Below are 57,175 nucleotides of genomic sequence, written 5' to 3'. Positions count from 1 at the left end.
GTAGACACTGGTGCAGTGGGCGGCGTGGTCAATCCGCAGCAAGAGGCCTTGCTCAGGCAGCTATACAGCCAAATCCTGACCCGCACCTATATCAATGCCCAAGGGCAGCGTGTCATGCTTTCGATTGCCTATGGCAACGATCAACGCGACGGCATGCAGATGCACTACCCTGAGGTCTGCTACCCGGCGCAGGGTTTTCAACTGCGGTCAAACAGGCCAGTCAGTCTGCAAATAAGCGGCACCAGCATTCCGGCGAGGCGTCTGGAGACGGTTCTGGGCAATCAGCGCTATGAGCCGGTAACTTACTGGACCGTGATCGGTGAGACGGCCGTTCGAGGCGGCACAGCCAAGAAGCTGGCAGAGATGCGCTACGGCTTTCGCGGGCTGATCCCTGATGGACTGCTGTTTCGCATGTCCTCGATTGAGCGTGAGTCGAATCGGGCCTTCAGTCTGCAAGACGAATTCGCGGCCCAACTGATTCTGGCCCTATCGCCTCAGGCCCGGCGTCGGATCGTCGGCAATGCATCGGGCGGATAGTCGTATGCAGACCGTACAAGCCTCGAAACTATTCCACAGCACAGCGGTCACCCGGCGGCGCCATGGCTTGCCTTGGAGCTTGGCGCAGGTCGCGCTCACCGGCGCTGTGCTCTCTGTTGCTGTCCTGGTGGGCTTGATGCTGCCCTTCGGGGCTGTCTGGGTGGCCGCCTTTGTAATCGGTGTTGTCGGGCTGCTGATCTGTTTCGCCGTCCCCACGTCATGGATGCTGTTCATCCTGTTGGGCACGGCCTTCTTGGTCGTCGGGCAAGCACAGTATTTCGCGCGCTTTGACAAGGCCTTCTGGCTGCCATTTCTTCTTGGCCTGGTGCTCTACCTGCGGCTCCTGGCCCGTCGCGCTGATGCGCGGCTGCCGGCCTTGAAGCACGCCGAATACGGGACTGCACCGCTGCTCTGCTTTGTGGTGTTTGTGCTGTGTGCGGTCACATCGTCGGCACTTTCGGGCGTGGACGCGCTGCAGTGGTTTGTTGCAGGCAAGGAGTACCTTTTCCTCTGGAGCGTTTTGCTTGCCGTCCTAGGGGGGGCATTCTCGCCAACAGACCTTGGGCGCTTGATGCGCGCTGCTCCCTGGTTCCTGGCGGCGCAACTGCCTGTGCTCTTCTATCAGCGATTTGTTGTCGCAGCCAAGCGCTTCGGCGACTCGCCCTTCGACGCGGTGGTTGGATTGTTTGGCGGAGATCCGCTGGGCGGCGGTGCCAGTGGCGCCATGGCGCTGTTTTCCATGACGGTGTTCGGCTTCACGCTTCAAGCCATGAAAGCAGGCAAGCTCACCAAGCTCCAGTGCCTGTCGCTTGCCTTTTTGGCCATTGCGCCGGTGATGCTCGCCGAGGTCAAGTTCGCGCTGCTGTTGTTGCCGTTCATCGCCTTGCTGACCTTTGGTGCCGAACTGCTGCGGCGGCCTGGCCGAGCATTGCTTGGGCTGCTGGCGGTCGCACTGGTAACAGCCGGGCTGTTGGCCAGCTACCGCCTGCAATTTGCCTCTGAGCGCACCCGCGAAGGTCGCTCCATTTCCGAATACGTCGAGACGGCAATCAAGCGCAGTACTGACGCCACGCAGATTAATTTCAGGACCGGCGAGATGGGGCGATTGGCTGCCATCGTCCATTGGGCCGACAACCAATCCTTGTACGAGCCCGTCTCGGCCTTGATTGGACACGGCATGGGTTCCACACGTGTGGGTGGGCTCGTGATTGGCGAGGAAGCCAAGAAGTACCGCTTCCGCATTGGCCGTTCATCGCTGGTTGTCTATCTGTGGGAAGTTGGGCTGATCGGCACAATGGCGTTGGCCGTGGGCCTGCTTGTATGCGCCTTGGCGGCTTTTCGGCTTGCGGCGAAAGCAGCGCTGGTCGAGCAAGCGCCCTGGCTGCGCGGCGCCGGCATAGGGCTGCTTCTGATCCTGCTGGCTTTGCCCTACAACACCGATTTGATCGAGGTTGCGCAAATGCAGATCTTGACCATGCTGTTGATTGGCTATGTCATCGCGACGGGCCGAAGCCAGCCAAGACCGACTTTGATGCGCGGCCAGGCTCGCCGTGTCGATGGTCGGCAGGGCGACGCTGGGAGCTAGACGGCCATGCTCTCTGTGGTCATCAAGGCCTACAACGAGGAGGCCAAGATTGCGCGCGCGCTGGAGTCCGCCCTGGCAGCCGCTCGGGAGCTGGCGCCGCTTCCCGTCGAGGTTGTGCTTGCCGACTCCTGCAGTCAGGACCGCACAGTGCGCATCGCGCGAGACTACCCGGTGCGCATCGTGCAGCTCCTACACGCCGAGGACCGGGGCTGCGGCGCGGGTGTGCAGCTTGGCTATGCGGCCGCCCGTGGTGAATGGGTGTACCTGATGGATGGCGACATGGCGCTCGCACCCGGCTTCCTACCGGCGGCCCTTGCCTGCCTGCAGGCCGATCCGGGCTTGGCAGGTGTGGGAGGAGGCGTGATCGACGAACGCGTCGCCAATGGTTTCGATCTGATCCGGGTGCGCAACCGTAGCGGATCAGTTGCTGGCGAACAACCTTGGCTCGAAGGTGGTGGCCTGTATCGCCGTGCCGCGATTGACAGTGCCGGTGGCTACGCTGCCGATGTCAACCTCAAGGGATACGAGGAGGCCGAGTTGGGCATGCGTCTCGGCGCCGCCGGCTGGCGCTTGCGCCGACTGGCGCGCGAGGCGGTGCGCCACGTCGGTCATGACGCCGATACCTTCACCTTGCTGCGTCGCCACTGGGCCAGTGGCCGTGCCTTCTCGGCTGGCGTAATGTTGCGCCAGGCGCTGGGCAAGCCCTGGCTGGCGCGCACCGTGTATTTGCATAGGCATCCGCTGGCGCTTGGCCTGTGGTGGCTTGCGCTGCCATTGCTGGCCTGGTTCGGGGCGCTGGGGTTCGCGCTTTGGCTGGCTGCGGGTCTGGTGGTGGCGCTGCTGCTCGTGCTCGTCAAGCACAGCCTGCATCATGCCGGTGTATCGCTGCTGAGCTGGCACTACGCGCTGGCGGCCATCGTGCGTGGCTGGTTCGAGCCGCGTCGCGATCCGCAACTTGCGCTGCCAGCCCGAGAGCTCGGTCCTACCGCCCCGGTTACGCCGCAGAGCTGATGGATCAAACCCTGTACAGCAAGACGCGCGCACGGCGCTCGCTTTGGCAGTTCCTGGCGGGCAAGCTGCTCGCCGCAGCAGCAGGATTGATCTGGCTGCTCTGGCTGGTACGCCATACCGCGCCGCTCGACTATGGCGCTTATGTTGCCGGGCTCGCCGTCGTCGAGATCTTCTATCTGGTCAGCGGCCTTGGTTTGTCCACGCGTGCGCAGCGCTATGTGGCCGAGTGGCGCCTGCATGCTCCGCTGGCGCAGTTCCAGCGCTTTGTTGCAAGGTTGCTGTTTCAGCGCCTGGGACTGGCATTGCTCGGGGCCCTGCTCATGTCTTTGCTGGCCACATCTGTGCGGGCACAGATGGGCTTGCCGCTCGGTGCCGGGGCGCAAGTCGCGATGTTGCTCTGGCTGGTGGCCGGCAGCCTCACGCGCCAGCTCGACGAGGTCTTTCCGGCGCTGCTCATGCAGGCCGCCAGCCAGGGCCTGAGCCTGATGGCGAATTTGCTGCGTCTCGGGGCTGCCCTGTTCTGGACGGCGCAGGGCCTTGCGCCGAGCCTGCCGGAGTTGCTTTGGCTGGAAGGTCTGGCCGCCCTGTTGCTGGCGCTGGCCGGCTTGTTCTGGCTGTCGCTGGCCTTGCGCCGCGATGCTCGCGAGCGGGCCCAGGGCCAGGTGCCGGGCGAGGCCGCTCATGCCAATCTCGAACGGCGCCGCGTGGAGCGTCGGCTGTACCTGGTGCAGCTGCTGGGCCAGGCCTGGAGCGGCAATACCGCGCGACTGTTGCTCACGCACCTTGCCGGCGCTGCGCCGGCTGCGCTGCTGGGTTTTGCGGGCAGCCTAGCCGACACGCTACGTAACTACCTCCCGGCCTACTTGCTTGCCCCTTGGCTGCGGCCGCTGATGGTCGCGCACTGGACGCGCCAGCGGCGCATGGAGCCGCTGGCCCGAGTGGCCAATGCGCAGCTCAAACTCTCGCTGCTGGTGCTGGCGCCATTGCTTGCCTATCTGCCTCAACGCGGCGACGAACTGGCCGGCTGGCTGAGCAAAGGGCGCTATGCCGAGGGCATGGGACTGTTGTTTGGCACATTGATGCTTTGGTTGCTGCTGCAGTGCGCGCATGTGCTGCTGAGCATGGTCACCGCAACGGTAGAGCACACCGGTGCCAATGTGGCGGCCACACTGCTGGGTTGCCTGTTTGTACCGGTGGCGTTGTGCCTGCCCTGGCAGGCCTGGGGGCTGACTATCGGCGCAAGCCTGGTGAGCCTGCTGTGCCTGGCCGAGGCGGTTTGGGTGCTGGTGGTCGGTGCGGCCTTGCGGCGTGCTGGCTTGGCCCTGCCCTGGGACTGGCTCGGTTTGAGCAAACTGCTGCTCGCCGCAATGCTGGCCGGCATGGCCCTGACCCTACTGCCGCCTCTGCCGGGGCCGGCGACCTTGCTCGCCCTGCTGTTGGCAAGCGCGCTGGTGCTGGGCGCTGCAGTGCTGCTCAAGCCGCTCAATGACGCTGAGCGTGCGCTGCTCGCCAGCGTGCTGCCGAGGCGTCTTCTGATCGTGTGAATGTCATGAAATTCCTGCTCCATCGACTCTTGCCTCGTTCTGCCTACCTCATCCTGCGCCGTCGCTGGCGTGTGCTGCGTAACGGCTGGGGCTTGTTGCGTGCGCTAGGCTATGACGGATTGCGCTACTGGCGCGGCAGCGGCCTGGTGCGGCGCTCGCGCGGCGCCTTGCAAGCGCACATCCTGAAGAGCTACCACCGGGTTGAAAAGGGTCTGGCGCTGCCGCAACCGCGGCCAGGTTTCGGTAGTGACGCTATCGAGCTGCTGTGCGACGACCTGGGGGCCTGGCTGGAGCGCTACCCGTCGGACTGGAGCACGCATGCCGCATTGGACACACTGGACGCCTATCTCGCGTTCAACCGCGACCATGGCCATGCCATGCAGACCCTGGCGGGACGCGTGCAGCGGCTGCGAGCGCTGGCTGGCCAGGGCCCCGAGCAGGGCGCCGAGGGCGGCCTGCTGGCCAGGCGGCGCGAGGAGGTCTGGGCCGCCGCGCGCCTGCCCTTCGACGCCTTCCTGCGCAGCCGCCACAGCGTGCGGCAGTTTGATGCGCGGCCGCTTGAGGCCGATCTCATTGAGCAGGCCGTCGCCATGGCGCGCTTCGCGCCGTCGGTGTGCAATCGCTCAAGCGGTCGCGTGTACTGGGTGAGCGATGCCGCCCGTGCACAGGCGCTGCTGGCGCACCAGAATGGCAACCGCGGCTTCGGTGACCAGGCCGGCGCGCTGCTCATCGTCACGGCACGACAATCGACCTTTCATACCGTGGGCGAGCGTTACCAGGCCTGGATCGATGGCGGTCTGTTTGGCATGACCCTGGTGTATGCGCTGCATGCGCTGGGGCTGGGGACATGCTGCCTGAACTGGAGCGTCGAGCCAGCCACCGACCGGGCCTTCAAGCGTGAGGCTGGCATTCCCGCCGACGACGCGGTGATCATGCTGCTGGCCGTCGGTCATTTGCGCGAACAGTTCGAGGTGGCGCGCAGCGAGCGTCGGCCACTGGATGAGGTGCTGGTGCGCCTCTGAGCCCCGGAAGCAGGAAGAAAGGCGTTATGAAGATCTACCTCACCGGCCAGAATAATTTCGGCAACCGCGGTTGCGAAGCGCTGGTGCGTTCCACCCTGACCGTGTTGCGCAAGGTGGATGCGCAGGCTCAGGTGCGGGTGCCCTCGGCCGATTTGCAACGCGACAGCGCCCAATGGCCCCTGGCGGCCCAGGATGGAGCCGAGTTCGTGCCGGTGCCTGCGCTGCCGCGACGCTTTGCGCATTGGAATCGCGTGGTCTCGCGTCTGCCCGCATTGGCCGCCTTGCCCTGGCCGCGCCTGCCAGCACAGGACCCCATCCGGGCCCAGCTGCGCGAGTGCGATCTGCTGCTCTCGATTGGCGGCGACAACTACTCGCTGGACTACGATCTGGGCTCGCTTGCCTACTTTGTGGCGATTGCCGAGGCAGCGCTTGAAATGGGCAAACCGGCCCTGCTCTGGGGCGCGTCTGCGGGCCCGTTCGACCGGCTGCCGGCCGTCGAACGCCGCATGGCCGATCACCTGAAGCGTCTGACGGCGGTGACGGTGCGTGAGACGCACACCCATGCTTATCTGAAGGGTCTGGGCTTGCAGTCCAACCTGCATCTGGTTGCGGACTCCGCCTTTCTTCTGGGGCGCGAGGCGTATGCACGCGAGGGCTTTTGGCCCCAGGGCGAGGATGGTGTGCTTGGGCTGAACCTCAGCCCCCTGGTGGATGGGGTGCGCAAACGGGCTGGCGCGGCGACCGAGTTACTGGACGAGGCAGCACGCTTTATCGAGACGCTGATGACGCGCAGCCGCCTTGGCGTGTTGTTGGTGCCGCACGTGGCGCCCTTGGACGGCGCCGCCTTCAACAATGACGAGCGCTACCTGGCCCAATTGCAGCAGCGTCTGCTTGGCCTTGGGCCGCGCGTGCGCAGCGTGCCGGGAGGCCTGAATGCCTGTCAGCTCAAGGATGTGATTGCGGGATGCCGCTATTTCATCGGGGCACGCACTCACGCCACCATTGCTGCGCTGAGCAGCGGCGTGCCGACAGTCTCCATCGCCTACAGCATCAAGGCACGTGGCATCAACCTCGACCTGTTTGATCACGAGGATCATGTGTTGGACACGCGCAAGGTTGGGGCGCAGAGTCTGCAGCAGGCCCTGGATGGGCTGGTGCAGAACGAGGCGGCGATTCGTGCGCACCTCGCCGAGCGACTGCCTGAATGGCGCCGACGCGCCGCGTTAGGCGCTGGCGTCGTGGCCGACTTGTCAAAGGATTGACATAGCCTTGAATCGCTACCTGGTCATGATCGGCACCGACCTGCAGTCCCCTGGTGGCATGACGGCGGTGGCACAGGCCTACCTGGATGAAGGCTTGGCACAGCGTTGGGCCTTGCGCTATCTGGCGAGCTTTCACCACGCCAGCTTGGGCAACAAGCTATGGTGCGCGCTGCGGACCCTGTTGCAGCTGTTGGGGCTGCTGCTGTGTGGCCGGGTGGCCGGTGTGCATGCACATGTGGCCGCGCGCGGCAGCTTCTGGCGCAAGGGCTGTTACCTGACCCTGGCGCGAGGCTTCGGCGTGCCCACGCTGCTGCACCTGCACGATGGCTCATTTCCGGCCTGGTACGAAGGCCGCAGCCCCCGTGGCCAGGGTGTGGTGCGCTGGTTGTTGCGGGGTGCAGACCGGGTGGTCTGCCTGAGCGAGGGCTGGGCGGAGCAGTTGGCGCGCATCGAGCCGCGCGCGCGCTGCGCGGTACTGCCCAACCCGGTAAAGCTGCCGACGCCAGCGCAATGGCAGGCACGCGCAACGCAGGCGGGCGAGCTGCTGTTCCTCGGTCGGCTCTGGCCGGAAAAAGGTCTGCCCGAGTTGCTGCAGGCGGCGGCGCAGCTGGCGCGGGAGGGGCAGGACTTCTGCCTGGTCTGCGCTGGAGACGGTGACCACGCGGCGGTGCGGCGCGAGGCCGAACGCCTTGGCCTGGGAGCGCGCCTGGTACTGCCAGGTTGGGTGGTGGGCGAGCGCAAGCAGGCGCTGCTGGCGCGGGCCGCGGTGTTCGTGCTGCCATCGCACTTCGAGGGCGTGCCCATTGGCATGCTGGAGGCGATGGCCTGGGGTGTGCCTGTTGTGGCGACGCGGGTGGGGGGCATTCCAGAGACACTCGGCGAGGGCGCTGGTTGGCTGCTCGACAAGGGCGACGTGGCGGCCTTGACGGCAGCCTTGCGCGAGGCGCTGGACAGGCCCGAAGATGCCGCGGCGCGCGGTGCGGTGGGGCGCGAGCGTGTGCAGCAGCGGCATGCGCCGGCCATGGTGCAGAGGCGCCTGGAAGCGCTGTACATGGAGTTGGGTCTGGTGCGGCGCGGCGCGCGGCGCGCCGGCTGAGCAGCAAGGACAAAGGGTATGTGCGGTCTGGTGGGTCTGGTAGGTATAGGGGGCGAGGCTGCGGTGCTGAAAGCGTACGCGCAGGCCATGGCCGACGCGCTGCGCCACCGTGGGCCGGATGACCAGGGCCTCTGGCTGGACGAGAACGGGCCGGTGGCGCTGGGGCATAGGCGCCTGGCCATCGTTGACCTGAGCCCGCTTGGCCATCAGCCTATGCAGAGCGCCGACGGGCGCTATGTGCTGGTGTTCAACGGCGAGATCTACAACTTCCAGGCGCTGCGTGCCGAGCTGGCCGCACTGGGCTACCCCTTCCGCTCGCGCAGCGATACCGAGGTCATGCTGGCGGGCTTTGTGCACTGGGGCTGGGAGGCCACGTTGCAACGCCTGGCTGGCATGTTTGCGCTGGCGCTGTGGGACCGGCAGGAGCGCAGTCTGCTGCTGGCAAGGGACCGCCTGGGCAAAAAGCCGCTGTATGTGGTACGACGCGGCGCGGGGCTGGCGTTTGCGTCTGAGCTGAAGGCGCTTTGGACCTTGCCAGGCTTCGCTCCGCGTGTCTCGGCCGAGGCCGTGGAGGGCTTCTTTCGCTATGGCTATGTGGCCGACAACCTGTGCATTTTTGAAGACTGCTTCAAGCTGCAGCCCGGGGAGTGGTTGTTATGGCGAGCGCAGGCCGGTGAGCAGCGCGGGCGCTTTTGGACCCTGGAGGAGACGGTGGGGCAAGCTCAGGGGTGGCGTCTTGGCTCGTTGGATGAGGCTAAGCGTGGACTGGAGGAGGTGCTGGCCTTGGCAACGGCCGAGCGTATGGTGTCGGACGTACCGCTGGGCGCTTTCCTGTCGGGTGGCATCGACTCGGCCCTGGTGGTGTCGCAGATGCAGCGCGCTGGTTGTGGACAGACACGCAGCTTCTCTATCGCCTTCGAGGAGGCGAGCCACAACGAGGCGCCCGTGGCGGCGGCCGTGGCGCGGCACCTCGGCTGTGCACACACCGAGCTGCTGGTGTCGCAGCGCGATGCCTTGGCCCTGGTGCCCCGATTGCCGGAGGTCTATGACGAGCCTTTCGCCGATGCCTCGATGATCCCGACGACGCTGCTGGCTGGGCTGGCACGCCAGCATGTGACGGTGGCGCTTACCGGCGACGGCGGTGACGAGGCCTTTGGTGGCTATCTGCGCTATCGCGGCGAGCAGGGCGTCGTGGGCGCGCTGTTCGGCCTGCCAATGCCGCTCCGCCGCTTGCTGGCGGAGGCGCTCGACGCTCCCTCGGCCGCGCGCTGGGAACAATTGGCGGCCTGGCTGCCCGCGCACAGGCGCCCGCGCTTTCTGGGTCAAAAGGTGCACAAACTCGCGCGCGGCTTGCGCTGCGCTGATGCCGACGCACGGGCGCGCATGTTTCTCACCTTGTGGGCGGAGGGCCAGCCCTTGCGCCGGCCACCCGACGGCCTCAGTGAGCTGGAATTTGTCGCGGGACCCGAGCTACGCCTGGCCGGCAGCGAGCGCATGCAATTCTGGGAAACCGGCCATTACCTGAGCGGCGACTTGCTGGTGAAGATGGATCGCGCGACTATGGCTGCATCGTTGGAAGCGCGAAGCCCGCTGCTCGATCACCGCGTGGTGGCATACGCCTGGCGTCTGCAGACCGAGTTGAAGGCCGGGCCGAGGATGCTCAAACGGGTGTTGCGCGAGCTGCTTTTCGAGCGGGTGCCGCGCAGCCTCATCGACCTGCCCAAACAGGGCTTTTCGGTGCCGCTGGGTCCCTGGTTGCTGCAAGAGCTGCGGCCTTGGGCCGAGTCGCAATGGGCCTACGTGCGTCAGGAGCTGGGCGATTGGCTGGACGCCGACGCCGTGGCAGCGAGCTGGCAGTCGCATCAACGCGGGGCCCCTGGTCAGGTGGACCGTCTGTGGGCAGTGCTGATGTTCGCTGCCTGGCATCAACGCTGGCTGCGCGGTGGGTCCGGCACATGAGGGCGTGCAAACGGGTGTTGTGCGTGGCCTCGGGTGGCGGACATTGGGTGCAGTTGCTGCGCCTTCGCCAGGCCTGGGCGGCGCACGAGGCGGTGTACGTATCGGTGCAATCCGAGTACGCGCAGCAGGTGGCAGGGGCTCGCTTCTATTGCATCCAGGATGCGACGCGCTGGGACAGATTGAAGCTGGCTTGGATGGTGCTTCAGCTGGGCTGGATCGTGCTGCGCGAGCGTCCGCAGGTGGTCATCACGACCGGCGCAGCGCCTGGTGTGGCGGCGCTACGCTTGGGCAAGTGGTTGGGTGCGCGCACCGTGTGGATAGACTCGATCGCCAACGTCGAGCAGATGTCGATGTCGGGCAGCAGGGTGGCGAAATTTGCTGATCTCTGGCTGACGCAATGGCCGGAGCTTGCGCGCCCCGAGGGGCCGCGCCATGAGGGGGCGGTGCTGTGATCTTCCTTACCGTGGGCTCGCAAATGCCCTTCGACCGTCTGGTGCAGGCGGTGGATGCCTGGGCCGGCATGCATCCTGATGTCCCCGTGGTGGCCCAGGTGGGTCGCGGGGCAGCAGCCACGCAGCATGTGCGGCGCCATGAGGTGCTGGACCCGACCGCCTTTCGTCGCTGCGTGCAGGAGGCCGCGCTGCTGGTGGCACATGCCGGCATGGGCAGTGTGCTGACCGGCCTGGAGCTTGGCAAGCCCATGCTGCTGCTGCCGCGCCTTGGTGCTCTGCGCGAGACGCGCAACGATCATCAGGTGGCAACGCTCAAGTGGTTGCGCGACAAACCCGGCGTGCATGCGGCGTTTGACGTTGCGGCGTTGCAGGCCGCCTTGGATCATTGGCAAGAGCTGGCGATGACGGCTGGCGCAGCAGCTGCGCCGTCACCCGCGCAACACCGCCTAGTGGCGACGCTGCGCGGCTTCATAGACGCTGATTGAATCCCTGCCCGACTCAAAACACCATCGCGCGCAGCGTGGACTCGTTGTAGCGAGCGTTGGGGTCGAGCACGGTCACGGCATGGCGTAGATGAATGGTGCGCACCGGCACCTTGCTGTCCCAGGTGTTGATGTTCAGCCAATGGTAGAAGCCAAGCTTGGCGAAGGGCGGCGTCGAGCTGTTAATTCCCAGCGGGCCGCGGCGCTCGAACAACGGGGTGCCATTGCGCCACATGCTGATATAGGGTTGATCCTTCTCAAATGGCGAGATTCGTGCCTTGACGACGAAGTGCATCCAGCGGTCGGTCGCAACGACTGAGTCGCGCCATGGCGTGACCAGGGTGGTGTTGGCAGCGGTGAGCTGGGCGTTGGCGTTGAAGCGGTTCTCGATGCGCAGCCGACCATCCTTCACCAGCAGCGAGAGGAAGGGCACACCGTCGGCATGCCACTGCATGAGCAGTTGGTCGTCGCCGCTGGTCACAGCACCTTCGACGATTCGGATGGCGAAGGCGAACCAAAAGTCCTTGCCCACCGGGAGCGATGTACTGCCCGCGCCCGGCGCCAGCACCTCACAACGCTTCGCTCCGCTGGTCAGCACATCGTCCTTGTGCACGCGCAGCGCGAAAACCTTGCGCGCAGGATTCAGCGTGTCACTCACCAGACCGAAGCGCAGTGTGCTGCCATCTGGCAGGCTGCTGCCGTGGATACCCTTGGGCATGAAGCGCGACCAGTTGCCGTACTCGCCATAGCAGTTGATGCCCGACCAGTTCGCTGCGTTCGGATCGCCCGCATCACTGTTCAACTCGGCTGCGATATCGCTCTTGTTGACCGCCTGCACATTGACGAGTGGCTGCTGGACCAGGGCCGCTTGCGCAGCTGCCTCGGGAGACGGGCTGCTGCTATTGCCCGCACCGGTGGCGCTATCTCCCGCTGCGGCCGTACTTGGCAGGCTGCTGACCGCGGTCACGGCGACTGTGGGCGTGGCACCGGTTGCGCTAGGCAAGCTGACCCCGCTGCGTTCGAACTGCAAGGCATCGCGCCCATTCACCAGCACGCTGATCTTGGCGCCGCTCTGGCTGACCTGTAGCGGCACGTTGCGGCAGTCCTCGCGGAGCACGGTCAGGTGGGCGAACTCGGCGCTGCGCGTCAAGGTGCTGAATCGGCCATGCGAGGGGGCGGCCTGCGCCACTTCGGGCGGCACTTCCCAGGCGGCGGTCTGGGTGAATTGGGTGGCCGGGCCATGCCGATCCAGGCAGACCGAGGCAGCGCCATTGCTGCTGCGCACCGTGGCGGCGTCGGCAATGAAGGAGTTAGGTGCGTGGTAGTTCAGCTCCCATTGACGCGGCGTGGCGCTGGTGGCCCAGTCGTACACAAAGGTCAGGCCATTGGCCTTGTCCATCACGACGCTGCGAATCGCGTTGCTCAACTGCGGCACCCAGGCGTTGCGTGCGGTGTCCACGGCGCGGTAGGCGAGGGTGGCGTCGCCGGTCACGGCGGCATAGTTGCCCACGCTTTGCGCCCGGATGAGGGAACCGCCCGCGTCCATATTGGACAGTGGGTCGGTGGGGCGCGCCGCACCGGCGGCGCTTTCGGCCTGGCCAAAGCCGCCGTCGAAGCTGAGCGCGTTCTTGAAGCGCGTGGCGCGGGTGTTGCGATGGTGAGGGCTGCCGGGAAAGGGCGTGTAGCCGGCATTGACCAGCAGAGGCAGGCCCCGCGAGACATAGGCGAGCGCGTTCTGTTCGGCCTGGGCGGCGCCATGGGCGCCAAAGCGGCTGCTGCGGAAATACACCGACGTGCGGTCGGCACGGCGGATGTCGCTGTGCATCGCGGCCAGTCCGGCCTGGGCCGAGTACCAGTCGTTGGCCAGGCTGGCACTGCCGACCGGCAGGGCGCCGCGATCGACGCCCAGCAAGAGCAGCTGCCAGATGCTAGCGTCGGCGGGGTTGCTGAGGTTGTCGCTCTTGGCCTGCCAGTACCAGATCGACGCGATGTCGCGGCTTTGCTGCGCGTGCAGGCGCAAGGCTGCGGCATGGTTGTCGTAGAGACTGCGGGCCTCGGCGTCGTCGCCAAAGGCGCCAGGCAGCGGCTGGCCGGCGGGCGTGAAGGCGATCAGTTGCTCGGCGCTGCGTCGCAGCACCGCCAGCTCGTAGAGGTTGACGCCGGAAATGGTGCGCACCGCCGCCGCCATGCCGGTGTTCGCGGCCAAATGGGTCCAGGCCTGCGCGACGGCGGGGCCCTGGTTGCCGTCGTAGCCCCAGGTGTAGAAGCTGTGGCGGTTCAGCTCCCAGGCCTTGGCCAGCAGCGACTGTGCCTCCGGGAAACCGGGCAGCCCCGCGCAAAGCAAGAGCGCTGGCGTGATTTGCCGCAGCCTGAGCAGGCTGGCGACCGTATAGGGCTCGCGGTCGAGCAGGGCGAGGGCGGCGCTGCCCTGCAGCAGGCGCTCGCGCAGCGGGCCGCTCAGCTGGCTGCGCTCGGCTGCGCTCAAATCGTTCCAGAGCAGGTCAAGGCCTTGGGCCAGGGCGAGCGCGATGTCGCCATTGGCTTCGCTGGCCTGGGCCGCGCCAGTGCTGCCATTGGGCGACCAGGCGGCCAGTGCCAGCAGGCGGCGCTTGGCCGCGGCGATGAGGCTGGCATTGCCGTCCAGCCTGCCGATCACGGCGAGATGTTCGATGTGCTGGCGTTCGGTGCGCGCGCTGAGCAGCAGGGCGGCCAGTGCCTGTGCCTGCGCCAGCGTCACGGGGGTGGCGGCCGTGGCTGCAGGCGGCGTGGGCTCAGCTGCCGCGAGTGCGGCATTGGCGCGCTTGCGCAGCAAGGTCAGGGCGGGCAGGTGCTCGGGCTGCTGGGCCGCGCTGCGCAGGCTCTCGAAGCTGCTGCCAACGGCGAGCATGCGCGGCCTTGCCCTTGCGGCCACCTGAGCGGCCAGCTGTGTGCCATCGGGCAGGTCCTGCGCACGCACTTGCCCGTCGGGGCTGCCGACGCTGAAGCTGCGCCATTGCGAGCTTTGCGCCACGCCAGTGGAGGCGGTGTAGCTGACCGACCATTCGTATTCGCCCGGCGCAAGGGCCTGCGCAAGCCTTGCGCGCGGTTCCGTCAGGCCGCTGCGGCTGATGGCAACAGCCCCGCCCAGCGGGCGCACTTGCAGGGTGTAGCCCGAGCCGGTCTGCTGGTTGCGCGGATCGCCCCAGCTGAACAGGGGGGCGCCGATATGCTGGCTGCAGTGCGCAGGTTCAATGCGCTTTTGCTGGCTTGGCAGCGCCGACAGCCAGTCGGCGGCCAAGGTCGGGCAAGAAGGGCCCGCGCCCGCGGAGGGTGGGGCGCTCTTCAGTATGTCCACATCCACCTGCGGCACCTTGGGGTGCTGGCAGGCGACCAGGAGCAAGGAGGCGGCGAGAGCTATTCGCGTTGCGGGAGCGCAATAGTGTGACCGCATCGGTCGCCTCCTGGGACTGCTTTGAACGGAGCGCAATTATTGCGCCTGCAGCGCCAGCCGCGGCGGCGGTGGCCCCCTAGAAACCGGCGTATTGGTGAAGGAGTGCTGGCCTTGCGACAGGAAGAAAGCGCGCAGCAGCGCTCAGCGCCTCATGCCAGTAGCTTCTCGGCCAGGATCTGCACCGTGCGCTCGGCCGCCCTGCCATCCCAGAGCGCCGGCCTGCGGCCCTTCTTGCCCTTGCCGGCAATTGCCTCCAGCGCATACCTGATGACGTTGGCCGGGTCGGTGCCGGCCAGCACATTCGTGCCTTCGTCCACGGTGATGGGGCGCTCGGTGTTCTCGCGTATGGTGACGCAGGGCACGCCCAGGGCGGTGGTTTCCTCCTGCAGGCCGCCGCTGTCGGTCAGCACCAGCACGGCGTCCTTCCAGAGGTGCAGAAAACTCATATAGGCCTGCGGGCCCATCAGGGTGACATTGCTGCCCAGCTCAATGCCGAACTTTTCGATATTGGCGCGTGTGCGCGGATGCACCGGGAATACCAGCGGCAGCTCCTGGCCCACACGGCGCAGCACGCTGGCCACGCGCTCCAGCGCCTCGGCGCTGTCCACATTGCTGGGGCGGTGCAGGGTCACCACGCCGTAGCGGGCATGGCTGCGCTTGTAGGCGTCGCTCTCCAGGCCGCTGGTGTCCTGGCTTTTGCCGAGCTTCTCGGCCTGGTAGAGCACGTTGTCGACCATCACATGGCCCACGTCCCAGACCATGCTCATGTCCTTGCCCTCCTGCTGCAGATGGCGGTAGCCGCTGGGCTCGGTGACGAAGAACCAGTCGCTGATCGAGTCGGTGACGAGGCGGTTGATCTCCTCGGGCATGGACATGTCGCCGCTGCGCAGGCCGGCCTCCACATGGGCCACCGGGATGCCGGCCTTCTTGGCCACGATGGAGCAGGCCAGCGTCGAGTTCACATCGCCCACCACCAGGCAGGCCTGCGGCTTCTCGGCCGCCACCAGCTGCTCGTAGGCCAGCATGATCTTGCCGGTCTGTTCGGCATGGCTGCCGCCGCCGCAACCCAGGCGCACATCGGGGGAGGGGATGCCCAGCTCCTCGAAGAACACCTCGTTCATGTCGCGGTCGTAATGCTGGCCGGTGTGCACGATCTTCCAGGCCAGCCGGCCGTCGGCCTGCAGCGCACGCACGATGGGTGCGATCTTCATGAAGTTGGGGCGTGCGCCGGCAATCAGGTGGATGCAGGGTTTGGAGCTCATCATGAAGTGGGGCTTGGTTGCAGCCGGCGATTCTAGGTGTGGCCCCGGCGCGGCAAGACGCTTGAACAGGGGGCGGGCGGGCGCCGGCGTGGGCTTGGTCACGAAGTCCCCTGAATGGGGTGGATGCGGCTGCCGGCTGCTGGCTGGCTGGTGGAGAATACGGCGCGGCCGGCCTTGAGCGTGAGCCGCATCAGCTTCTTAGGGGATTGCGTGAAAGTACTCGTTACCGGCGCGGCCGGCTTTATCGGCATGCATGTCAGCCAGATCCTGCTCGCGCGCGGCGATGAGGTGGTGGGCCTGGACAATCTGAACGACTATTACGACCCCCAGCTGAAGCTGGACCGGCTGGCGCGCCTGACGCCAAAGCCCGGCTTTCGCTTCGTCAAGCTTGACGTGGCCGACCGTGCCGGCATGGAAGCGTTGTTCGCGGCCGAGAAGTTCGACCGCGTGGTGCACTTGGCCGCGCAGGCCGGGGTGCGCTACTCGATCGAGAACCCGCACGCCTATATCGAGAGCAATATCGTCGGCTTCACCAACATCCTGGAAGGCTGCCGCCACCATGGGGTGCAGCACCTGGCCTACGCGTCGAGTTCCAGCGTGTACGGCGGCAACACGCTGATGCCCTTCAGCGAGCACCACAGCGTCGACCATCCGGTGAGCCTGTACGCGGCCACCAAGAAGGCTAACGAGCTGATGGCGCATACCTACAGCCATCTCTACCGCCTGCCCACCACCGGGCTGCGCTTCTTCACCGTCTACGGGCCCTGGGGCCGGCCGGACATGGCGCTGTTCCTGTTCACCAAGGCGATCCTGGAGGGCCGCCCCATCAATGTGTTCAACCACGGCAAGATGGTGCGCGACTTCACCTATATCGACGACATCGCCGAGGGCGTGGTGCGCGTGCTCGACCGGGTGGCAACGCCTGACCCCGAGTTCGATTCGGACCGGAGCGACCCGGCGCGCTCCAACGCGCCCTACCGCGTCTTCAACATAGGCAACCACGATCCGATCGAGCTGATGGGCTTCATCGAGGCGATCGAGCAGGCCTGCGGCCGCGAGGCGGTGAAGAACTTCATGCCGCTGCAGGACGGCGATGTGCCGGCCACCCACGCCGATGTGGAAGAGTTGGCCGCCTGGACCGGCTTCCGCCCCGCCATGCCGGTGCCCGAGGGCGTGGGCCGCTTCGTGGCCTGGTATCGCGAGTATTTCAAGGTCTGATCCAAACCCTCCTCCCGCTGGGCGCAACATGAAAATCACGACGATTGGCACCGGCTATGTCGGCCTGGTGACCGGGGCCTGCTTGGCCGAGATGGGCAACCATGTGGTGTGCCTGGACACCAACCCGGAGAAGATCCGCATCCTCGAAGCGGGCGAGATCCCCATCCATGAGCCCGGCCTCTTGGAGGTGGTGCAGCGCAATGTCGCCGCGGGTCGCCTGCAGTTCACCACCGATGTGGACGCGGCGGTGGACCATGGCACGATTCTCTTCATCGCGGTGGGCACGCCGCCGGACGAGGACGGCTCGGCCGACCTGCAGTATGTGAAGGCGGCGGCGCGCAGCATCGGCGCGCGCATGTCGGACTACAAGCTGGTGGTGGACAAGAGCACGGTGCCGGTGGGCACGGCCGACACGGTGCGCGCGGTGATCGCCGAGGAGTTGCAGCGGCGCGGCGTGGCCGTCGAGTTCTCGGTGGTCTCCAACCCCGAGTTCCTCAAGGAGGGCGCGGCGGTGGAGGACTTCATGAAGCCCGACCGCATCATCGTGGGCTCGGACGACGAGCGCGCCACGCTGCTGATGCGCGCCCTGTACTCGCCCTTCAACCGCAACCGCGACCGCCTGGTGGTGATGGATCTGCGCAGCGCCGAACTCACCAAGTACGCGGCCAATGCGATGCTGGCCACACGCATCAGCTTCATGAACGAGATGGCCTTGCTGGCCGAGCAGGTGGGTGCCGACATCGAATGGGTGCGCCGCGGCATCGGCAGCGATCCGCGCATCGGCCACGACTTTCTCTACTCGGGCGCCGGTTATGGCGGCTCCTGCTTCCCCAAGGACGTGAAGGCGCTGATCCAGGCCGCCGGCAGCGGCATGCGCGTGCTGCGCGCGGTGGACGAGGCCAACGAGCGCCAGAAGCTGGTGCTGGTGGACAAGGTGGTGCAGCGCTTTGGCGCCGACCTGACCGGCCGGCACTTTGCGCTCTGGGGCCTGGCCTTCAAGCCCAATACCGACGATATGCGCGAGGCGCCCAGCCGCGTGGTGATTGCCGAGCTGACGCGCCGCGGCGCCACCGTCACGGCCTACGACCCGGTGGCCACCGCCGAGGCGCGCAAGGCCCTGGAGGGCGTGTCGGGTGTGAGCTATGCCGAATCGGCCAATGCCGCGCTGGAGGGCGCGGACGCGCTCGTGATCGTGACCGAGTGGAAGGAGTTCCGCACCCCGGACTTCGATCACATCAAGCGCACGCTCAGGCAGCCGGTGGTGTTCGACGGCCGCAACCTCTACGAGCCGCCGCTGATGCAGGCTCTGGGGCTAGAGCATTGGGGCATAGGGCGCGGCACGCGGGCGGTGGCGTCGAACTAGTCGAAGCTGAGGGCCTCGGCCAGCAGCGGCGCCTGGGCGTCTTTCTCGGCCAGCAGCGGCGGCATGCCCAGCGCCGGCCATTGGATGCCGATCGCCGGGTCGTCCCAGCGCACCGAGCCTTCCGCCTGCGGTGCGTAGTAGTCGGTGGTCTTGTAGAGGAAGTCGGCGCTCTCGCTCAGCACCAGGAAGCCATGGGCAAAGCCGGGCGGGATCCAGAGCTGGCGGTGGTTCTCAGCGCTCAACTCCACGCCGTCCCAGCGGCCGAAGTTGGGGCTTGAGCGGCGCATGTCCACCGCCACATCGAACACCGCGCCGCTCACCACCCGCACCAGCTTGCCCTGGGCATGCGGCGGCAGCTGGAAATGCAGGCCGCGCAGCACGCCGCGCGCGGAGCGCGAGTGGTTGTCCTGCACAAAGCGCACTTCGCGGCCCACGGCCCGGTCGAAGGCGGCCTGGTTCCAGCTTTCGGTGAAGAAGCCGCGCGCGTCGCCGAACACGCGCGGTTCCAGCAACAGCACCTCGGGCAGGGCGGTGGGCGTTGCCAGCATCAGAAGGCCTTGTCGCTGATCAGCTTCATCAGGTATTGGCCATAGCCGTTCTTGAGCATGGGCTGGGCCAGACGCTCGAGTTGCGCGGCATCGATCCAGCCCGAGCGGAAGGCCACTTCCTCGGGGCAGGCCACCTTCAGCCCCTGGCGCTTCTCCAGCGTGGCGATGAACTGGCTGGCGTCCAGCAGGCTGTCGTGCGTGCCGGTATCGAGCCAGGCATAGCCCCGGCCCATGATCTCTACCTGCAGCTGCTGCTGGCGCAGGTACTGGGCGTTCACATCGGTGATCTCCAACTCGCCGCGCGCGCTCGGCTTGATGGCCGCGGCGATGTCGCAGACCTGCTCGTCGTAGAAGTACAGGCCGGTGACGGCGTAATTGCTTTTCGGGGCGCGCGGCTTTTCTTCGATCGAGAGCGCCTGCTGCTGGGCGTCGAACTCCACCACGCCGTAGCGCTCGGGGTCGGTGACGTGGTAGGCGAACACGGTGGCGCCCGCGCGCGCGTCGGCCGCATGCCTGAGCAGGCCCTGGAAATCGTGGCCGTAGAAGATGTTGTCGCCCAACACCAGGGCCGAGGGCGCGCCGGCTATGAATTGCTTGCCGAGGATGAAGGCCTGGGCCAGGCCGTCGGGGCTGGGCTGCACGCAGTAGCTCAAATTGATGCCCCAGCGGCTGCCGTCGCCCAGCAGGGCCTCGAAGCGCGGCAGGTCCTGCGGCGTGCTGATCAGCAAGATGTCGCGCATGCCCGCCAGCATCAGCGTGCTCAAGGGGTAATAGACCATGGGCTTGTCGTACACCGGCAGCAGCTGCTTGCTCATCGCCAGCGTGGCCGGGTGCAGGCGGGTGCCGGAGCCGCCGGCGAGGATGATGCCCTTGCGTTCTTGTGTGGTCGTCATGGCGCAACCTGGAGGATTTCAGCTAGAGGATTTCGGCCAGCATACGTTCGACGCCCTGCTGCCAATGCGGCAAGTTGAGGTCAAAAGCGGCCCGCAGTTTGGCCGTTGAGAGCCTCGAGTTGAGCGGCCGCCGTGCCGGCGTGGGGTAGTCGCTGCTGGGAATGGGCAATACCTGCTCGGGCGCGACGCGCAAGGTCTGACCCCGTGCGCGCGCGCACTCGATCACATGGCGCGCATAGGCATGCCAGCTGGTTTCGCCCGCCGCCACGGCGTGGTAGGTGCCGCCCAGAGCGGGCCTGGCCAGGGTGGCGCGGATCATATGGGCGCTCAGGTCGGCGAGCAGGTCGGCGCCGGTGGGCGCACCGATCTGGTCGGCGATCACCTTGAGCTGCTCGCGCTCGGCCGCCAGCCGCAACATGGTCTTGGCGAAATTGCCGCCGCGTGCCGCATAGACCCAGCTGGTGCGCAGGATCAGGTGTGCGCAGCCGCTCGCGCGTATCGCCTCTTCGCCGGCCAGCTTGCTGCGGCCATACACACTCAAGGGCGCGGTGGGCGCGTCCTCGCCGCGCGGCGCATCGCCGCTGCCATCGAATACATAGTCGCTGCTGTAGTGCACCAGCAGCGCGCCGCTCTCCATGGCGATGCCGGCCAGCAGCGCCGGGGCGGTGGCGTTGATCTGCGCGGCCAGGGCGGGCTCGCTCTCGGCCTTGTCCACGGCCGTGTAGGCGGCGGCATTCACGATCACCTGCGGCGCATGGGCGCGCACCGTGGCGGCCAGCGCCGCGCTGTCGGCCAGGTCGGCGCCCTCATGACGGTCCAGCGCGATCAGCTCGCCCAGCGGCGCCAAGGCGCGCTGCAGTTCCCAGCCGACTTGCCCGTTCTTGCCGAGCAAGAGAATCTTCATTTCAGTTCCCGTATTGCTTGGAGACCCAGTCGCGGTAGGCACCGCTCTGCACCCGCGCCACCCACGCCGGGTTGGCGAGGTACCACTGCACGGTCTTGCGTATGCCCGAGGCAAAGGTCTCGGCCGGCCGCCAGCCCAGCTCGCGGTCTATCTTGCTTGCGTCGATGGCGTAGCGGCGGTCGTGGCCGGGGCGGTCTTTCACATAGCTGATGAGGCGCGCATAGGGGCCGGCGGGGTCAGGTCTGAACTCGTCGAGCAGGGCGCACACCGTGGTCACGATGTCGATATTCGCCATCTCGTTCCAGCCGCCGATGTTGTAGGTCTCGCCCGGCCGGCCGCCGGCCAGCACCGCGCGGATCGCCGCGGCATGGTCGCTCACATAGAGCCAGTCGCGGATCTGCCGGCCATCGCCATACACCGGCAGCGGCTTGCCGGCCAGGGCGTTGACGATCATCAGCGGGATCAGCTTCTCGGGGAAGTGATAGGGCCCGTAGTTGTTCGAGCAATTGGTGGTGAGCACCGGCAAGCCATAGGTGTGGTGCCAGGCGCGCACCAGATGGTCGCTGGCGGCCTTGCTGGCCGAGTAAGGGCTGTTGGGCTCGTAGGCGTTCGTCTCGGCGAAGGGCGGGTCCTCGGGCTTGAGCGAGCCGTAGACCTCGTCGGTCGAGACATGGTGGAAGCGAAACGCTGCCTTGGCATCATCATCCAGCGCGCCCCAGTAGGCGCGCGCGGCCTCCAGCAGCGTGAACGTGCCTTCCACATTGGTGCGCATGAAGGCGCCGGGGCCGCTGATCGAGCGGTCCACATGGCTCTCGGCCGCGAAGTGGATCAGCGCGCGCGGCCGGTGCTCGGCCAGCAGGCGATCCAGCAAGGCGCGATCGCAGATATCGCCCTGCACGAACAGGTGGCGCGCGTCGCCTTGCAGGCTGGTGAGGTTTTCCAGATTGCCGGCGTAGGTGAGGGCGTCCAGGTTGACGACCTTCTCCTCGCTCTGGGCCAGCCAGTCCAGCACGAAGTTGCTGCCGATGAAGCCGGCCCCGCCGGTCACAAGAATGGTCATGTCTGTCTTCTACTTCTTACTCGTGGTGATCAAAGGCCTGGAAGCCGGCCAGCTTGATGAGTTGGTCGCGCCGGGCACTGTCGTAGTCGGCATGGATCATCTCGGCCACCAGGGCGGCGAAGCTGGTTGCGGGCGTCCAGCCCAGCTTGGCGCGCGCCTTGCTGGCGTCGCCCAGCAGGGTCTCGACCTCGGTGGGCCGGAAGTAGCGCGGGTCCACCTTCACGACCACATCGCCGGCGCGGCACTTGGCCTTGCTGCCCTCGACCTTGCGCACGATGCCGACCTCGTGCACGCCCTCGCCCTCGAATTCCAGCGTCACGCCCAGCTCGGCGGCGGCGGCCTGCACGAACTGGCGCACGCTGTACTGCACACCGGTGGCGATGACGAAGTCCTCGGCCTGCTGTTGTTGCAGCATCAGCCATTGCATCTCGATGTAGTCGCGCGCATGGCCCCAGTCGCGCAGCGCGCTGAGGTTGCCGAGGTAGAGGCAGTCCTGCAGACCGAGCGCAATGCGCGCAATCGCGCGCGTGATCTTGCGGGTGACAAAGGTCTCGCCGCGCACCGGGCTCTCGTGGTTGAACAAGATGCCGTTGCAGGCATACATGCCATAGGCCTCGCGGTAGTTCACCGTGATCCAGTAGGCATAGAGCTTGGCCACCGCATAGGGGCTGCGCGGGTAGAAGGGGGTGGTCTCCTTCTGCGGGGTTTCCTGCACCAGGCCGTAGAGCTCGGAGGTGCTGGCCTGGTAGAAGCGCGTCTTCTTTTCCAGGCCGAGGATGCGGATCGCCTCCAGCAAGCGCAGGGCGCCCAGGCCGTCGGCATTGGCGGTGTATTCGGGCTCCTCGAAGCTCACCGCCACATGGCTTTGCGCCGCCAGGTTGTAGAGCTCGTCGGGTTGCACCTTCTGCACGATGCGCACCAGGCTGGTGGAATCGGTCAGATCACCGTAGTGCAGGATGAAGTTGCGGTGATCGAGGTGCGGGTCCTGGTAGAGGTGGTCGATGCGGTCGGTGTTGAACAGACTGCTGCGCCGCTTGATGCCATGGACGATATAGCCCTTGTTGAGCAGGAACTCGGCCAGGTAGGCACCGTCCTGTCCGGTCACGCCGGTGATCAAGGCAACTTTGGCTGGTTGGGACATGATTTCAGAGGCTGAGGCCGAAGGAAGCCCGCATCATCGCATCAACGGCGCCGCCTCATAGGCCAGGCGCATGCCCTCGCGCAGCGGGGTCCGGGCGCGCCAGCCCAGCGCATGCAGGCGCGACACATCGAGCAGCTTGCGCGGCGTACCGTCGGGCTTGCTGGCGTCGAAGCTCAGCCGGCCCGCAAAGCCCACCACGGCCATTACCGTCTCGGCCAGCTCGCGGATGCTGATGTCCTCGCCGGTGCCGAGGTTGAGCAGGGGGCCGTCGTAGCCGCTCTCCATCAGGAACACGCAGGCCTCGGCGAGGTCGTCGGCGTAGAGGAACTCGCGCCGTGGCTCTCCGCTGCCCCAGACCACCAACTCCGCATCGCCGCGCAGCTTGGCCTCATGCGCCTTGCGCAGCAGGGCCGGCAGCACATGTGAGCTGGTGAGGTCGTAGTTGTCGTTGATGCCGTAGAGATTGGTGGGCATCACGCTGATGTACTGGCGGCCATGCTGGGTACGATAGGCCTCGCAGAGCTTGATGCCGGCGATCTTGGCAATCGCATAGGGTTCGTTGGTGGGCTCCAGCGGGCCAGTCAGCAAATACTCTTCCTTGATCGGCTGCGGGCAGTCGCGCGGGTAGATGCAGCTGGAGCCCAGGAACATCAGGCGCTGCACCCCGGCCAGGTGAGCGCCGTGGATCAGATTGGCCTCGATCATGAGGTTCTGATAGATGAAGTCGGCGCGCTGGGTGTTGTTGGCCAGGATGCCGCCCACCTTGGCGGCGGCCACGAACACATAGTCGGGCCGCTGCTCGCGCATGAAACGCTGCACCGCCGCCTGGTCCAGCAGGTCCAGCTCGGCATGGCTGCGCAAGAGCAGCGTTTGGTAGCCCAGCGCCTGCAGCCGGCGCACGATGGCGCTGCCCACCATGCCGCGATGGCCGGCCACATAGATCCTGGCATCGCGCTGCATGGTGGCGGTGGCCCGGTTTACAGGCGCCAGAGCTTGAGCCCGGCGGCCTGGATGGCCTTGGCGTCGAAGGCGGCCTTCACGTCGATGAAGGCGCCGCCCTTGATGAGCTTGCGGCCGATGTCGTCGATCGACAGGGCCTTGTACTCCTTGTGCGCCACCGCGGCGACGATGGCGTCGGCGCGCGGCAGTTCGTCCCAGCTGACGGTGCGCACGCCGTACTCGTGCTCGGCTTCATCCGGATCGGCGGCCGGGTCGGTGACCGTGACCTCCACGCCATAGCTCTGCAGCTCATGGATGATGTCGATCACCTTGGAGTTGCGCAGGTCGGCACAGTCCTCCTTGAAGGTCAGGCCCAGCACATTGACCTTGGCGCCCTTGATATAGCTGCCGGCGGCGATCATGTGTTTGATGGTCTGCTCGGCGATGAACTTGCCCATGCCGTCGTTGATGCGCCGGCCGGCCAGGATGACCTGCGGGTGGTAGCCCAGCATGTCGGCCTTGTGGGTCAGGTAATAGGGGTCCACGCCGATGCAGTGGCCGCCCACCAGGCCCGGCTTGAACTTGAGGAAGTTCCACTTGGTGCCGGCGGCTTCCAGCACCTCGGTGGTGTCCAGGCCGATCTTGTCGAAGATGATGGAGAGCTCGTTCATCAGCGCGATGTTGAGGTCGCGCTGGGTGTTTTCGATCACCTTGGCAGCCTCGGCCGTCTTGATGCTGGAGGCGCGGTGCACACCAGGGACGATGATGCGCTCGTAGACCTTGGCCACGGTGTCCAGGGTTTCGGGCGTATCGCCCGAGACGATCTTGAGGATCTTGGTGAGCGTGTGCTCCTTGTCGCCCGGGTTGATGCGCTCGGGGCTGTAGCCAACGAAGAAGTCCTGCTTCCACTTCAGGCCCGATTCGCGCTCCAGCACCGGGATGCAGACCTCCTCGGTGGCGCCGGGGTAGACGGTGCTCTCGTACACCACGATGGCGCCCTTCTTCATATGCCGGCCCACGCTGGTGCTGGAGCCGATCAGGGGCTTGAAGTCGGGGATATGCGCCTCGTCCACCGGCGTGGGCACGGCGACGATGATGACGTCGGCCTCGGCCAGACATTTGGGGTCGCTGGAGTACTCGGCGAACTTGGCGGCCTTGACCTCCTCATCGCTGAGTTCGCGCGAGGGGTCGCTGCCGGCCTGGCACTTGGCCACTTTGTCGACGGCGATGTCGAAGCCGATCGTGCGGCTCTGTTTGCCGAACTCGATCACCAGGGGCAAGCCCACATAACCCAAACCAACGACGGCAATCACGCTCACGATCAATCTCCAAAAAAGCAGTTCAAGTTTGGCCCGGCTCAGCCGCGGCCGTAGCTGTCTTCATATCGGACGATATCGTCCTCGCCCAGATAGGAGCCCGACTGGACCTCGATGATTTCCAGCGGTACTTTTCCCGGATTTGCCAGGCGATGCAGCTGGCCCAGGGGAATGTAGGTGCTTTGATTCTCGCTGAGCAAGAGGACCTGCTCGCCGTTGGTGATCTCGGCCGTGCCGGATACCACGATCCAATGCTCGGCGCGATGGTGGTGCTTTTGCAGGCTCAACGAGGCGCCGGGCTTGACCATGATGCGCTTGACCTGGAAGCGTGCGCCCATGTCGATGCTGTCGTACCAGCCCCAGGGGCGATGCACCTTGCGGTGCAGGGTCTGCTCGCCGCGCTTCTCGCGGCCGAGCTGGGCCACGATGTTCTTCACGTCCTGGCTCTTGCTGCGCTCGGCCACCAGCACCGCATCGGGGGTTTCGACGATGACGATGTCGTCCAGCCCCACCGCGGCCACCAGCCGGCTGGTGGCATGCACCAGGGTGTTGTGACTGTCGGAGATGATGGTGTCGCCGCGGCTGGCATTGCCCTGGGCGTCCTTCGCGGCCACCTGCCAGACCGCCTCCCAGGCGCCCAGGTCGTTCCAGCCGGCGTTCAGCTCCACCATGCGCAGCACGAAGTCGCTGCCGGGGCAGCGCTCCATCACCGCATAGTCCACCGATTCGGCCGGCACCTGGGTGAACAAAGCTTTGTCGGGGCGCACGAACAGGCCGTCGACCTGGCGCGCCGCGTACGCGGCCTGGGCCGCCGCGGCGATGTCGGGGCGAAAGCCCTGCAGCGCCTTCATCCAGCTGCTGGCGCGCAGCACGAACATGCCGCTGTTCCAGAAATAGCCGCCCGCGGCCAGATAGGCCGCGGCGGTGGCGGCATCGGGCTTCTCGACAAAGGCCTCGACGTTGAGGCCGCGCGCGTCGTGGCTGCTGCGGATATAGCCGTAGCCGGTCTCGGGGCGGTCGGGGGTGATGCCCAGGATGACGATGGCGCCGTCGGCCGCGGCGCGCACGGCGGACTGCAGCGCGGCGGTAAAAGCGGCAGCGTCGGTGACGGTCTGGTCGGCGGGCGTGACCACCAGCACCGGATCCATGCCACCTTCCAGCGCCTGCAGCGCCGCCAGCGTCAGCGCCGGCGCGGTGTTGCGGCCGGCCGGCTCCAGCAGCACGGCGCCGGGCGTGGCCGCGGTCTCGCGCAGCTGGTCCAGCACCATGAAGCGGTGCTCCTCGTTGCCCACCACCAGGGTGGGGGCCACGGCAATGTCCGCCGCGCCCAGCGCCGCCAGGCGTTCGGCGGCCTGCTGGAACAGGCTGCTATTGCCCGCCAGCACCAGGAATTGCTTGGGATAGCCGGCACGCGACAGCGGCCACAGCCGCGTGCCGCTGCCGCCGGCCATGATGACGGGCTGTACCTGGATGGTGCTCATGCTTGTTCAAATCCCTGTGGGTTCATGCTCTGCCAGCGCCAGCTGTCCTCGCACATGCGTTGCAGATCGTGGCGGGCCACCCAGCCCAGGCGTTCGCGCGCCAGGCTGGGGTCGGCGTAGTTGGCCGCAGCGTCGCCGGGGCGGCGCGCCACGATGGCATAGGGGATGGGCCTGCCGCTGGCCTGCTCATAGGCGCGCAGCAGTTCAAGCACGCTGTAGCCGCGCCCGGTGCCCAGGTTCACGGTGATGGACTCGCTGCCGCCCAGCAGGAAGCGCAGCGCCGCCACATGACCCTCGGCCAGGTCGAGGACATGGATGTAGTCGCGCACGCCGGTGCCGTCGGGCGTGTCGTAATCGCCGCCGAACACCTGCACGCGCTCGCGCCGGCCCACCGCAACCTGGGCCACATAGGGCATCAGGTTGTTGGGGATGCCGCGCGGGTCCTCGCCGATCAGCCCGCTCTCATGCGCGCCCACCGGGTTGAAGTAGCGCAGCGCGGCGGTTTGCCATCGCGCATCGGCAGCGCCCAGGTCGCGCAGAATCGTCTCGCCCATCAGCTTGGTGGCGCCGTAGGGGTTGAGGGCGGCAAGCGGCGCATCCTCGCGCAGCGGCAGGCTCGCGGGCATGCCATAGACGGTGGCGCTGGAGCTGAACACCATGCGGCTGCAGCCATGGCGGCGCATGGCCTCGACGGTGCCCAGCAGGCCGCCGACGTTGTTGCGGTAATAACGCAGCGGTTGCTCGGCGGATTCGCCCACCGCCTTGAAGGCGGCGAAATGCACCACCGCGTCGGGCTGGTGGCGCGCGAACACGTCGTCCAGCGCCTTGGCGTCGTTGACGTCGGCGCATTCGAACAGCGGCGCCTGGCCGCTCAGGCGCGCCAGGCGCTCCAGCACCTGCGGCGAGCTGTTGCTGAAATTGTCGAGCCCAACCACGCGGTAGCCGGCGGCCAGCAGGGCCAGCCAGGTGTGCGAGGCGATGTAACCGGTGGCGCCGGTGAGCAAAATAGTGGTGGACATGGCGGGCTTACCTGATCACGGCCTGGCCGTAGCAGCCATAGGTGTTGGCGCTGTAGGCATAGAGCGCGGTGCTGCTGCTGCGGCCCGAGTGACTGACTTGGCAGCCCAGCTCCAGGCCGCGCGAATAGATCCAGCGCGCGCCCAGTTTGTAGGCGCGGTCGCGGTCCTGGTTGCTGCTCTGGAAGAAGCTGTCGGAGCGGTCGGTGTCGCTCAAGGTCAGGCCGGCATCCAGCAGCAGCTTGCCGCTGAGCTCAAAGCTGCTGTCGAGCTGCAAGGCCTTGGTGATGCGGTTGTAGTCGGTGTTGAAATTGGCGAAGCCGAGGTAATAGCTGTCCAGGCCCGAGTCGCGCGAGAGCCGGGTGCTGAACGACCATTTGGCCGTGGGCTGCCATTGCCACACCACCGTGCCGGTGACGCCGCTGAAGTCGCGCAAATTCGAGAGGCTGTGGCTGGAGCGGCTGGCGCTCAGCCGTGCATCGACCCTGCTGGCGCCGCTGGCCTCCCAGCCGGCGCTGAGGTCGACGTCATTGCGCGTGAATTCGTCCGGCGTGACGACATTGCCCTGCACCAGATAGCGCGGGTTCTTGCCCTTGGTATGGCGGCCCGCCAGGCCCAGGCGCAGCGGGCTGCTGGGGCGCCACACCAGGCCCAGCGACGCGGCATCTTCGCGGTAGTTCAGGCGCGTGTACTCGATCGCGCTGAATTCGCGCTGGCGGTGTGTCAGCACCGCCTCCAGCGTCAGCTTGGTCACCAGACCCAGGCGCGCGATGCCCTGCAGCTGGCTGTTGTCCTCGGTGTTCTTCTTGAAGATGGGCGTGATGCCGCTGCCGATGTTGTAGTCGGCCAGCGAACGTCGCTTGCTGGCGCTCAAGCTGCCCGAGAGCCGTTCGATGCTGGCCCAGTCCAGGCCCAGCTTGGCGGAATAGGAAACGTTGTTGAGCTCGCTGTTGTGGCGGTAGCGGTTCGCCTGCAGCGACACATCGCCGAACAGGCGTTGGCGGCCCAGGCGCTGGTCCAGCCCGGCCAGCAGGCTGGCATTGCCGACCTCGTCGCTGTTGGCGGCCTGGCTCTGCCGGTAGACATTGGAGACGTGGTAGAGCCCCAGCGAGCCACCCAGGTAGTAGGGGCTGGTCTCGGCCTGCGCCGCGCCGCCCATCAGCAGCAGGGCCAGCAGGGTCAGGTGTTGCCGCAGCGCGATCTTGGTGGTCATGGCGGGGTCGTCAGTAGGCATTGCGGTCGAACAGCATGAGCTTGGCGGTGCGCACGATGATTTGCAGGTCCAGGCCCAGCGACCAGTTGCGCAGGTATTCCAGATCGTATTCGACGCGCGCCTTCATCTTGTCGATGGTGTCGGTCTCGCCGCGCAGGCCGTTCACCTGGGCCCAGCCGGTGATGCCGGGCTTGACCTTGTGGCGCACCATATAGGCCTTGATGAGCTTGCGGTATTCCTCGTTGTGCGCCACCGCATGCGGGCGTGGCCCGACGATGCTCATGCGCCCCTGCAGCACGTTGATGAACTGCGGCAGCTCGTCCAGCGAGGTGCGGCGTATGAAGGCGCCGAATTTGGTGATGCGCGGGTCGTCCTTGGTGGCCTGTCTGACCACCGGGCCGTTGTCCAGACTGCGCATGGAGCGGAATTTGTAGACGATGATCTCCTCGCCGTCCAGGCCGTTGCGGCGCTGCTTGAAGATCACGGGTCCGGGCGAGCTGAGCTTCACGCCCACGGCGATGGCCAGCAGGATGGGCGAGATCAGCACCAGGATCAGGGCGGCCAGCACCACATCGCTGGCGCGTTTGACGAGTTCGTTGATGCCGGTGAAGGGGGTCTCGCAGATGCCCACCACCGGCACCCCGTTCATGTCCTGCAGGCGGCCCTGGATGATGCTGATGCCGAACACATCGGGCACGAAGAACAGCGAGGCGGTGGTGCCCTGGATCTGCTCCAGCAACTGCACGATGCGCGGCTGCGAGCCCAAGGGCAGGGTGATGTAGACCTCGCGCACATTGTGCTGGCGCACATAGTCGCTCAGCTCGCTGAGCATGCCCAGCAGATGTTGGGTGGTGTCGGGATGCAGGCGCTCGTCCTGGCGGTCGTCGAAAAAACCCAGCAGCTCGACGCTGCCGTGCGGCCCCACTGCCAGCGCCTTGGCCACCTTGGCGCCCAGTGGTCCGGCACCCACGATCACCGCGCTGCGCCGCGAGCTGGGCCGCGCGGCCTGCCAGCGCAGCAGGCGCCGGCCGATCAGGATGGCCAGCAGCTGGGCCAGCGGCGTGATGACGCCCCACCACATCAGCACCCTGTCTTCGAAGTAGTGCAGGCTGTTGGTGGCGTAGCCGAACATGCCCAGGATCAGCAGCAGGGTGATCCAGGAGCCCAGCACGTCCAGGGTGGCGCTGACCGGGTGTTCGGCAAAGCGGTTGCGGCCCGGGAAGGTGAGCGCGAACACCAGCAGGCCCAGCGTGTACGAGGAGCGCAGCACCGGCTCATCGAAATAGTCGTTCACCAGGAAGAAGCACAGCACGATCAGGCTGGGCTCCAGGAAGGCGGCGATCAAGGATTGGACCGATTGCGGCGCGCTGTAGAAGGTTCTCTTGTAGCTGCGGTCCTCGAACATCTCGGCGTGGCTCCCGGTGCCTGTCGTGTTGTTTCCTTGCGGCGCTTGTGCCGTCAGTCCAGCCCCCCTGCCTGGACATGAGCGCGGATTCTCTCTCAATAAAGCGGGGGTCCTGACTGGGGCGCCCCCCTAAGTCGAGGCTGTCTACAATCCTCCGATGCTGAACGATTGGTCAAAACTCTGGGCACCGGCGGTGCAGGATCGCATCACCTTGTTGCTCAACCATGTCATTTCGCGCGAGAGCCACGCGATGGCGCGGCTGCAGACGCAGGCCGGCAAGTCGGTGCTGGTGCATCTGAAGGCTTGGCCGGGGTTGCTGCCGGCCGTGCCCGACCTGGCCCTGCAGGTCACGCCCGCCGGCCTGTGGGAGCGGCTCGACGCCGCGCCGGCCGACGCGCTGCGCATCGAGATCGATGCCTCCAACCCCGCCGCACTGGCGCTCGGCGCGCTCACCGGCGCCAAGCCCGGCGTGCAGATCCAGGGGGACGCCGCCTTTGCCGCCGAGATGAACTGGCTGATGGAGAACCTGCGCTGGGACCTTGAGGACGACCTGGCCCAGCTCGTCGGCCCGGCGCCCGCGCATCAGCTTGCACGTTGGGGCGGGGCGATCGCCCAGGCCATTGCCAAGTTTGCCAAGCTGGTCGAAGGCGCGCGCAGCCCGGCATGAGGTACTTCGCCCGCCTGCTGGTCATCGCCTGGACCATTTTCCGCTTCGGCCTGGACGAGATGGCCCTGTCGGGCCTGAGCGGGCGGCGTTTCCGCTGGCTGCGCCGGCTGATATCGGTGGGCCGCAGCTGGCAGCAGCCGCGCGGCGTGCGCCTGCGCCTGGCGCTGGAGCGGCTGGGGCCGATCTTCGTCAAGTTCGGCCAGGTGCTCTCGACGCGGCGCGACCTGGTGCCGGCCGACATCGTCGAGGAGCTGGCGCGCCTGCAGGACGATGTGCCGCCGTTCCCGGCCGAGACCTCGCGCGCCCTGGTGGAGAAAGCCTTCGGGCGCAGGATAGAAGAGCTGTTCGGCAGCTTCGAGGCCGAGCCGGTGGCCAGCGCCTCGATCGCCCAGGTGCATTTCGCCACCCTCAAGGATGGCCGCGAGGTGGCGGTGAAGGTGCTGCGCCCCGGCATGCTGGACGTGATCGAGGACGACCTGGCCCTCTTGCGCACCATCGCCGGCTGGGTCGAGCGCCTCAGCGCCGACGGCCGGCGCCTCAAGCCGCGCGAGGTGGTGGCCGAGTTCGACACCTATCTGCACGACGAGCTCGACCTGGTGCGCGAGGCCGCCAACGCCGCCCAGCTGCGCCGCAATATGGACGGGCTGAACCTGGTGATGGTGCCCGTGATGATGTGGGAGCTGTGCAGCAGCGAGGTGATCGTGATGGAGCGCATGAGCGGCGTGCCCATCAGCCAGCTGCAGCGCCTGAAGGATGCCGGCATCGACATCCCCAAGCTGGCGCGCGATGGCGTCACCATCTTCTTCACCCAGGTGTTCCGCGACGGCTTCTTCCACGCCGACATGCACCCGGGCAATATCCAGGTGAGCCTGGCGCCGGAGACCTTCGGCCGCTATATCGCCTTGGACTTCGGCATCATCGGCACGCTCACCGAGGTGGACAAGGAATACCTGGCGCAGAACTTCATCGCCTTCTTCCAGCGCGACTACAAGCGCGTGGCCGAGCTGCACATCGAATCGGGCTGGGTGCCCCCTGAGACCCGCGTGGACGAGCTCGAAAGCGCGGTGCGCGCGGTCTGCGAGCCGCATTTCGACCGGCCGCTCAAGGACATCTCGCTGGGCCAGGTGCTGATGCGCCTGTTCCAGACCTCGCGCCGCTTCAACGTCGAGATTCAGCCCCAGCTGGTGCTGCTGCAGAAGACCCTGCTGAATGTGGAGGGCCTGGGCCGCCAGCTCGACCCCGAGCTGGACCTCTGGGCCACCGCTAAGCCCTTCCTGGAGCGCTGGATGAACGAGCAGGTGGGCTGGCGCGCCCTGGTGCACCAGCTCAAGAAAGAGGCGCCGCGTTATGCCCAGCTCTTCCCCGAGCTGCCGCGCCTCCTGCACGACGCGCTCAAGCGCCAGGCCTCGCCGCACGATGGCCGCGCCATGCAGGCGCTGATCCAGGAGCAGCGCCGCACCAACCGGCTGCTGCAGGCGCTGCTCTATGGTGCGGTGGGCTTCACCCTGGGGCTGCTGGCGGCCAATGTGCTGATGCGCGTGCATTGGTTCTGAGTTCGGACCGAAGGGAAGCCCTGCGGCTTCCCTGACGCCGAACGAAGGGCTGGCTGCCTGCCAGCGGACAGGCTGAGCCGCCTCAAGTTGCACCGATAATCCGGCCCGCCTTCCTTTGCCCGCAACGCTTGCCATGAACACCACGCTGATCGTCTTTGTCGTGCTCTACCTGCTGGGGACCCTGAGCCTGGGGGTCTGGGCCGGCACCCGCATCAAGAACACCAGTGACTTCGCCATTGCCGGCCGCAGCCTGCCGCTGATCATGGTGATCACCACCACCTTCGCCACCTGGTTCGGCGCCGAGACGGTGATGGGCATACCGGCCAAGTTCGTGCAGGGCGGGCTGAGTGCGATTGTCGAAGACCCCTTCGGTGCCGGCACCTGCCTGATCCTGGTGGGCGCCTTCTTTGCCACCAAGCTCTATCGGCAGAACCTGCTGACCATCGGCGACTTCTACCGCCAGCGCTTCGGCAAGGGCGTGGAGGTGTTCTGTTCCAGCGCCATCATCCTGAGCTACCTGGGCTGGGTGGCGGCGCAGATCACCGCGCTGGGGCTGGTGTTCAATGTGCTCACCGACGGCGCCATGAGCGAGACCGCCGGCATGATCGTCGGCACGCTGGCGGTGCTGATCTATGTGGTGATCGGCGGCTTCCTTGCCGTCGCCTGGACCGACTTCATCCAGATGATCGTGCTGGTGATCGGCCTGTCGGTGATCGCGGTGTTCTCGGCCGATCTGGCCGGCGGCGCCGACAAGGTGTTGGCGATGGCGCAGAGCAAGGAGCTGTTCCGCTTCCTGCCCGAGCCCAGTTTCACCGAGATCGCGATGTTCGTCGGCGCCGGCGTCACCATGATGCTGGGCAGCATTCCGCAGCAGGACGTGTTCCAGCGCGTCATGTCGGCCAAGGACGAGAAGACCGCCCGCAACGGCGCCATGATAGGCGGCATCAGCTACATCCTGTTCGCCGCCGTGCCCATGTTCATCGTTGCCAGCGCGGTGGTGGTGATGGGCCAGCAGGCCCTGGACGTGGCTCGCGACGACTACCAGAAGCTGCTGCCCCTGTTCGTGCTCAGCAAGATGCCGCTGGTGATGCAGATCCTGTTCTTCGGCGCGCTGCTCTCGGCCATCAAGAGCACCTCCTCGGCCACGCTCTTGGCGCCCTCCACCAGCTTTGTCGAGAACATCCTGAAGAACCTGCGCCCGCGCATGGGCGACCGCCAGCAGCTGCTGGCGATGCGCCTGACCATCATCGTGTTCGCCGCCCTGGTGCTGGCCTATGCGATCGCGATGCAGGGCACGTCGATCTACGAACTGGTGTCCTCGGCCTACCAGATCACCCTGGTGGGCGCCTTCGTGCCGCTGGTGATGGGCCTGTACTGGCAGCGCGCCACCACCCAGGGGGCGATCTTCTCGCTGGTGGGCGGCATCGCGGTCTGGATCGCCTTCCTGCCCCAGGTCAGCAGCCTGGGCGCGGCCTTCCCGGGCCAGCTGGCCGGCCTGCTGGTGGCGATGGTGGCGATGGTGCTGGGCTCGCTGGCGCCGCAGTGGCTGAAGAACCGCCATGAGCACAAGCGCCATGTGGCGGGCCTGGCCGATGAGGCCGCTCCCCTATAATTCGCGTTTCCTGTCAATAGCTTAGAGCCTCCCATGCCGATCTACGCCTACCGCTGCAGTACCTGCGGTCACGCCAAAGACGTGCTTCAAAAGCTGTCTGATGCCCCGCTGAGCAGCTGCCCCGCCTGTGGTGCGGAGAGTTTCAGCAAGCAAATCACCGCCGCCGGCTTCCAGCTCAAGGGCTCGGGCTGGTATGCCACCGATTTCAAGGGCGGCAGCACGGCCGCGCCGGCGGCCACGGCAGGCGCCACGGCAGCAGCACCCGCGGCCGAGGCCGCACCGGCCGCCGCCACGCCTTGCGGGGGCTCCTGCGCCTGCCACTGAGTCGGGACCAAGCGCCGTGCCAGTGCACGGCGTTTGCCCGACGAAGGAAGGGGCGCCTGCCAGCGCCCCGGCCACATTCCACAAGGAATCCAGTGAGAAAGTACATCATCGCCGGCCTGCTCGTCTGGTTGCCGCTTGCCATCACCATCTGGGTGTTGCATCAGGTGCTGGGCGTCGTCAACGGCGTGTTCGACTCGCTGCTGGGTGCCCTCAAGGTGCTCTCGCCAGCCTCCCTGCACGATGGCATCACCAGCCTGCGCGACATCCCCGGCCTGGGCCTGGTGATACTGGTGGGCGGCCTGCTGCTCACCGGCATGTTCGTGGCCAATATCTTTGGCCAGTGGTGGCTCAGGCAATGGGACAAGCTGATGTCCAGCATCCCCATCGTCAAGAGCATCTACAGCTCGGTCAAGCAGGTCTCGGACACGCTGTTCTCCAGCAGCGGCAACGCCTTTCGCGAGGCGGTGCTGGTGCAGTATCCGCGCGAGGGCAGCTGGACGATTGCCTTCGTCACCGGCTCGCCCAGCGGCGAGGTGGCCAGGCATTTCCCCGAGGAGCATGTGAGCCTGTACGTGCCCACCACGCCCAACCCCACCTCGGGCTTCTTTCTGATGATGCCGCGCACCAGCATCCGATCGCTGGACATGAGCGTGGACGAGGCGCTCAAGTACATCATCTCGATGGGGGTGGTGGCGCCCGGCCCGGTGGCCCTGGAAGCCGGCAACCACCGAAATTTGCCGGGTTGATCGCCCCGGCCGGCGTTCAACCCTGAGGGCAGCCTGCCCGCCAGAGCCTCAATCAAGACAAGACCTGACCCCGCCGCATCCGGGATGCGGCGCACCTGCAAGAATTCGGAGAACTAGATATGCGTACCTGCTATGCCGGCCAAGTCAGCGAGAAGCTGCTCGACCAGACCGTGACCCTGATGGGCTGGGCCCACCGCCGCCGCGACCATGGCGGCGTGATCTTCATCGACCTGCGCGACCGCGAGGGCCTGGTGCAGGTGGTCTGCGACCCCGATCGCGCCGAGATGTTCAAGGTGGCCGAAGACGTGCGCAACGAGTTCTGCCTGAAGATCGTCGGCAAGGTGCGCGCGCGCCCGGCCGGCACCGAGAACGCCAACCTCACCAGCGGCAAGATCGAGATCCTCTGCCATGAACTGGAAGTGCTGAACCCCTCGGTGACGCCTCCGTTCCAGCTCGACGACGAGAACCTCAGCGAGACCACGCGCCTCACGCACCGCGTGCTGGACCTGCGCCGCCCCTATATGCAGAACAACCTGATGCTGCGCTACCGCGTGGCGATGGAGGCGCGCAAATTCCTGGACGAGCATGGCTTCATCGACATCGAGACGCCCATGCTCACCAAGAGCACGCCCGAGGGCGCGCGCGACTACCTGGTGCCCAGCCGTGTGCACGACGGCACCTTCTTCGCGCTGCCGCAATCGCCCCAGCTCTTCAAGCAGCTCTTGATGGTGGCCGGCTACGACCGCTACTACCAGATCACCAAGTGCTTCCGCGACGAAGACCTGCGCGCCGATCGCCAGCCCGAATTCACCCAGATCGATATCGAGACGAGCTTCCTCACCGAGCAGGAAATCCGTGACATGTTCGAGGGCATGATCCGCCACGTCTTCATGAAGGCGCTGAACGTGGACCTGGGCGCCTACCCGGTGATGAAGTATGCGGACGCGATGCACCGCTTCGGCTCGGACAAGCCGGACCTGCGCGTCAAGCTCGAGTTCACCGAACTCACCGACGTGATGGGCGATGTCGACTTCAAGGTCTTCTCCACCCCCGCCACCACCCCGGGTGGCCGCGTGGTCGCCCTGCGCGTGCCGGGCGGCGCGGCCATGAGCCGCGGCGAGATCGACAGCTACACCGAGTTCGTGAAGATCTACGGTGCCAAGGGCCTGGCCTGGATCAAGGTCAACGAAGTGGCCAAGGGCCGTGAAGGCCTGCAAAGCCCCATCGTCAAGAACCTGCACGACCGTGCCGTGGCCGACATCCTGGCGCGCACCGGCGCGCAGGACGGCGACCTGCTGTTCTTCGGTGCCGACAAGGCCAAGGTGGTGAACGACGCCATCGGCGCGCTGCGCCTGAAGGTGGGCCACAGCGAATTCGGCAAGGCCAATGGCCTGTTCGAAGACCGCTGGGCGCCGCTGTGGGTGGTGGACTTCCCGATGTTCGAGCACGACGAAGAGAACGACCGCTGGGCGGCCGTGCACCATCCCTTCACCGCGCCCAAGGATGGCCATGAGGACCTGATGGTCAGCGACCCGGGCAAGTGCATCGCCAAGGCCTACGACATGGTGCTCAATGGCTGGGAACTCGGCGGCGGCTCGATCCGTATCCACCGCGCCGAGGTGCAGAGCAAGGTGTTCGACGCCCTCAAGATCAGCAAGGAAGACGCGCAGGTCAAGTTCGGCTTCCTGCTGGACGCGCTGCAATACGGCGCGCCCCCGCACGGCGGCCTGGCCTTCGGCCTGGATCGCCTGGTGACGCTGATGACCAAGGCCGATTCGATCCGCGACGTGATCGCCTTCCCCAAGACCCAGCGCGCCCAATGCCTGCTGACCGGCGCACCTTCCAACGTCGACGAGAAGCAGCTGCGCGAGTTGCATATCCGCCTGCGCAATGCGGGGGCTGCGGCGGCCTGAGCTGCGGCTGTTCGCTAACTTCCCAAAGGGCCGCAGTAGCGGCCCTTTTTCATGGGGCATCGCCAAGCATCTGTGGACCTTGGTCCGGTTGCGCGCGTTTGCGGCGAGCTGGCACGGGCGGCCTGATCGTCACCGAATCGACAGGCCGCTATGTGCCGGTTCCCAGACACCGGTGCAGCCAATTCTGGCCTGGACGCTTCGCCCGCCTGCCGCGACGCGCATCAAGCATGCGGCGGCCCCGGCGGCGCGCAGCGCGGCAGCCGCAGCTCCACGCTGAGGCCCTGGCCGGGCGTGCTGCTGAGCGCGATCTGGCCGCCCAGCAGGCCGGTCACGAGGTTGTAGGCGATGTGCAGGCCCAGGCCCGAGCCGCCCTGGCCGAGTTTGGTGGTGAAGAAGGGATCGAAGGCGCGCGCAAGATGGGCGGCCGACATGCCCACGCCGTTGTCGCGTACCCACAGCGTCAGGGCCTCGGGGCCTGCGGCCTCGGCCTCGATGCTGATATGGCCGGGCCCGCCCTCGGGAAAGCCATGCTGGGCCGCATTCGTCACCAGGCCGATCAGCAGCTGCACCAGCGGCCCGGGGTAGCTGTCCAGCTGCAGCCGCGCATCCACCCGCTGGTCCAGCGTGATGCCACGCGGACGCAGGGTCGGCAGCAGGCTCAGGCTGGTTTCGTGCACCACCGCGGCGAGCGCAAACTCGCGGCGCTGGTAGTCCGACTGCGACACCGCCACCTGCTTGAAGCTGACGATCAGCTTGCTGGCCCGCTCCAGGCTGTGCAGCAGCAGCTCGGTGCCCGCCGCCAGCTCGCCCAGAAACTGCTGCAGCTGCGATTTGCGCAGGCCCGCCTGCAGCGCCAGCTCGAAGCCGCTGCGCTGGTCCGCCAACGTGCTGGCCATCAGCAGGGCATTGCCTATGGGCGTGTTGAGTTCATGCGCCACCCCGGCCACCAGGCTGCCCAGCGCGGCCAGTTTCTCGCTGCGCACCAGCTCCTGGGTGCGCGCCTGCACGCGCATCTCCAGGCTCTGGTTGAGCTCCTGCAGCGCACGCTGCGCGCGCAGCAGCTCGGTGATGTCGCGGTAGCTGGTCAGCACCTTGCGGTCGCCGCCGACCTCGACATAACGCCCCGACAGCAGGCAGTCGCGCACGCTGCCGTCGGCATGGCGCAGCCGCACCTCGCGCTCCAGCACCTCGGGGCTGCGCAAGAGATCCTCGGCATAGCGTTGGCGTTCCGCGGGTTCCAGCCAGAAGCCGAAGCGGTTGCCGCCCTGGCCTTCCTTGCTGCCTGGCGCATAACCGAAGGCCTGGTACCAGGCCTGGTTCCAGAAGCTCTCGCCCAGGCCAGGCCGCAGGGGCGAATAGGACATCGGCAGCGGCGCCGCGTCGAAGAGGGCAAAGAAGCTGCGCTCGCTGCGGCGCAGATCCAGCTCCTCGCGCTTGCGCGCGCTGATGTCGGTGCCGGACACAAGCAGCAGCGTGCCTTCGCCATCCAGCCCGCTGGCCGACCAGAGCAGCCATTGCTCTCGCCCGTCGGGCGCGGCATGTCGCAGCTCCAGCGGTTCGCTCGCCTTCAGCAGGAGCTGGCTGCCTGGCAGGCCCAACGCATCCAGGCGCTGGCCCAGCACCTGCTCGCGCGGCAGACCCAGCAGTTGCAGCAGCGCCGGGTTGGCGTCGACCACGCCATCGTCGGCCAGGCGCACCATCGCGAGCGGCTGGGGCAGCGCGTCGAACACCAGGCGCCGCGCTAGCGCCTGCATGCTGCGGGTGGATGCGGGGTGCATGAGCGGCAACTATACGGGGGCGGGCTGCCGTGGCGCCTTTGTCGTGCTGCGCTCACGGCCGTTTCCGACGCTGCTCCCGCCACGCCCCCGGTGTGCTCCCGGTCCAGCGCCTGAAGGCGCGCCAGAAGGTGCTGGGCTCGGCGAAACCCAGCAACTGGCCGATCTCGGCGAGCGGCTGGGCGCTGCGGGCCACGGCCTGCAGGGCGGCATCGCGGCGGGCCTCGTCGAGCAGGCGGCTGAAGTCCAGCGGCGGCTCGGCGGCGGCCATGCGCCTGGCCAGCGTGCGCGGGCTCAGGGCCAGGGCCTGGGCGGCCTGCGCGCGCGCGGGCAGCCGGCCTTGCTGCAGCTGCGCGGCGATCCAGCGGCGCAGCTCTTGGGACAGCTGGGCGGGGCTGGAGAGCTCGGCCAGGCGAGCGGCGGCGAGCCGGCGCTGGGCATGCGACTGCTGTGCGTCGGCCTGGGGCAGGGGCGCGTCGAGCAGGGCGTTGTCGAACAGCACGCCACTGAAGGCCTGGTCGAAGGCCACCGGGCAACGGAACAGCTGCTGGTAAGCGGCCAGGGGGCCGATGGCGGGCTGGTTGAATTGCAGCTTCAGCGGGCGCAGCAGCGTCCGCCCGCCCTGGCGGCCGGTGACGGCGCGCGCAAAGCTGACCACGGCGGCCAGCACGGCCTCGATCTGATGCGGGCTGTAGGCCAGCGTGCCCTGGCGTGGGTGGTAGACCACCCAGCTGGACTGCCCGCCGGCAATGATCTGCAGGCGCGCGCCGTCGCTGATCAGGCGCTGGTATTTCTGCACCAGGGCGATGGCCTCGCGCAAGCTGGCCGAGGCGCGCAGGGCCTCGCCCAGTACCGCAAAGCTGGCCGGCCCCACCTGCGCGCCGGCCTTGAGGCCGAAGCCGGGATCCTGTGTGCACTGCACGGCGGCGCGCCACAGCCTCGTCACCTGGTCGATGGGCCAGCGCTGCTGAGCCGCCAGCTCCGCCGCCGGAATGCGCGCGGCCGCCAGCACGGCCTCGGACGGCACCCCCAGCCGGGCGGCGGCGGCCAACACGGTGTGCACCCAATCCAGCGAGACGGTGGCCTGCAGGGTCAAGCTGCCTGTCCTCCAAGGTCAATCGAGGCGGCATCATAGGCCGCTAAGCTGCACGCGTCTGCACTCATGCATGCCCGAGGAGAGCGGCCGATGGAACAGCAAGCGCAACAGCAGCAGCATGCCTGCGATCTGGTGGTGGTCGGCGGTGGCCTGGCCGGCATCGTCACCGCGCTGCAGGCCCTGCGCGCCGGCCAGTCCGTGTGCCTGGTGGATCGCGACACGCCCGAGCGCCTGGGTGGCCTGGCGCTCTGGGCCTTTGGCGGCATGGCCCTGGTGGGCACGCCGCTGCAGGCGCGCATGAAGATCCCCGACAGCCCCGAACGCGCCTATCGCGACTGGCTGCGCTTTGGCGAGTTGGAGGCCGAGCCCGCCGACAGCCCGCGCCTGCAATGGGCGCGCCATTACGTGGAGCGCTCGCGTGCCGAGGTCTACGACTGGCTGATCGCCGAGGGCATCAAGTTCATGCCCGCGGTGAACTGGGTGGAGCGCGGCCTGCACGGCGATGGCAACAGCCTGCCGCGCTATCACATCGTCTGGGGCACGGCGCGCGCGCTCACGCTGACGCTGATCGCCGCGCTGCGCGCCGCCGCTGGTGGGGGTGGGGGTGGGGGCGGCCGCCTCACCCTGCTGCACGGCCACCGCGTCACGGCGCTGGAGCGCGAGGGCGCTGCGATCACGGGCGCCATCGCCTTGGATGAACGCAGCGGCGCCGAGCGGCGCCTGCGCGCGCCGGTGGTGGTGCTGGCCATGGGCGGCATCAACGGCAGCCATGCCCAGGTGCGCGCCAACTGGCCGGCGCAGCGGCCGCTGCCGGCCAGCATGCTCAACGGCGCCCATCCCTTTGCCGATGGACGCTTGCACCAGTGGGTGGACGAGCATCTGGGCGGGCAGATCACCCATGCCGGCGAGATGTGGAACTACGCGGCCGGCTTTCCCCATCCCTATCCGCATTTTGCTGGCCACGGCCTCTCCACCATCCCCTGCAAATCGGCGCTGTGGCTGGACCACAGCGGCCGGCGCATCGGCCCCCAGCCCCTGGTCACCGGCTTCGACACGCATTGGCTGTGCGAGCGCGTGGCCCAACAGGCGAAGCCCTGGACCTGGCATCTGCTGAACTGGCGCATCGGCGCCAAGGAGTTCGCCATTTCCGGCGCCGAACACAACCAGCGCATCCGCGACCAGCAGTTCCCGCAGTTCCTCAAGGAGACCCTGCTGGGCAACCACCGCCTGCTGCGCCAGATGCAGCGCGAGAGCCCGCATTTCCTGGTCGACGCCACGCTGGCCGGCCTGGCCGCCAAGATGAACGCGCTGACCGCTTCGCACGATGTCGACGCCGCCGTGCTGCAGGCCAGCGCCGATGCCTTCGACGCCAACTTCGCCCGCGGTGCCAGCCTGCACAACGACGACCAATTGCGCCGCATCCTGCATGCGCGCCAATGGGGGCCCGACAAGCTGCGCACCTGCAAGCCCGCGCCACTGCAACTGCGGGGTGCCGGGCCCTTCATCGCGATCCAGATGCAGTTGATCACGCGCAAGAGCCTGGGCGGCCTGCAGACCGATCTGCAAAGCCGCGTGCTCGACGCCGCAGGCCGGCCGATCAGCGGCCTCTACGGCGTGGGCGAGGCGGCTGGCTTCGGCGGCGGCGGCGCCTGTGGCAGGCGCTCGCTCGAAGGCACCTTCCTGCCCGGCTGCATACTCACCGCGCGCGCCGCCGTGCGGTCCATCGTCGCGGGCCGTTAAACGATTAGGCCCCAGCCAAACCATAAGGAGACAGCCATGCCCAATGGCGCACAAGCCCTGATGAAGACCCTGGTGGATGCCGGCATCGAGGTCTGCTTCAGCAACCCCGGCACCAGCGAGATGCACTTCGTGGCCGCACTGGACAGCGAGCCCCGCATGCGTGCCGTGCTGACCCTGTTCGAGGGCGTGGCCACCGGTGCGGCCGACGGCTACGCGCGCATGGCCGACAAGCCCGCCGCCACCCTGCTGCACCTGGGTTGCGGCCTGGGCAACGGCCTGGCCAATCTGCACAACGCGCGCAAGGGCAAGGTGCCGGTGCTCAATATCGTCGGCGACCATGCCACCACGCATACCCGCTACGACGCCCAGCTGCAGTCCGATATCGAGACCGTGGCGCGCAATGTCTCGCCGGGCTTTGTGCGCACCTCGCAGAGCAGCGCCGAACTCTGCCGTGACGCGGCCGCGGCGATCAGCGCCGCGCGCGGCCTGCCGGGCCAGGTGGCGACGCTGATCCTGCCGGCCGATGTGTCCTGGGGCGAGGGCGCCACGCCCGCGCCGCCGCCGCCGCTGCCTGTGCCTGCTGCGGCCGACGCGGCCACGGTGGCGGCCATCGCCGAACTGCTGCGCTCCGGCCAGCGCTGCGCCTTGCTGCTGGGCGGGCGTGCCCTGCGCGAGCCGGCCCTGCTGGCGGCGGCACGCATCGCCGCGGCGCAGGGCGGCGTGCGCCTGCTGGCCGAGGTCTTTCCCACGCGCATGGAGCGCGGCGCCGGCCTGCCGGCGGTGGAACGCATCGCCTACCTGGCCGAGCTGGCCAGCGTGCAGCTGGCCGATGTGCAACAGCTGATCCTGGTGGACGCCAAGTCGCCGGTGTCCTTCTTCGCCTACCCGGGCAAGCCCAGCGATCTGGTGCCCGCCGGCTGCCATGTGCATACCCTGGCCACGCCCGCGCAGGACGCCGCCGCCAGCCTGGAAGCGCTGGCCCTGGCCCTGGGCGCCGGCCAGGCCGAGCCCCGGCTGCAAGCCGCGCATCGGCCCGGCCGGCCGCGCGGCCGGCTCAACGCCGCCAAGGTCTGCAAGGCGGTGGGCCAGCTGCTGCCGGAGCGCGCCATCATCGTGGACGAGGCCATCACCTCGGGCCTGATGCTTGCGCTGATGACGGCCGGCGCGCCGCGCCACGACCTCATCACCCTGACCGGCGGCGCCATCGGCCAGGGCCTGCCCAACGCGGTAGGCGCGGCGGTGGCCTGCCCGGATCGCCCGGTGCTGGCCCTGGTGGGCGACGGCTCGGCCATGTACACCATCCAGGCGCTCTGGACCATGGCGCGCGAGCGGCTCAACGTCACCACGATCATCTTCAACAACGCCGCCTACTCGGTGCTCAAGGTCGAGCTGGAGCGGGTCGGTGCGGCCGAGAGCGGCCCCAAGGCGCGCGCGCAGTTCGAGCTGAATGGCCCGGTGCTGGACTTCGCTCGCCTGGCCCAGGGCATGGGGGTGCACGCGGTGCGGGCCGGCAGCGCCGAAGACTTCTGCACGGCGCTGGAATACGCGCTCGCCCATCCGGGCCCGCATCTGATCGAGGCCCTGGTGCCCGAGTCGCTCGGCGCTGCCAAGCGCCGCGTGCTGCCCTGGCTGCTGCGCGCCATCCCCGGCCTGCCGCCCGCCATGGCGCGCGCGCTCAAGCGCAAGATCTCACCCTGACGACGCCTGCCGCTATGCTTGCGAACTTTCTGACAGCATGGCGAGACGCAAGACATGACCCTGGGAGCGGCTGACAAGCAACGCTGGGAGCGCATCGTGATGCGCCATCCGAGGCTGGCCTTGCCGCATTTGCGGGCTGGCATGGCCTCGTCCGAATCCGGACCGTCTCACGCCGCCCTGCTGGGCGCCTTCTTCGTGCTGGAGCGCTGGGGCCGCGCCGCCGAGCTGCAGGGCGAGCTGCAGGCCGCGCTGCAGACCTTGAGGCGAGAGGTCGAGCGCCAGCGCTCGCTCAGCGAGGCGGCCGAACTCAGCGAGGCGCTGGGCCGCCTGCATTACCAGCGCGGCGACTATGTACAGGCCTGCCAGGCCTGGAGCGAAACGCTGGACTGGGCCGAGGACGATTCACGCCCCGCCTGCCTGGCGCGCATAGGCCTGGCCCACCTCTGCTACGCGCTGGGCGACTGGGCGCGCGGTGGCCGCGTGCTGGACCAGGCCGAGCTGCACTATGCGGGCCTGGCGCAAGATCCCTATCTGCGCGCCAAGATCGCGCTCAACCGCGCCGCCTCGCTGCGCGCCACCCAGGGCCCGCAGGCGGCGCGCGCCGTGCTGGACGAGGCCCTGGCGGCCGCCCGCGAGGCCGGCCATGCCGACTACCAGGCCGAGGCCCTGTGGCACCAGGCGCGTTGCGCCAAGGACAGCGGCGACGCCGCGCAGGCGCTCAGGCTGGCCCAGCTGACCCTGGCCTCGGCGCAGCGCTGCGGCTACCGCTGGCTGCATGCCCAGGCCGCGCTGTTGCTGTGCGAGCTCAGCAGTGGCGAGGCTGCCGTCGGCTGGGCCGGCCAGGCCCTGGCACTGGCCGAGGCCCTGCAATCGCGCCATCTGCAGGCCGCGGCCCATGGTCGCCTGGCCGAGCTGATGCGCGAGCAGGGCGAGCTGGGCCCCAGCTGGCATCACCAGCAGCAGCGCCAGCGCCTCGAATCCACGCTGGATCAGGGCCAGCTGCCGACGCAGCTGGAGGCCCTGGCCCGCTTCGACACCGACCCGCATGGCGCAGACGCCTTGTTGCTCGCCCTGGCCGGCCAGGCCTGGCCGCTGGATGACATGGCCGAGTTCGAGCGCCAATGGCAGGCGCTGCAGCCGCGCCTGGTGGAGGCGCTGGGCCTGAGCGCGGTGGGCCTGCAATGGCAGCGCCTGGGCACGCGGCCCGAGGCGGGAGCGCCGCAGGACGCGCGTCTCGCGCTTGAGCTGTGCCTGCAGGGCCGCCCGGTGGGCCGGCTGCTGCTGTGCCGGCCCGCGGGCGCGAGCTGGTCGCGCGCCGATGGCCGGCGCGCGCAGCGCCTGGCGGCCTGGCTGGAAGGGCTGCTGGCGCGCCTGGAGCAGAGCCTGCAGCGTGCCGAGACGCAGGCCGCCGAGCATGCCGAACTGCAGGGCCTGGACCGCCTGCTGGCCGCGCAGCTGGAGAGTTGGCGTGCCCAGCTGGAGCAGGGCGGCGCAGCACTGGAGTCGTTAGCTGAGCAGATGCAGGCGCTGGCCGAGTTCCGCCGCGGCGCACAGGACCATCAGCCGCGCGAACTGCTGCTGGCCGAGGAACTGGCCCGGCTCAAGACCGTCTATGCGCCGCTGCTGCGGGCGGGCGGCTGCGAGCTTGATTGGGTATTGGCGCCTGAACTCGTGCTCTGCCAGGCGCCGGCCCCGTGCCTGCGCTTGCTGGTCGAGTTGCTGATGCTGGCATTGGCGCGCGGCGCGCGGCGGCTGAGCCTGGCAGCCGAGGCTGCCGCCGAGGGCGCCATGCTGAAGCTGCAATACCGCGATGGGCTGGCCGCGCCCAAGAGCGGGCTGGACATGCTGACGCTGCAGCTGCGCCGCCTGGGTGGCACGCTGCGGGCCGAGCCCTGGGGGCTGGAGATCGACCTGCCGCTGCAGGCCGCCAAGCCGGCGCGCAAGCCGCGCAGGCGTTAGCCTCGCCTGGCCGCGCTGGGCGTCATGCCGGTCCAGCGTTTGAAGGCGGCGCGGAAATTGGCGGCCTCGCTGAAGCCCAGGCTGGCGGCGATCTCCTCGTTGCTGAGCCTGGTATGGCGCAGATAGTCGGTGGCGAGCCGGCAGCGCACCTTGTCCAGCAGTTGCTGATAGCTGCTGCCCTCCTCGGCGAGCTGGCGGCGCAAGGTGCGCGAGCTGATCTGCCATGCCGCCGCCACTTCCTCGATGCCGGGAAAACGCCCCGGCTCGCGCAGCAGCAGGGCGATCAGGCGACTGCTGAGTCCGCGCGCCTGCTGGAATTCGGCCAGCAGGCGCTCGCAGGTTTCGCGCGCCACCTGGGCGGTGGCCGGGTTGCCCTGGGCCGGCACATGCGCCAGCCAGCTGGCGTCAAAGCGCAGCTCGCAGCGCCCGCTGGAGAATTCGGCCGGGCAGCCCAGCAGCTCGGCATAGCGCGCCGCATGCGCGGGCGCCGAATAGGGCAGGCAGATGGCGAGCGGCGTGAGCGCTGCCGTTCCCAGCACATCGCGGTGCAGGGCCAGCTGGGTGCCCAGCTGCCACTCCAGCACAAAGCGGTAGAGCGGTGTCTGCTCGCCCAGCTGGTAGGCGTCGCCGAATTCCCAGGCCACCCAGGGCCCGCGCTCGGCAAAGTCCATGTCCAGCAGCGGCGCGCTGAGGGCGCGGTACTTCACGGCCATGGCCACGGCCTCGCGCGCCGTCGGGCTGCTCAAGAGCGCATAGCCATACAGGCCGAACTGGGTGATGCGGGCGGCCAGGCCGGCGCGCAGCGCCACATCGGCCTGCGGCGAGAGGCGCAGCGCATTTGCGCACACCGTCAGCAGCTGCTGGGCGCTGATGCGGGTGTCGGGCCGCGGCAGCGCCTCGCGCTGCAGGCCGGTGCCGGCCAGGGCCGCATCGGCGGGCACGCCCAGGCCCAGCAGTATCTCCACCAGCGCCTGCAGCTTGTGCGGGCGGTGGATGCGTTCGTCGAGCTGGGCAAAGTCGCTGGCCATGGCGGGGCAGTGTAGCGGTCCTGTCCGAAATTCACCTGTTTGTGGCGTTTGCAACCTCGGCAGACGCGGGCCGGCCGTCAACAATCGCTGCACCGCACGGGCTCCGCAGAGGGCCCGGCTCACCTCAGCGTCGGAGACAACGCGCATGCTCGCTGCCAACCCGCAAGCCATCGACCTGGTGCGGCTGAACTTCAACCCGCAGGCCCAGCTGGCACTCAGCCTGGTGCTGGCGCTGGTGATGTTCGGCATCGCGCTGGACCTGCATCTGGACGACTTCAAGCAGGCGCTGGCCAGGCCGCGCGCGCTCGTGATCGGCATGCTCAGCCACCACCTGCTGTTCCCGGCGGCCACCTTCGCGATGATCCAGCTGCTGCAGCCGGCGCCCTCCATAGGCCTGGGCATGCTCTTGGTTTCATCCTGCCCGGCCGGCCATATCTCCAACTTCTTCACCCACCGGGCGCGCGGCAATGCGGCGCTGTCGGTCTCGATCAGCACGCTCTCGACCCTGGGCGCGATCGTGATGACGCCGCTCAATGTGACGTTCTGGGCCTCGCAGGACCCGGCGCTGGCGGCGCTCTTGCGCAGCTTCTCGCTCGATCCCTTGCGCATGCTGCTGGAGGTGGGCCTGCTCCTGGGCCTGCCGCTGGCGGCCGGCTTGGGCGTCAAGGCGCGCTCGCCCGCACTGGCGCAGCGCCTGCACGGGCCGATGAAGCGCTTTTCGATGCTGGTGTTCCTGGCCTTTGTGGTGGGCGCACTGGCGCTCAACTGGGCCATCTTCATGGAATGGGGGCGCTATGTGGTGCTGCTGGTGCTGGCGCACAACGCCATGGCCCTGGCCGGCGGCTATGGCTTCGGCCGGCTGGCGCGCCTGCCCGAGCGCGATTGCCGCGCCGTGGCCTTCGAGACCGGCATCCAGAACTCGGGCCTGGGCCTGGTGCTGATCTTCAATTTCTTCGGCGGCCTGGGTGGCATGGCCATCATCACCGCCTGGTGGGGCATCTGGCATATCGCCGCGGGCATGGGGCTGTCGAGCTTCTGGCTCTGGCGCGATGGCCGCAAGGGGGTGGCAGCATGACGTCGAGAGTGCTTGTCACCGGCAGCGGTGGCTATCTGGGCCGGCAGCTGGTGGAGGCGCTGGCGGCCTCCAGCGAGCGGCCCGAGCTGCTCGTGGCCATGGACCTGCGCGAGCCGCCGCCCGCGCAGCGCCTGACCGGCGTGGTCTATGCCCAGGGCGATATCCGCAGCGCCGATCTGCAGGCGCTGATGATGCAACACCGCATCCAGCAGGTGGTGCATCTGGCCGCCATCGTCACACCGCCCAAGGGCAGCGACCGGCAGCTGGAGTACGAGGTCGATGTGCTCGGCACGCGGCGCCTCTTGGAGGCCTGCGTGGCCAGCGGTGTGGCCCAGGTGCTGATCTCGTCCTCGGGCGCGGCCTATGGCTATCACGCCGACAACCCGGCCTGGCTCAAGGAGAGCGACCCGCTGCGCGGCAACGAGGAATTCGCCTATGCCTGGCACAAGCGCCTGGTGGAGGAGCTGCTGGCCGACTACCGGCAGCGTCATCCCATGCTCAAGCAGACCATATTGCGCGTGGGCACCATCCTGGGCGAGCAGGTCGACAACCAGATCACCGCGCTGTTCGAGAAAAAGCGCATCCTGGTGCTGCGCGGCGCGGCGAGCCCTTTTGTCTTCATCTGGGACCAGGACGTGGTGGCCATCATCCAGCATGCGCTGCGCAGCGGCCGGGCCGGCATATTCAATGTGGCCGGCGATGGCGCGCTGGGCCTGCGCGAGCTGGCCGTGCGCATGGGCAAGCCCTGCCTGGTGCTGCCGCCGCTGCTCTTGCAGATCGCGCTGGCGATCGGCCACAAGCTGGGGCTGACGCGCTACGGCCCCGAGCAACTGCGCTTTCTGCGCTACCGCCCGGTGCTGGACAACCAGCGCCTCAAGACCGAGCTGGGCTATCGGCCGCGCAAGAGCTCGGCCGAGGTGTTCGAGCTCTGGTGGGCGAGCCGCCAGCGCGCAGCGCAGACGCGGCCATGAGGGCCCTCTGGCACGGGCAGGTGGCCGTGGTCACCGGCGCGGCGGGCGGCCTGGGCGCGGCGCTGGCCCGGCGCCTGGCCGCTGCGGGCGCGCGCGTGGCCCTGCTGGACCGTGACGGTGCCGCCGCCGAAAAGCTGGCCGTCGAGTTGCGCGGCAGCGGCTGCCAGGCGCTGGCCTGGGGCTGCGACATCAGCGATGCCGCCCAGGTGCAGCAGGTGTTCGCCCAGCTGGAAGGGCAGTGGGGCGCGGTGACGCTGCTGATCAACAACGCCGGCATCGCCGCGCGCGCTTTGGCGCGCGATTGCCGCGCCGAGGTGGTGCGGCGCGTGATGGCGGTGAACTATTTCGGCGCGGTGCATTGCACCGCGGCGGCGCTGCCCTCGCTGCTGGCCGCGCGCGGCCGCATCGTCGTGATCAGCAGCGTGGCGGGTTTTGCGCCGCTGATCGGCCGCAGCGCCTATGCCGCCAGCAAGCATGCGCTGCACGGCTATTTCGACAGCCTGCGCAGCGAGCTGCACGAGGCCGGCGTTGCGGTGACCCTGGTCTGCCCCAGCTTCATCGCCACCGGCATCGAGGCCGCGGCGCTGGGCGGCGACGGCAGGCCGCTGGCGCGCCGGCGCGATGTGAGCGGCCGCCTGGCCACGCCGGACGAGGTGGCCGCGCAAATCCTGCGTGCCGCGGCGCGGCGCCAGCGCCTGCTGCTGCCCAGCGCCACCGCGCGCGCCGCCTACCTGCTGAGCCGGCTGGCGCCGGCGCTTTACGAGACCCTGATGCGCCGCCGCGTGGGCGCCGAATTTGCCGAGGATCAGCGATGAAAAACACCCTCATGTCCCTGACCCTGCTGCTGGCGCTGGCGCCGGCCGCTGCGGCGACGCTGCAGGTGATGGACGATGCCAGCGGCCGGCCCTTGCCCATGGTGATGCTGCGCGTCTTCCCGCTCAAGGCCCCGGCCCTGCCCAGCAGCGACGGCGGCTACCCGCCGCCCGGCAAGCCCTTCGACGTCTGGCGCGAGCACAGCGTGTTCAGCGATGCCGAAGGCCGCGCCGAGCTGCCCGATCAGCCGGCCAGCGCGCCCCAGCAGCAGCTGCGCCTGCGCAAGCCCGGCTATCAAGACCTGACCCTGCCGCTGGCCGCGGTAAAGGGCCCGCTGCGCCTCAAACGCGAGACCGACCCGCTGCGCCTGGCCGAGGCCAAGCCTGCGAACGCCTGGCTGGGCGCGCTGGAACTGGGCGACCCCGCGCGCCGCCTGCACTTCCAGACCCAGTGCACCTTCTGCCACCAGCAGGGCAATGCCGCGCTGCGCCGCGAGCGCAGCGAACAGGAGTGGAGCGAGGCGATCCAGCGCATGCTGCGCTACGGCGCGCGCCTTTCCAGCGAGGACCAGCAGGCCCTGCCGGCGATCCTGGCCAAGGGTTATCAGGCGCTGCGCGAGCATCCCGAGCGCGTGGGCGAGACGGCGCCCTGGGCGAGCGAGCTGGCGCAGGCGCGCATCAGCGAGTGGCCGGTGGGCGACGCGATGTCGCAGGCCCACGACGTGCTGCTGGCGCGCGATGGCACCCTCTATGTGGCCGACAACATCCAGGACCGGCTCTGGGCCCTGGACCCCAGGAGCGGCCGCATGACGGTGCACAAGATCCCGCACCTGCCCGGCGACGAGCCGGGGGGCCTCTTGAGCGCACGCCTGCGCGAGTTCCCGCGCCACGATTCGACCTCCAACGCGCATTCGCTGGCCGAGTCGGCGCGCGACGGCCATATCTTCATCACCCCCTCGGCGCAGCGCCGCATCGTCGAATTCGATCCTGCCAAGGCCGAGTTCCGCCTGCACGAGATCGGTGGCGGCTTCTACCCGCACACCATACGCATCGACGCGCAGGACCGCGTCTGGTTCACGCTGGCGCTGTCCAACCAGGTCGGCATGCTGGACCGCACGAGCGGGCGCTTCAAGCTCTACGACCTGCCGGCGCGCAGCTTCGGCGAGCGCATGACCACGCGCTATATCGGCGCGCTCTACTGGCTGATGCGCCAGGGCGTTCCGCTCACCAACTGGCTCAAGGTCGATCGCGCCGGCACCGGCACGCCCTTGCCCTATGGCATCGACATCACGCCCGACGGCCGCGTCTGGATCGCGCGCCTGCACACCGACGAGATCGGCGTGATCGATCCCCGCACGGACGAGGTGCGCATGATCGCCACCCCCTTCAAGGGCCCGCGCCGCCTGCGCGCCGATGCCCAGGGCCGCTTGTGGATCGCCGCCTTCCCCGAGTCGGCGGTGGTCTGCTATGACCCCGCCAGCGGCCGCTTCACGCGCTATGACCTGCCGGTGAAGCCCAAGGGCAGCGACACGCCGTATTCGCTGAACGTCGACAAGGTGCGCGGCGTGGTGTGGGTGAACGGCAACCAGTCCGATTCGCTCTATGCGCTGGAGATCGCCAGCGGCCGCTGGACCCAGTACCCGCTGCCGCGCCGCGTGGCCTTCACTCGCGATGTCGAGATCGCGCCGGATGGCAGCGTCTACACCTCGACCTCCAGCTTCCCGAGCTGGCATGTGGAGGATGGCCAGCCCACGCTGATCCATCTGCAGCCGCGATGAGTGTCAGCGTCAACCCGCGCCCCTGGTTCCTCGCCTCCTGCCTCGCTGCCTTCACGGCCGGGCACATGATCAACTACAGCGTGATCCTGATGGCGCAGGACATGCTGGGCTCGGCCTGGCTCTCGGGCCTGGGCCTGGGCCTGTGTTTCGGCCCGCCCCTGCTGCTGGGCTGGTTTGCCGGCGTGCTGTGCGACCGGCTTGCGCCCGGGCGCGTGATCCAGGCCGCGCAGATCTGGTTCGCGCTGGCGGCGGCGGCGCTCTGGTTCAGCCAGCAGCGCGGTGCCACGGGTGCGCCCAGCCTGCTGCTGGCCGCCGCCTGCGCCGGCGTGGCCTGGAGCTTTGCCTCGCCGGCGCGCATGGCAGCGCTGGCGCAGATCGTGCCGGCGGCGCAGCTCAAGCGCAGCTCGGTGCTGTTCAATGTGTTCGTGATGCTGGGTTTCGGCCTCGGGCCGCTGATGATCGCGCTGCTCAAGCGCGCGGGCGGCTGGCCGCTGGTGGTGCAGGGCATCGTGGTGCTGGTGGCGCTGGCATCGCTGCTGCTCTTGCCGGTGCGCACTCAGCGCGCCGGCATGGAAACGGCGCACCGTCAATCGCTCGCCACCGAGGTGGGCGAAGGCCTGCGGGCGGTGCGCAGCCGGCCGCTCTTGCTGCAGCTGATGCTGGTGGCGATGGCCGGCTATCTGGCGATGGGGCCGATGCAGGTGCTGCTGCCCAAGCTGGCCAGCGCCCAGCTGGGTCTGGCCGAGCTGCAGCGCGGCCTGCTGCTGGGCAGCCTGGCGCTCGCGCTGATACTCGGCGGGGTGCTGGCGATGCTGATAGGCCCGCGCCTGCTGCATGGGCCGGCGATCTTCGTGACGACCCTGGGTGCGGGCCTGGCCCTGGCCGCGCTGGGCAGCACGCATGCCGTGGGCCCGGCCCTGGCCCTGCTGGCCGCGGTGGGCATGCTGGGCGGCATGGGCTTGAGCCTGATCGTGGCCGGCATCCAGGCCGAGGCGCCCGCGGCGTTGCGAGGGCGGGTGCTGAGCATGTACACCATCATCTCGCAGGTGGTGCCGGCGGCCTCGGGCGTGCTGGCGGGCGCGCTGGTGCAAGTCTGGGGCGTGAGCATCGCGTTGTGGGTGTGCGGCGGCACGCTGGCGGCGCTGATGCTGATCAATCTCATATGGATGCGGGCGCTGCGAACGCAGCGTCGTTGAAGCTCGCTATGCTTGGGGGCATGCAAGCCCTTGAGCCCTCCGTCAAGCCTTACAAGATCCCCGAATCGGTGCTGGTGGTGATACACACGCCCGAACTGCAGGTGCTGATGATGGAGCGCGCCGACCGGCCCGGTTACTGGCAATGCGTGACCGGCTCCCTGGATGCGCCCGACGAGCCCCTGGCCCAGACCGCGCGGCGCGAGGTCGAGGAGGAGACCGGCATTCGCGACGGCGCGCTGCGCGACTGGGGCCTGGCCAATGTCTACGAGATCTACCCGGTCTGGCGGCACCGCTATGCGCCGGGGGTGACGCACAACACCGAGCATGTGTTCGGCCTCACGGTGCCGGCCGGCACCCAGGTGCGGCTGGCGCCGCGCGAGCATCTGCAATACCGCTGGCTGCCCTGGCGCGAGGCGGCGGATCTGTGCTTCTCGCCCTCCAACGCCGAGGCGGTGCTGCAGCTGCCGCGCTTCCTGACGGAGCAGGGGCCATGAGGGCGGGTTTTCGCAGCTCGACGCTGGGGCCGCGCAGCAGCAGCCAGTTTGCGTCCAGCACCTTGATGGCACGGCCGCTGCGCATCGCCACCTACAACATCCACAAGGGCGTGCGCGGCGTGGGCCCCGGCAAGCGCCTGGAGATCCACAACCTGGGCCTGGGCATCGAGGCGCTGGACGCCGATCTGGTGTTCCTGCAGGAGGTGCGTCACTTCCACCACCGCGAGGCGCGCCAGTTCGAGCGCACCTGGTTCGGCTGGCCCGAGCAGGGCCAGGCCGAATTCCTGGCCCCCGAGGGCTATGAGGTGGCCTACCGCACCAATGCCGTCACCAAGCATGGCGAGCATGGCAATGCTCTGCTGTCGCGCTGGCCGATCGGCGACGTGGGCCACCACGATGTCTCGGACCATCGCTTCGAGCAGCGCGGCCTCCTGCATGTGCCGGTGAGCTGGCAGGGGCATGAGATCCACACGGTGGTGGCGCACCTCGGGCTCATGCACAGCAGCCGGGTGCGCCAGGTGCAGCGCCTGGCCGAGTTCATCGCCGCCCATGTGCCGCCCGGCGCGCGCCTGGCGGTGGCGGGCGATTTCAACGACTGGGGCGAGCGCCTGGATGCGCCGATGCGCGACTGCGGCCTGACGCGCGCCGCGCCGCCCCGCGGCAAGGCCAGACCCGCCACCTTCCCGTCGCTGGTGCCGGTATTCGCACTGGACCGTGTCTATACCCGGGGGCTGGACTGCGTGAGCATGCAGGTGCCGCGCGGCAACGCCTGGGCGCGCATGTCCGACCATCTGCCCCTGGTGGCGGAGTTCGAACTTGGCTGAACACGCCGAAACCCTGCCGCACCTGCTTTCCTGGCACCGCGTGCCCAGGCCCGACTACGTGGGCGGCAACGAGGTGCGCCTGCTGCGCGGCGGCGACGAACTGTTCCCGGCCCAGGCCGCCGCGATCGCCGCGGCGCACCACGAGATCTGGCTGGGCACCTATATCTTTCACCACGACAGCGCCGGCCAGACCCTGCTGGCGCAGCTGAAGGCGGCGGCCGCGCGCGGTGTACGCGTGCGCGTGGTGGTCGACGGCTTCGGCTCCAAGGCCAGCCTGCCCTGGTTGCAGCGCGAGCTGGCGGGCTCGCATGTGGCGCTGGCGGTGTTCCGCCCCATCGACCGCTGGTGGCGCTGGTTCCAGCCCGGTCAGCTGCGCCGCCTGCACCAGAAGCTCTGCGTGGTGGATGGCGAGGTCGGCTTCGTCGGCGGCATCAACATCATCGACGACCGCATGGACCTCAACCATGGCGCCACCGAGCAGCCACGCCTGGACTACGCGGTGGGCCTGCGCGGCCCGCTGGTGCAGCCCATGGAGCAGGCGCTGCGCGCGGTCTGGACGCGCGCCTGGCTGGGGCGCGATTTCGGCGAGGAGCTGCTGGCCCTGGTGCGCAGCCCGATGCCGGTGGCGCGCCTGCGCCGCCTGGTGAACCGCCTGCGCATGCCGCGGCTGCGCCGTGGCGAACAGACCCTGCAAGACCTGCCCCCGGTGTGCGCCGCCTTCGTGCTGCGCGACAACCTGCGCCAGCGTCGCACCATCGAGCGCGCCTATGTGGAGGCGATCCGCAGCGCCAGCGAGAGCGTGGACCTGATCACGCCCTATTTCTACCCCGGCCATGCCTTTCGCCGTGCGCTGCGCGACGCGGCCAAGCGCGGCGTGCGCGTGCGCCTGCTGCTGCAGGGCAAGGTGGACTACCGCATCGCCGCGATGGCCGCGCATGCCCTCTATGCCGAGCTGCTGGGCCAGGGCGTGCAGCTGTACGAATACCTGCCGGCCTTTTTGCATGCCAAGGTATGCGTGGTGGACCAGCAGTGGGCCACCGTGGGCAGCTCCAATATCGATCCGCTCTCGCTGCTCCTGAACCTGGAGGCGAATGTGATCGTCGCCGATGCCGAGTTCGCGCGCAGCGTGGCGCGGGAGTTCGAGGCCGCGCTGGCCGACTCGCGCCAGGTTGCCGCGGCCGACGACACCGGCCTGCGCGGCATGCTGCGCCGCGGCCTGGTGGCCTGGGTGGCCTACGTCTACCTGCGCGTGGCCGGTGCGACCGGCCGCTATTAAAAAAAGGGCGACCGGTCGAACAGCGTCCGAGGCTTGATGTCGATCAATGCCGCGTATGCAAGCTGGCGCGAGGCTAGCAGGCATGAGTGAAACAGCCGCCCCGGTGTTCGAGGCCCACGCCCTCAGCAAGACCTATGGCGAGGGCGAGACCGCCGTGCACGCCTTGCGCGGCGTGGATCTGGCGGTGCGGCGCGGCGAGTTCATCGTGTTGCTGGGCGCCTCGGGCAGCGGCAAGAGCACGCTCTTGAACATCCTCGGCGGCCTGGACGTGCCCAGCGGCGGCACGCTGCGCTTTGCCGAGCACCAGCTCAGCGGCGCCAGCGAGGCCGAGCTGACGCGCTACCGGCGCGAGCATGTGGGCTTTGTGTTCCAGTTCTACAACCTCATTCCCAGCCTGACGGTGCGCGAGAACGTGGCCCTGGTGACCGACATCGCCGCCAATCCCATGCCAGTGGACGAGGCCATCAGCCTGGTGGGCCTGCTGCCACGCGCCGACCACTTCCCGGCACAGCTCTCGGGTGGCGAGCAGCAGCGCGTGGCGATCGCGCGTGCCATCGTCAAGCGCCCGGACGTGCTGCTGTGCGACGAGCCCACCGGCGCGCTCGACTACCAGACCGGCAAGCTGGTGCTGGAGGTGATCGCGCGCATCAACCAGGAGCTCGGCACCACCGCCATCGTCATCACCCACAACGCCGCCATCGCCGGCATGGCGGATCGGGTCATCGTGCTGAGCGACGGGGCGATCCAGCGCATCACCGCGAACGCGCACAAGCTCACGCCCTCGGAGCTGCAGTGGTGATGAGAGCGCTGGACCGCAAGCTGCTGCGCGACCTGCGCGGCCTCTGGAGCCAGGTGCTCACCATCGCCCTGGTGGTGGCCAGCGGCATGGGCGGCTTCATCGCCTGCCTCTCGGCGGTGGACTCGCTGGCGCTGGCACGCGATGACTTCTATGCCGAGGGCCGTTTTGCCGATGTGTTCGCCAGCCTCAAGCGCGCGCCGCTGGCGCTGCGGGAACGCCTGGCGGCGCTGCCCGGTGTGGCCCAGGTCGACACGCGCGTGGATCAGCTCGTGCGGCTGGCGCTGCCCGGCGTGGTGGACCCGGTGCTGGGCCAGTTGGTCGGCCTGGACGCGCGCCGGCCGGCGCCGCTCAACCGTGTGTTCGTCAAGAGCGGGCGCCTGCCCTCGGCCGACGCCGGCGGCGGCCCGCTCATCGAGGTGGCGCTCTCTGCCGCCTTTGCCGAGGCGCGCGGCCTGGCGCCGGGTGCGCGCCTGTCGGCGCTGGTGAACGGCCGGCAGCGCGAGCTGCTGGTGGTGGGCACGGCGCTCAGCCCCGAGTTCATCTTCGCCGGCCTGGGCGGCATGCCGGACATGCGCGGCTTCGGCATCGTCTGGATGGACCACGAGCTGCTGGCCTCGGCCTACGATATGCGCGGTGCCTTCAACCGCGTGGCGCTCAAGCTCGCACCCGGCGCCGAGCTGGCGGTGACGATGACGGCGCTGCAAGCGGCGCTGGCGCCCTATGGCGGTCGCGAGGCCTATGGCCGCGAGGACCAGAGTTCGCACGCCATGCTTGCCAACGAGATCAAGGAGCAGCGCGTGCTCGGCACGGTGGCGCCGGTGATCTTTCTGGGCGTGGCGGCTTTTCTGCTGAACGTGGTGGTGTCGCGCCTGGTGAGCACGCAGCGCGAGCAGGTGGCGGCGCTCAAGGCCCTGGGCTACCCCAACCGCAGCATCGCCGCGCATTACCTCAAGCTGGTGCTGGCGATCGCGCTGCTGGGCCTGGCGCTGGGCGTCTTGCTGGGCAACTGGCTGGGCAGCATGCTCACCGGCCTGTATGTCGAGTTCTTCAAGTTCCGCCATTTCCGGCATGTGCTGGATGCGCGCCTTGTGCTGTGGAGCGGCGGCATCTCGCTGCTGATGGCGGTGCTGGGCACGCTCAACGCGATTGCCGCCACGGTGCGCCTGGCGCCGGCCGAGGCAATGCGGCCGGCCGCGCCGGGGCGCTACCGGCCCGCCATCATCGAGCGCCTGCCCTGGCTGCGCGCGGGCCCAGCCCACAACATCGTGCTGCGCATGATCCTGCGCCAGATGGAGCGCCGCCCCTGGCGCAGCCTGCTCGCCATTGTCGGCGTGGCGGTGGCGGTGGGCATCGTGGTGCTGGGCAACTTCTTCCGCGATGCGATCGACTTCATCGTCGACTCGCAGTTCAACGCCAGCCTGCGCAGCGATGTGATCGTCTGGATGAGCGAGGCCGGCCCCGATGCCGCGCGCCTGGAGCTGCAGCGCCTGCCGGGCGTGCTGGCGGTGGAGTCCGGCCGCGATGTGGCGGTGCGCTTCATGCACGGCGCGCGCAGCGAGCGCGGCGCGCTGCAGGGCCTGGCCGCCGTACCGCAGGCGCGCCGCATCGTCGACGTGGACGGCCGCGCCAGCCTGCCCAGCGAGAGCGGGCTGGTGATGACCGACCGCCTGGCCGAAAAGCTGGGCCTGCGTCCCGGCGAC

At 68.2% G+C, this 57,175-nt stretch carries 47 protein-coding genes (2 of these 47 running past the window's edge); 31 read left to right on the top strand and 16 right to left on the bottom strand.

The window, feature by feature from the left end:
• The 10 genes in view from epsI to WG898_RS15770 are tightly spaced (at most 47 nt apart) and all read left to right on the top strand, a layout consistent with a single transcriptional unit that may run on beyond the window.
• Window positions 1-537: the 3' portion of an exosortase-associated protein EpsI, B-type gene (gene epsI / locus WG898_RS15815; protein ID WP_339603763.1), read on the top strand. The gene continues 168 nt to the left of window position 1, outside the view; the window shows 537 of its 705 coding nt (coding positions 169-705); its start codon lies off the left edge, out of view; the stop codon is at window positions 535-537.
• Between the two features lie 4 nt (window positions 538-541).
• Complete coding sequence (locus WG898_RS15810; RefSeq protein ID WP_339603762.1) at window positions 542-2,122, top strand: hypothetical protein; 1,581 nt, start codon at window positions 542-544, stop codon at window positions 2,120-2,122.
• A gap of 6 nt (window positions 2,123-2,128) precedes the next feature.
• Window positions 2,129-3,133, top strand: coding sequence for a glycosyltransferase family 2 protein (locus tag WG898_RS15805; protein WP_339603761.1), 1,005 nt, complete (start codon window positions 2,129-2,131; stop codon window positions 3,131-3,133).
• Window positions 3,133-4,677, top strand: coding sequence for a hypothetical protein (locus tag WG898_RS15800; RefSeq protein WP_339603760.1), 1,545 nt, complete (start codon window positions 3,133-3,135; stop codon window positions 4,675-4,677). Before WG898_RS15805 ends, WG898_RS15800 begins: the two co-directional genes overlap by 1 nt.
• A gap of 5 nt (window positions 4,678-4,682) precedes the next feature.
• Window positions 4,683-5,699, top strand: a complete 1,017-nt coding sequence (locus WG898_RS15795) for a nitroreductase family protein (RefSeq protein WP_339603759.1) — start codon at window positions 4,683-4,685, stop codon at window positions 5,697-5,699.
• Between the two features lie 26 nt (window positions 5,700-5,725).
• Entirely contained in the window at window positions 5,726-6,961 is a 1,236-nt protein-coding gene (locus tag WG898_RS15790; RefSeq protein ID WP_339603758.1) for a polysaccharide pyruvyl transferase family protein, read from the top strand.
• A 7-nt stretch (window positions 6,962-6,968) separates the two neighbouring features.
• Window positions 6,969-8,057, top strand: a complete 1,089-nt coding sequence (locus WG898_RS15785) for a glycosyltransferase family 4 protein (protein ID WP_339603757.1) — start codon at window positions 6,969-6,971, stop codon at window positions 8,055-8,057.
• Window positions 8,058-8,075: 18 nt separating this feature from the next.
• Complete coding sequence (asnB, locus tag WG898_RS15780) at window positions 8,076-10,016, top strand: asparagine synthase (glutamine-hydrolyzing) (RefSeq protein WP_339603756.1); 1,941 nt, start codon at window positions 8,076-8,078, stop codon at window positions 10,014-10,016.
• A 47-nt stretch (window positions 10,017-10,063) separates the two neighbouring features.
• Window positions 10,064-10,468, top strand: coding sequence for a glycosyl transferase (locus tag WG898_RS15775; RefSeq protein WP_339603755.1), 405 nt, complete (start codon window positions 10,064-10,066; stop codon window positions 10,466-10,468).
• Complete coding sequence (locus tag WG898_RS15770; RefSeq protein ID WP_339603754.1) at window positions 10,465-10,953, top strand: glycosyltransferase; 489 nt, start codon at window positions 10,465-10,467, stop codon at window positions 10,951-10,953. Before WG898_RS15775 ends, WG898_RS15770 begins: the two co-directional genes overlap by 4 nt.
• A gap of 13 nt (window positions 10,954-10,966) precedes the next feature.
• Here WG898_RS15770 and WG898_RS15765 read toward each other — a convergent pair whose 3' ends face one another.
• Complete coding sequence (locus tag WG898_RS15765; protein WP_339603753.1) at window positions 10,967-14,227, bottom strand: heparin lyase I family protein; 3,261 nt, start codon at window positions 14,225-14,227, stop codon at window positions 10,967-10,969.
• A gap of 302 nt (window positions 14,228-14,529) precedes the next feature.
• A complete protein-coding gene (gene wecB / locus WG898_RS15760; RefSeq protein ID WP_339603752.1) occupies window positions 14,530-15,645 on the bottom strand; it encodes a non-hydrolyzing UDP-N-acetylglucosamine 2-epimerase in 1,116 nt (371 codons plus the stop codon).
• Window positions 15,646-15,852: 207 nt separating this feature from the next.
• Here wecB and WG898_RS15755 point away from each other — a divergent pair, with 207 nt between their 5' ends.
• A complete protein-coding gene (locus tag WG898_RS15755) occupies window positions 15,853-16,860 on the top strand; it encodes an NAD-dependent epimerase (RefSeq protein WP_339603751.1) in 1,008 nt (335 codons plus the stop codon).
• Window positions 16,861-16,888: 28 nt separating this feature from the next.
• Window positions 16,889-18,223 (top strand): UDP-glucose dehydrogenase family protein, encoded by a 1,335-nt coding sequence (locus tag WG898_RS15750; protein WP_339603750.1) that lies wholly within the window; start codon window positions 16,889-16,891, stop codon window positions 18,221-18,223.
• On the opposite strand, the gene rfbC is transcribed toward WG898_RS15750, so the two are convergent.
• The 11 genes from rfbC to WG898_RS15695 are packed head-to-tail and all read right to left on the bottom strand — an operon-like array spanning window position 18,220 to window position 30,139.
• Window positions 18,220-18,771, bottom strand: a complete 552-nt coding sequence (gene rfbC / locus WG898_RS15745; protein ID WP_339603749.1) for a dTDP-4-dehydrorhamnose 3,5-epimerase — start codon at window positions 18,769-18,771, stop codon at window positions 18,220-18,222. The genes WG898_RS15750 and rfbC overlap by 4 nt on opposite strands.
• Window positions 18,771-19,664, bottom strand: a complete 894-nt coding sequence (gene rfbA, locus WG898_RS15740) for a glucose-1-phosphate thymidylyltransferase RfbA (RefSeq protein ID WP_339603748.1) — start codon at window positions 19,662-19,664, stop codon at window positions 18,771-18,773. The genes rfbC and rfbA overlap by 1 nt, the downstream gene beginning before the upstream one ends.
• Window positions 19,665-19,686: 22 nt before the next feature.
• A complete protein-coding gene (gene rfbD / locus WG898_RS15735) occupies window positions 19,687-20,568 on the bottom strand; it encodes a dTDP-4-dehydrorhamnose reductase (protein ID WP_339603747.1) in 882 nt (293 codons plus the stop codon).
• Between the two features lies 1 nt (window position 20,569).
• The gene (gene rfbB / locus WG898_RS15730) at window positions 20,570-21,628 is read right to left on the bottom strand and encodes a dTDP-glucose 4,6-dehydratase (RefSeq protein WP_339603746.1); all 1,059 of its coding nucleotides are present in this window, start codon (window positions 21,626-21,628) and stop codon (window positions 20,570-20,572) included.
• 16 nt (window positions 21,629-21,644) lie between these two features.
• Window positions 21,645-22,769 carry a GDP-mannose 4,6-dehydratase gene (gene gmd / locus WG898_RS15725; protein WP_339603745.1) on the bottom strand — a complete coding sequence of 375 codons (1,125 nt, stop codon included), beginning with the start codon at window positions 22,767-22,769 and terminating at the stop codon, window positions 21,645-21,647.
• 33 nt (window positions 22,770-22,802) lie between these two features.
• Window positions 22,803-23,729 carry a GDP-L-fucose synthase family protein gene (locus WG898_RS15720; protein WP_339603744.1) on the bottom strand — a complete coding sequence of 309 codons (927 nt, stop codon included), beginning with the start codon at window positions 23,727-23,729 and terminating at the stop codon, window positions 22,803-22,805.
• Between the two features lie 17 nt (window positions 23,730-23,746).
• Window positions 23,747-25,027, bottom strand: a complete 1,281-nt coding sequence (locus tag WG898_RS15715) for a nucleotide sugar dehydrogenase (protein ID WP_339603743.1) — start codon at window positions 25,025-25,027, stop codon at window positions 23,747-23,749.
• Between the two features lie 38 nt (window positions 25,028-25,065).
• Entirely contained in the window at window positions 25,066-26,505 is a 1,440-nt protein-coding gene (locus WG898_RS15710) for a mannose-1-phosphate guanylyltransferase/mannose-6-phosphate isomerase (RefSeq protein WP_339603742.1), read from the bottom strand.
• Window positions 26,502-27,524 carry a UDP-glucose 4-epimerase GalE gene (gene galE, locus WG898_RS15705; protein WP_339603741.1) on the bottom strand — a complete coding sequence of 341 codons (1,023 nt, stop codon included), beginning with the start codon at window positions 27,522-27,524 and terminating at the stop codon, window positions 26,502-26,504. Before galE ends, WG898_RS15710 begins: the two co-directional genes overlap by 4 nt.
• Before the next feature lie 7 nt (window positions 27,525-27,531).
• Window positions 27,532-28,734 carry a hypothetical protein gene (locus WG898_RS15700; protein ID WP_339603740.1) on the bottom strand — a complete coding sequence of 401 codons (1,203 nt, stop codon included), beginning with the start codon at window positions 28,732-28,734 and terminating at the stop codon, window positions 27,532-27,534.
• Window positions 28,735-28,744: 10 nt separating this feature from the next.
• A complete protein-coding gene (locus WG898_RS15695) occupies window positions 28,745-30,139 on the bottom strand; it encodes an undecaprenyl-phosphate glucose phosphotransferase (RefSeq protein ID WP_339603739.1) in 1,395 nt (464 codons plus the stop codon).
• 157 nt (window positions 30,140-30,296) lie between these two features.
• Here WG898_RS15695 and WG898_RS15690 point away from each other — a divergent pair, with 157 nt between their 5' ends.
• From WG898_RS15690 to aspS, 6 genes are all read left to right on the top strand, one after another.
• On the top strand, window positions 30,297-30,806 hold the full coding sequence (locus tag WG898_RS15690) for a hypothetical protein (protein ID WP_339603738.1): 510 nt from the start codon (window positions 30,297-30,299) through the stop codon (window positions 30,804-30,806).
• Window positions 30,803-32,359, top strand: a complete 1,557-nt coding sequence (ubiB, locus tag WG898_RS15685; RefSeq protein ID WP_339603737.1) for a ubiquinone biosynthesis regulatory protein kinase UbiB — start codon at window positions 30,803-30,805, stop codon at window positions 32,357-32,359. Before WG898_RS15690 ends, ubiB begins: the two co-directional genes overlap by 4 nt.
• Window positions 32,360-32,492: 133 nt before the next feature.
• Window positions 32,493-33,971, top strand: a complete 1,479-nt coding sequence (locus WG898_RS15680; RefSeq protein ID WP_339603736.1) for a high affinity choline transporter 1 — start codon at window positions 32,493-32,495, stop codon at window positions 33,969-33,971.
• A gap of 33 nt (window positions 33,972-34,004) precedes the next feature.
• Window positions 34,005-34,295 carry an FmdB family zinc ribbon protein gene (locus WG898_RS15675; RefSeq protein ID WP_339603735.1) on the top strand — a complete coding sequence of 97 codons (291 nt, stop codon included), beginning with the start codon at window positions 34,005-34,007 and terminating at the stop codon, window positions 34,293-34,295.
• A 92-nt stretch (window positions 34,296-34,387) separates the two neighbouring features.
• Window positions 34,388-35,041, top strand: a complete 654-nt coding sequence (locus WG898_RS15670) for a DUF502 domain-containing protein (protein WP_339603734.1) — start codon at window positions 34,388-34,390, stop codon at window positions 35,039-35,041.
• A 119-nt stretch (window positions 35,042-35,160) separates the two neighbouring features.
• Window positions 35,161-36,954, top strand: coding sequence for an aspartate--tRNA ligase (gene aspS / locus WG898_RS15665; protein WP_339603733.1), 1,794 nt, complete (start codon window positions 35,161-35,163; stop codon window positions 36,952-36,954).
• Window positions 36,955-37,175: 221 nt separating this feature from the next.
• Here the strand turns inward: aspS and WG898_RS15660 are convergent, their stop codons facing one another.
• Both WG898_RS15660 and WG898_RS15655 read right to left on the bottom strand, forming a co-directional pair.
• Entirely contained in the window at window positions 37,176-38,732 is a 1,557-nt protein-coding gene (locus WG898_RS15660; protein ID WP_339603732.1) for a PAS domain-containing sensor histidine kinase, read from the bottom strand.
• 52 nt (window positions 38,733-38,784) lie between these two features.
• Complete coding sequence (locus WG898_RS15655; RefSeq protein WP_339603731.1) at window positions 38,785-39,825, bottom strand: AraC family transcriptional regulator; 1,041 nt, start codon at window positions 39,823-39,825, stop codon at window positions 38,785-38,787.
• A gap of 90 nt (window positions 39,826-39,915) precedes the next feature.
• Here WG898_RS15655 and WG898_RS15650 point away from each other — a divergent pair, with 90 nt between their 5' ends.
• Genes WG898_RS15650 through WG898_RS15640 form a run of 3 tightly spaced genes read left to right on the top strand, consistent with a single transcriptional unit; the run spans window position 39,916 to window position 45,222 of the window.
• Entirely contained in the window at window positions 39,916-41,565 is a 1,650-nt protein-coding gene (locus WG898_RS15650) for an FAD-binding protein (RefSeq protein ID WP_339603730.1), read from the top strand.
• A gap of 36 nt (window positions 41,566-41,601) precedes the next feature.
• Complete coding sequence (locus tag WG898_RS15645; protein WP_339603729.1) at window positions 41,602-43,263, top strand: acetolactate synthase large subunit; 1,662 nt, start codon at window positions 41,602-41,604, stop codon at window positions 43,261-43,263.
• 54 nt (window positions 43,264-43,317) lie between these two features.
• The gene (locus WG898_RS15640) at window positions 43,318-45,222 is read left to right on the top strand and encodes an ATP-binding protein (protein ID WP_339603728.1); all 1,905 of its coding nucleotides are present in this window, start codon (window positions 43,318-43,320) and stop codon (window positions 45,220-45,222) included.
• On the opposite strand, the gene WG898_RS15635 is transcribed toward WG898_RS15640, so the two are convergent.
• Window positions 45,219-46,250, bottom strand: coding sequence for an AraC family transcriptional regulator (locus WG898_RS15635; protein WP_339603727.1), 1,032 nt, complete (start codon window positions 46,248-46,250; stop codon window positions 45,219-45,221). The genes WG898_RS15640 and WG898_RS15635 overlap by 4 nt on opposite strands.
• 145 nt (window positions 46,251-46,395) lie before the next feature.
• Here WG898_RS15635 and WG898_RS15630 point away from each other — a divergent pair, with 145 nt between their 5' ends.
• From WG898_RS15630 to WG898_RS15585, 10 genes are all read left to right on the top strand, one after another.
• Window positions 46,396-47,325: a bile acid:sodium symporter family protein gene (locus tag WG898_RS15630; protein WP_339603726.1), complete on the top strand. Its 930-nt coding sequence runs from the start codon at window positions 46,396-46,398 to the stop codon at window positions 47,323-47,325.
• Complete coding sequence (locus tag WG898_RS15625) at window positions 47,322-48,296, top strand: SDR family oxidoreductase (protein WP_339603725.1); 975 nt, start codon at window positions 47,322-47,324, stop codon at window positions 48,294-48,296. Before WG898_RS15630 ends, WG898_RS15625 begins: the two co-directional genes overlap by 4 nt.
• Window positions 48,293-49,111 carry an SDR family oxidoreductase gene (locus WG898_RS15620; RefSeq protein WP_339603724.1) on the top strand — a complete coding sequence of 273 codons (819 nt, stop codon included), beginning with the start codon at window positions 48,293-48,295 and terminating at the stop codon, window positions 49,109-49,111. Before WG898_RS15625 ends, WG898_RS15620 begins: the two co-directional genes overlap by 4 nt.
• Complete coding sequence (locus WG898_RS15615; RefSeq protein ID WP_339603723.1) at window positions 49,108-50,886, top strand: Vgb family protein; 1,779 nt, start codon at window positions 49,108-49,110, stop codon at window positions 50,884-50,886. Before WG898_RS15620 ends, WG898_RS15615 begins: the two co-directional genes overlap by 4 nt.
• On the top strand, window positions 50,883-52,082 hold the full coding sequence (locus WG898_RS15610; protein ID WP_339603722.1) for an MFS transporter: 1,200 nt from the start codon (window positions 50,883-50,885) through the stop codon (window positions 52,080-52,082). The genes WG898_RS15615 and WG898_RS15610 overlap by 4 nt, the downstream gene beginning before the upstream one ends.
• Window positions 52,083-52,102: 20 nt before the next feature.
• Entirely contained in the window at window positions 52,103-52,576 is a 474-nt protein-coding gene (gene nudB, locus WG898_RS15605; protein ID WP_339603721.1) for a dihydroneopterin triphosphate diphosphatase, read from the top strand.
• Between the two features lie 65 nt (window positions 52,577-52,641).
• Window positions 52,642-53,400 (top strand): endonuclease/exonuclease/phosphatase family protein, encoded by a 759-nt coding sequence (locus tag WG898_RS15600; protein WP_339603860.1) that lies wholly within the window; start codon window positions 52,642-52,644, stop codon window positions 53,398-53,400.
• Window positions 53,393-54,676: a cardiolipin synthase ClsB gene (gene clsB, locus WG898_RS15595; protein ID WP_339603720.1), complete on the top strand. Its 1,284-nt coding sequence runs from the start codon at window positions 53,393-53,395 to the stop codon at window positions 54,674-54,676. Before WG898_RS15600 ends, clsB begins: the two co-directional genes overlap by 8 nt.
• 82 nt (window positions 54,677-54,758) lie before the next feature.
• The gene (locus tag WG898_RS15590) at window positions 54,759-55,475 is read left to right on the top strand and encodes an ABC transporter ATP-binding protein (protein ID WP_339603719.1); all 717 of its coding nucleotides are present in this window, start codon (window positions 54,759-54,761) and stop codon (window positions 55,473-55,475) included.
• Window positions 55,475-57,175, top strand: partial view of an ABC transporter permease gene (locus tag WG898_RS15585; RefSeq protein ID WP_339603718.1) — the 5' portion only. It continues 678 nt past the right edge of the window; only the first 1,701 of its 2,379 coding nucleotides appear in the window; it begins with the start codon at window positions 55,475-55,477; its stop codon lies off the right edge, out of view. Before WG898_RS15590 ends, WG898_RS15585 begins: the two co-directional genes overlap by 1 nt.

Origin of the sequence: Paucibacter soli, from assembly GCF_037482845.1 — a bacterium.
GTDB classification, from domain to species: Bacteria; Pseudomonadota; Gammaproteobacteria; order Burkholderiales; family Burkholderiaceae_C; genus Paucibacter_B; species Paucibacter_B soli.
Note: the sequence above shows the minus strand (reverse complement) of the source record. Positions and strands in the feature narration are given on the sequence as shown.

What these genes read in the sequence shown, in the direction of transcription:
- WG898_RS15630 (WP_339603726.1), top strand. Translation starts at nt 46,396, where the DNA reads ATGCTCGCTGCCAACCCGCAAGCCATCGACCTGGTGCGGCTGAACTTC.
- WG898_RS15660 (WP_339603732.1), bottom strand. Translation starts at nt 38,732, where the DNA reads ATGCACCCCGCATCCACCCGCAGCATGCAGGCGCTAGCGCGGCGCCTG.
- WG898_RS15675 (WP_339603735.1), top strand. Translation starts at nt 34,005, where the DNA reads ATGCCGATCTACGCCTACCGCTGCAGTACCTGCGGTCACGCCAAAGAC.
- rfbA (WP_339603748.1), bottom strand. Translation starts at nt 19,664, where the DNA reads ATGACGACCACACAAGAACGCAAGGGCATCATCCTCGCCGGCGGCTCC.
- WG898_RS15790 (WP_339603758.1), top strand. Translation starts at nt 5,726, where the DNA reads ATGAAGATCTACCTCACCGGCCAGAATAATTTCGGCAACCGCGGTTGC.
- WG898_RS15750 (WP_339603750.1), top strand. Translation starts at nt 16,889, where the DNA reads ATGAAAATCACGACGATTGGCACCGGCTATGTCGGCCTGGTGACCGGG.
- WG898_RS15800 (WP_339603760.1), top strand. Translation starts at nt 3,133, where the DNA reads ATGGATCAAACCCTGTACAGCAAGACGCGCGCACGGCGCTCGCTTTGG.
- rfbB (WP_339603746.1), bottom strand. Translation starts at nt 21,628, where the DNA reads ATGACCATTCTTGTGACCGGCGGGGCCGGCTTCATCGGCAGCAACTTC.
- WG898_RS15680 (WP_339603736.1), top strand. Translation starts at nt 32,493, where the DNA reads ATGAACACCACGCTGATCGTCTTTGTCGTGCTCTACCTGCTGGGGACC.
- WG898_RS15690 (WP_339603738.1), top strand. Translation starts at nt 30,297, where the DNA reads ATGCTGAACGATTGGTCAAAACTCTGGGCACCGGCGGTGCAGGATCGC.
- WG898_RS15695 (WP_339603739.1), bottom strand. Translation starts at nt 30,139, where the DNA reads ATGTTCGAGGACCGCAGCTACAAGAGAACCTTCTACAGCGCGCCGCAA.
- galE (WP_339603741.1), bottom strand. Translation starts at nt 27,524, where the DNA reads ATGTCCACCACTATTTTGCTCACCGGCGCCACCGGTTACATCGCCTCG.
- WG898_RS15615 (WP_339603723.1), top strand. Translation starts at nt 49,108, where the DNA reads ATGAAAAACACCCTCATGTCCCTGACCCTGCTGCTGGCGCTGGCGCCG.
- rfbD (WP_339603747.1), bottom strand. Translation starts at nt 20,568, where the DNA reads ATGAAGATTCTCTTGCTCGGCAAGAACGGGCAAGTCGGCTGGGAACTG.
- WG898_RS15625 (WP_339603725.1), top strand. Translation starts at nt 47,322, where the DNA reads ATGACGTCGAGAGTGCTTGTCACCGGCAGCGGTGGCTATCTGGGCCGG.
- WG898_RS15650 (WP_339603730.1), top strand. Translation starts at nt 39,916, where the DNA reads ATGGAACAGCAAGCGCAACAGCAGCAGCATGCCTGCGATCTGGTGGTG.
- WG898_RS15620 (WP_339603724.1), top strand. Translation starts at nt 48,293, where the DNA reads ATGAGGGCCCTCTGGCACGGGCAGGTGGCCGTGGTCACCGGCGCGGCG.
- nudB (WP_339603721.1), top strand. Translation starts at nt 52,103, where the DNA reads ATGCAAGCCCTTGAGCCCTCCGTCAAGCCTTACAAGATCCCCGAATCG.
- WG898_RS15610 (WP_339603722.1), top strand. Translation starts at nt 50,883, where the DNA reads ATGAGTGTCAGCGTCAACCCGCGCCCCTGGTTCCTCGCCTCCTGCCTC.
- WG898_RS15635 (WP_339603727.1), bottom strand. Translation starts at nt 46,250, where the DNA reads ATGGCCAGCGACTTTGCCCAGCTCGACGAACGCATCCACCGCCCGCAC.
- WG898_RS15590 (WP_339603719.1), top strand. Translation starts at nt 54,759, where the DNA reads ATGAGTGAAACAGCCGCCCCGGTGTTCGAGGCCCACGCCCTCAGCAAG.
- ubiB (WP_339603737.1), top strand. Translation starts at nt 30,803, where the DNA reads ATGAGGTACTTCGCCCGCCTGCTGGTCATCGCCTGGACCATTTTCCGC.
- asnB (WP_339603756.1), top strand. Translation starts at nt 8,076, where the DNA reads ATGTGCGGTCTGGTGGGTCTGGTAGGTATAGGGGGCGAGGCTGCGGTG.
- rfbC (WP_339603749.1), bottom strand. Translation starts at nt 18,771, where the DNA reads ATGCTGGCAACGCCCACCGCCCTGCCCGAGGTGCTGTTGCTGGAACCG.
- WG898_RS15645 (WP_339603729.1), top strand. Translation starts at nt 41,602, where the DNA reads ATGCCCAATGGCGCACAAGCCCTGATGAAGACCCTGGTGGATGCCGGC.
- WG898_RS15795 (WP_339603759.1), top strand. Translation starts at nt 4,683, where the DNA reads ATGAAATTCCTGCTCCATCGACTCTTGCCTCGTTCTGCCTACCTCATC.
- gmd (WP_339603745.1), bottom strand. Translation starts at nt 22,769, where the DNA reads ATGTCCCAACCAGCCAAAGTTGCCTTGATCACCGGCGTGACCGGACAG.
- WG898_RS15710 (WP_339603742.1), bottom strand. Translation starts at nt 26,505, where the DNA reads ATGAGCACCATCCAGGTACAGCCCGTCATCATGGCCGGCGGCAGCGGC.
- WG898_RS15720 (WP_339603744.1), bottom strand. Translation starts at nt 23,729, where the DNA reads ATGCAGCGCGATGCCAGGATCTATGTGGCCGGCCATCGCGGCATGGTG.
- WG898_RS15700 (WP_339603740.1), bottom strand. Translation starts at nt 28,734, where the DNA reads ATGACCACCAAGATCGCGCTGCGGCAACACCTGACCCTGCTGGCCCTG.
- WG898_RS15805 (WP_339603761.1), top strand. Translation starts at nt 2,129, where the DNA reads ATGCTCTCTGTGGTCATCAAGGCCTACAACGAGGAGGCCAAGATTGCG.
- WG898_RS15640 (WP_339603728.1), top strand. Translation starts at nt 43,318, where the DNA reads ATGACCCTGGGAGCGGCTGACAAGCAACGCTGGGAGCGCATCGTGATG.
- WG898_RS15810 (WP_339603762.1), top strand. Translation starts at nt 542, where the DNA reads ATGCAGACCGTACAAGCCTCGAAACTATTCCACAGCACAGCGGTCACC.
- WG898_RS15600 (WP_339603860.1), top strand. Translation starts at nt 52,642, where the DNA reads ATGGCACGGCCGCTGCGCATCGCCACCTACAACATCCACAAGGGCGTG.
- aspS (WP_339603733.1), top strand. Translation starts at nt 35,161, where the DNA reads ATGCGTACCTGCTATGCCGGCCAAGTCAGCGAGAAGCTGCTCGACCAG.
- wecB (WP_339603752.1), bottom strand. Translation starts at nt 15,645, where the DNA reads ATGATGAGCTCCAAACCCTGCATCCACCTGATTGCCGGCGCACGCCCC.